Annotated in this window: 53 protein-coding genes; 24 read left to right on the forward strand and 29 right to left on the reverse strand. The window is 64.6% G+C overall.

Translation table 11 applies throughout. From position 1 onward, the window contains the following. Positions 1–935: Gfo/Idh/MocA family oxidoreductase (locus ILT44_RS03360; RefSeq protein WP_204238155.1), on the reverse strand; the 935-nt coding region annotated here is incomplete at its 3' end. A gap of 198 nt (positions 936–1,133) precedes the next feature. On the opposite strand from ILT44_RS03360, the gene ILT44_RS03365 reads away from it, so the two are divergent. Continuing rightward, the gene (locus tag ILT44_RS03365) at positions 1,134–1,694 is read left to right on the forward strand and encodes a calcium-binding protein (protein WP_204238156.1); all 561 of its coding nucleotides are present in this window, start codon (positions 1,134–1,136) and stop codon (positions 1,692–1,694) included. Positions 1,695–1,803: 109 nt separating this feature from the next. On the opposite strand, the gene ILT44_RS03370 is transcribed toward ILT44_RS03365, so the two are convergent. Beyond that, on the reverse strand, positions 1,804–2,649 hold the full coding sequence (locus ILT44_RS03370) for a class I SAM-dependent methyltransferase (RefSeq protein ID WP_204238157.1): 846 nt from the start codon (positions 2,647–2,649) through the stop codon (positions 1,804–1,806). Between the two features lie 98 nt (positions 2,650–2,747). Here ILT44_RS03370 and ILT44_RS03375 point away from each other — a divergent pair, with 98 nt between their 5' ends. Continuing rightward, complete coding sequence (locus tag ILT44_RS03375) at positions 2,748–4,769, forward strand: BTAD domain-containing putative transcriptional regulator (protein WP_204238158.1); 2,022 nt, start codon at positions 2,748–2,750, stop codon at positions 4,767–4,769. Between the two features lie 193 nt (positions 4,770–4,962). Here the strand turns inward: ILT44_RS03375 and ILT44_RS03380 are convergent, their stop codons facing one another. From ILT44_RS03380 to ILT44_RS03390, 3 genes are all read right to left on the reverse strand, one after another. After that, a complete protein-coding gene (locus tag ILT44_RS03380) occupies positions 4,963–5,268 on the reverse strand; it encodes a hypothetical protein (protein ID WP_204238159.1) in 306 nt (101 codons plus the stop codon). Between the two features lie 514 nt (positions 5,269–5,782). Continuing rightward, positions 5,783–6,676, reverse strand: a complete 894-nt coding sequence (locus tag ILT44_RS03385; protein WP_204238160.1) for an anti-phage nucleotidyltransferase — start codon at positions 6,674–6,676, stop codon at positions 5,783–5,785. Positions 6,677–6,684: 8 nt separating this feature from the next. Next, entirely contained in the window at positions 6,685–7,641 is a 957-nt protein-coding gene (locus ILT44_RS03390) for an anti-phage phospholipase (RefSeq protein WP_307826300.1), read from the reverse strand. A gap of 193 nt (positions 7,642–7,834) precedes the next feature. On the opposite strand from ILT44_RS03390, the gene ILT44_RS03395 reads away from it, so the two are divergent. Next, positions 7,835–8,275 (forward strand): excalibur calcium-binding domain-containing protein, encoded by a 441-nt coding sequence (locus tag ILT44_RS03395; RefSeq protein ID WP_204238162.1) that lies wholly within the window; start codon positions 7,835–7,837, stop codon positions 8,273–8,275. Between the two features lie 39 nt (positions 8,276–8,314). On the opposite strand, the gene ILT44_RS03400 is transcribed toward ILT44_RS03395, so the two are convergent. From ILT44_RS03400 to ILT44_RS03410, 3 genes are all read right to left on the reverse strand, one after another. Next, the gene (locus ILT44_RS03400) at positions 8,315–8,905 is read right to left on the reverse strand and encodes a hypothetical protein (RefSeq protein ID WP_204238163.1); all 591 of its coding nucleotides are present in this window, start codon (positions 8,903–8,905) and stop codon (positions 8,315–8,317) included. 337 nt (positions 8,906–9,242) lie between these two features. After that, positions 9,243–9,536, reverse strand: coding sequence for a GIY-YIG nuclease family protein (locus tag ILT44_RS03405; protein ID WP_204238164.1), 294 nt, complete (start codon positions 9,534–9,536; stop codon positions 9,243–9,245). 152 nt (positions 9,537–9,688) lie between these two features. Then, the gene (locus ILT44_RS03410; RefSeq protein ID WP_239467885.1) at positions 9,689–11,053 is read right to left on the reverse strand and encodes an aminotransferase-like domain-containing protein; all 1,365 of its coding nucleotides are present in this window, start codon (positions 11,051–11,053) and stop codon (positions 9,689–9,691) included. Between the two features lie 155 nt (positions 11,054–11,208). Here ILT44_RS03410 and ILT44_RS03415 point away from each other — a divergent pair, with 155 nt between their 5' ends. Both ILT44_RS03415 and ILT44_RS03420 read left to right on the forward strand, forming a co-directional pair. Continuing rightward, positions 11,209–12,111: a DMT family transporter gene (locus ILT44_RS03415; protein ID WP_204238166.1), complete on the forward strand. Its 903-nt coding sequence runs from the start codon at positions 11,209–11,211 to the stop codon at positions 12,109–12,111. Between the two features lie 301 nt (positions 12,112–12,412). Then, positions 12,413–14,812: an EAL domain-containing protein gene (locus ILT44_RS03420; protein WP_204238167.1), complete on the forward strand. Its 2,400-nt coding sequence runs from the start codon at positions 12,413–12,415 to the stop codon at positions 14,810–14,812. 140 nt (positions 14,813–14,952) lie between these two features. On the opposite strand, the gene der is transcribed toward ILT44_RS03420, so the two are convergent. From der to ILT44_RS03435, 3 genes are all read right to left on the reverse strand, one after another. Then, positions 14,953–16,302 (reverse strand): ribosome biogenesis GTPase Der, encoded by a 1,350-nt coding sequence (der, locus tag ILT44_RS03425; RefSeq protein ID WP_204238168.1) that lies wholly within the window; start codon positions 16,300–16,302, stop codon positions 14,953–14,955. Between the two features lie 28 nt (positions 16,303–16,330). Beyond that, positions 16,331–17,005: a tetratricopeptide repeat protein gene (locus tag ILT44_RS03430; protein WP_204238169.1), complete on the reverse strand. Its 675-nt coding sequence runs from the start codon at positions 17,003–17,005 to the stop codon at positions 16,331–16,333. An 83-nt stretch (positions 17,006–17,088) separates the two neighbouring features. Continuing rightward, on the reverse strand, positions 17,089–17,679 hold the full coding sequence (locus tag ILT44_RS03435; protein ID WP_204238170.1) for an NnrU family protein: 591 nt from the start codon (positions 17,677–17,679) through the stop codon (positions 17,089–17,091). A 296-nt stretch (positions 17,680–17,975) separates the two neighbouring features. Between ILT44_RS03435 and ILT44_RS03440 the strand changes: the two genes are divergently transcribed. Continuing rightward, positions 17,976–18,602, forward strand: coding sequence for a TRAP transporter small permease subunit (locus ILT44_RS03440; RefSeq protein WP_204238171.1), 627 nt, complete (start codon positions 17,976–17,978; stop codon positions 18,600–18,602). Positions 18,603–18,638: 36 nt separating this feature from the next. Further along, on the forward strand, positions 18,639–20,531 hold the full coding sequence (locus tag ILT44_RS03445) for a TRAP transporter large permease (RefSeq protein ID WP_204238172.1): 1,893 nt from the start codon (positions 18,639–18,641) through the stop codon (positions 20,529–20,531). Positions 20,532–20,982: 451 nt separating this feature from the next. On the opposite strand, the gene ILT44_RS03450 is transcribed toward ILT44_RS03445, so the two are convergent. From ILT44_RS03450 to ILT44_RS03465, 4 genes are all read right to left on the reverse strand, one after another. Continuing rightward, positions 20,983–21,333 (reverse strand): ArsC family reductase, encoded by a 351-nt coding sequence (locus tag ILT44_RS03450; protein WP_204238173.1) that lies wholly within the window; start codon positions 21,331–21,333, stop codon positions 20,983–20,985. A gap of 3 nt (positions 21,334–21,336) precedes the next feature. Then, complete coding sequence (gene guaA, locus ILT44_RS03455; RefSeq protein WP_204238174.1) at positions 21,337–22,893, reverse strand: glutamine-hydrolyzing GMP synthase; 1,557 nt, start codon at positions 22,891–22,893, stop codon at positions 21,337–21,339. 211 nt (positions 22,894–23,104) lie between these two features. Further along, positions 23,105–24,328 carry a calcium-binding protein gene (locus ILT44_RS03460; protein WP_204238175.1) on the reverse strand — a complete coding sequence of 408 codons (1,224 nt, stop codon included), beginning with the start codon at positions 24,326–24,328 and terminating at the stop codon, positions 23,105–23,107. A 306-nt stretch (positions 24,329–24,634) separates the two neighbouring features. Next, positions 24,635–25,933: an RsmB/NOP family class I SAM-dependent RNA methyltransferase gene (locus ILT44_RS03465; RefSeq protein WP_204238176.1), complete on the reverse strand. Its 1,299-nt coding sequence runs from the start codon at positions 25,931–25,933 to the stop codon at positions 24,635–24,637. A gap of 119 nt (positions 25,934–26,052) precedes the next feature. Between ILT44_RS03465 and ILT44_RS03470 the strand changes: the two genes are divergently transcribed. Continuing rightward, positions 26,053–26,202: a hypothetical protein gene (locus ILT44_RS03470; RefSeq protein ID WP_204238177.1), complete on the forward strand. Its 150-nt coding sequence runs from the start codon at positions 26,053–26,055 to the stop codon at positions 26,200–26,202. A 150-nt stretch (positions 26,203–26,352) separates the two neighbouring features. Here the strand turns inward: ILT44_RS03470 and ILT44_RS03475 are convergent, their stop codons facing one another. Both ILT44_RS03475 and guaB read right to left on the reverse strand, forming a co-directional pair. Next, on the reverse strand, positions 26,353–26,784 hold the full coding sequence (locus ILT44_RS03475; RefSeq protein WP_204238178.1) for an MAPEG family protein: 432 nt from the start codon (positions 26,782–26,784) through the stop codon (positions 26,353–26,355). Positions 26,785–26,805: 21 nt separating this feature from the next. Then, on the reverse strand, positions 26,806–28,299 hold the full coding sequence (gene guaB, locus ILT44_RS03480; protein ID WP_204238179.1) for an IMP dehydrogenase: 1,494 nt from the start codon (positions 28,297–28,299) through the stop codon (positions 26,806–26,808). A 175-nt stretch (positions 28,300–28,474) separates the two neighbouring features. Here guaB and ILT44_RS03485 point away from each other — a divergent pair, with 175 nt between their 5' ends. After that, positions 28,475–29,911: a DHA2 family efflux MFS transporter permease subunit gene (locus ILT44_RS03485; protein ID WP_204238180.1), complete on the forward strand. Its 1,437-nt coding sequence runs from the start codon at positions 28,475–28,477 to the stop codon at positions 29,909–29,911. A 43-nt stretch (positions 29,912–29,954) separates the two neighbouring features. Continuing rightward, a complete protein-coding gene (locus ILT44_RS03490; RefSeq protein ID WP_204238181.1) occupies positions 29,955–30,812 on the forward strand; it encodes a dienelactone hydrolase family protein in 858 nt (285 codons plus the stop codon). 237 nt (positions 30,813–31,049) lie between these two features. Here ILT44_RS03490 and ILT44_RS03495 read toward each other — a convergent pair whose 3' ends face one another. The 5 genes from ILT44_RS03495 to efp form a co-directional block, all read right to left on the reverse strand. After that, positions 31,050–31,985 (reverse strand): Gfo/Idh/MocA family protein, encoded by a 936-nt coding sequence (locus ILT44_RS03495; RefSeq protein ID WP_204238182.1) that lies wholly within the window; start codon positions 31,983–31,985, stop codon positions 31,050–31,052. Between the two features lie 101 nt (positions 31,986–32,086). Then, on the reverse strand, positions 32,087–32,785 hold the full coding sequence (locus tag ILT44_RS03500) for an RlmE family RNA methyltransferase (protein ID WP_204238183.1): 699 nt from the start codon (positions 32,783–32,785) through the stop codon (positions 32,087–32,089). Further along, entirely contained in the window at positions 32,782–33,783 is a 1,002-nt protein-coding gene (locus ILT44_RS03505; protein WP_239467888.1) for a Ppx/GppA phosphatase family protein, read from the reverse strand. Before ILT44_RS03505 ends, ILT44_RS03500 begins: the two co-directional genes overlap by 4 nt. A gap of 234 nt (positions 33,784–34,017) precedes the next feature. After that, the gene (locus tag ILT44_RS03510) at positions 34,018–35,202 is read right to left on the reverse strand and encodes an aminotransferase (protein WP_204238185.1); all 1,185 of its coding nucleotides are present in this window, start codon (positions 35,200–35,202) and stop codon (positions 34,018–34,020) included. A 259-nt stretch (positions 35,203–35,461) separates the two neighbouring features. Then, on the reverse strand, positions 35,462–36,028 hold the full coding sequence (gene efp / locus ILT44_RS03515; RefSeq protein ID WP_307826302.1) for an elongation factor P: 567 nt from the start codon (positions 36,026–36,028) through the stop codon (positions 35,462–35,464). A gap of 153 nt (positions 36,029–36,181) precedes the next feature. On the opposite strand from efp, the gene epmA reads away from it, so the two are divergent. The 3 genes from epmA to ILT44_RS03530 all read left to right on the forward strand — a co-directional run bounded on the left by epmA (position 36,182) and on the right by ILT44_RS03530 (position 38,742). Next, on the forward strand, positions 36,182–37,234 hold the full coding sequence (gene epmA, locus ILT44_RS03520; RefSeq protein ID WP_204238187.1) for an EF-P lysine aminoacylase EpmA: 1,053 nt from the start codon (positions 36,182–36,184) through the stop codon (positions 37,232–37,234). Then, positions 37,231–38,280 carry a lysine-2,3-aminomutase-like protein gene (locus tag ILT44_RS03525; RefSeq protein ID WP_204238188.1) on the forward strand — a complete coding sequence of 350 codons (1,050 nt, stop codon included), beginning with the start codon at positions 37,231–37,233 and terminating at the stop codon, positions 38,278–38,280. Before epmA ends, ILT44_RS03525 begins: the two co-directional genes overlap by 4 nt. 93 nt (positions 38,281–38,373) lie before the next feature. Next, on the forward strand, positions 38,374–38,742 hold the full coding sequence (locus ILT44_RS03530) for a hypothetical protein (protein ID WP_204238189.1): 369 nt from the start codon (positions 38,374–38,376) through the stop codon (positions 38,740–38,742). Positions 38,743–38,748: 6 nt separating this feature from the next. Here the strand turns inward: ILT44_RS03530 and arfB are convergent, their stop codons facing one another. Continuing rightward, entirely contained in the window at positions 38,749–39,171 is a 423-nt protein-coding gene (arfB, locus tag ILT44_RS03535; protein ID WP_204238190.1) for an alternative ribosome rescue aminoacyl-tRNA hydrolase ArfB, read from the reverse strand. A 157-nt stretch (positions 39,172–39,328) separates the two neighbouring features. Between arfB and ILT44_RS03540 the strand changes: the two genes are divergently transcribed. Further along, positions 39,329–40,255, forward strand: a complete 927-nt coding sequence (locus ILT44_RS03540; RefSeq protein ID WP_204238191.1) for an AEC family transporter — start codon at positions 39,329–39,331, stop codon at positions 40,253–40,255. Positions 40,256–40,361: 106 nt separating this feature from the next. Continuing rightward, entirely contained in the window at positions 40,362–40,607 is a 246-nt protein-coding gene (locus ILT44_RS03545) for a hypothetical protein (protein WP_204238192.1), read from the forward strand. Between the two features lie 89 nt (positions 40,608–40,696). Here ILT44_RS03545 and dprA read toward each other — a convergent pair whose 3' ends face one another. The 5 genes from dprA to ILT44_RS03570 all read right to left on the reverse strand — a co-directional run bounded on the left by dprA (position 40,697) and on the right by ILT44_RS03570 (position 45,245). Next, entirely contained in the window at positions 40,697–41,881 is a 1,185-nt protein-coding gene (gene dprA / locus ILT44_RS03550) for a DNA-processing protein DprA (RefSeq protein ID WP_204238193.1), read from the reverse strand. Between the two features lie 4 nt (positions 41,882–41,885). Next, the gene (plsY, locus tag ILT44_RS03555) at positions 41,886–42,488 is read right to left on the reverse strand and encodes a glycerol-3-phosphate 1-O-acyltransferase PlsY (protein WP_204238194.1); all 603 of its coding nucleotides are present in this window, start codon (positions 42,486–42,488) and stop codon (positions 41,886–41,888) included. A gap of 9 nt (positions 42,489–42,497) precedes the next feature. Beyond that, complete coding sequence (locus tag ILT44_RS03560; RefSeq protein ID WP_204238195.1) at positions 42,498–43,796, reverse strand: dihydroorotase; 1,299 nt, start codon at positions 43,794–43,796, stop codon at positions 42,498–42,500. Then, a complete protein-coding gene (locus ILT44_RS03565) occupies positions 43,793–44,236 on the reverse strand; it encodes an endonuclease domain-containing protein (protein WP_204238196.1) in 444 nt (147 codons plus the stop codon). Before ILT44_RS03565 ends, ILT44_RS03560 begins: the two co-directional genes overlap by 4 nt. Positions 44,237–44,297: 61 nt before the next feature. Then, positions 44,298–45,245, reverse strand: a complete 948-nt coding sequence (locus tag ILT44_RS03570) for an aspartate carbamoyltransferase catalytic subunit (protein WP_204238197.1) — start codon at positions 45,243–45,245, stop codon at positions 44,298–44,300. A gap of 141 nt (positions 45,246–45,386) precedes the next feature. Between ILT44_RS03570 and ILT44_RS03575 the strand changes: the two genes are divergently transcribed. From ILT44_RS03575 to ILT44_RS03585, 3 genes are all read left to right on the forward strand, one after another. Continuing rightward, a complete protein-coding gene (locus ILT44_RS03575) occupies positions 45,387–47,021 on the forward strand; it encodes an isovaleryl-CoA dehydrogenase (protein WP_204238198.1) in 1,635 nt (544 codons plus the stop codon). 138 nt (positions 47,022–47,159) lie between these two features. Next, positions 47,160–49,868, forward strand: coding sequence for a type I DNA topoisomerase (gene topA, locus ILT44_RS03580; protein ID WP_204238199.1), 2,709 nt, complete (start codon positions 47,160–47,162; stop codon positions 49,866–49,868). Positions 49,869–49,885: 17 nt separating this feature from the next. Further along, positions 49,886–50,380 (forward strand): MgtC/SapB family protein, encoded by a 495-nt coding sequence (locus ILT44_RS03585; RefSeq protein ID WP_204238200.1) that lies wholly within the window; start codon positions 49,886–49,888, stop codon positions 50,378–50,380. On the opposite strand, the gene ILT44_RS03590 is transcribed toward ILT44_RS03585, so the two are convergent. Next, the gene (locus ILT44_RS03590; RefSeq protein WP_204238201.1) at positions 50,369–50,557 is read right to left on the reverse strand and encodes a hypothetical protein; all 189 of its coding nucleotides are present in this window, start codon (positions 50,555–50,557) and stop codon (positions 50,369–50,371) included. The two genes, ILT44_RS03585 and ILT44_RS03590, sit on opposite strands and share 12 nt — an antisense overlap. Positions 50,558–50,801: 244 nt before the next feature. Here ILT44_RS03590 and parE point away from each other — a divergent pair, with 244 nt between their 5' ends. The 6 genes from parE to rpmG all read left to right on the forward strand — a co-directional run bounded on the left by parE (position 50,802) and on the right by rpmG (position 57,614). Continuing rightward, complete coding sequence (parE, locus tag ILT44_RS03595; protein WP_204238202.1) at positions 50,802–52,862, forward strand: DNA topoisomerase IV subunit B; 2,061 nt, start codon at positions 50,802–50,804, stop codon at positions 52,860–52,862. Positions 52,863–52,966: 104 nt separating this feature from the next. Continuing rightward, complete coding sequence (locus ILT44_RS03600; RefSeq protein ID WP_204238203.1) at positions 52,967–53,371, forward strand: VOC family protein; 405 nt, start codon at positions 52,967–52,969, stop codon at positions 53,369–53,371. 297 nt (positions 53,372–53,668) lie between these two features. Next, the gene (rnr, locus tag ILT44_RS03605; protein ID WP_204238204.1) at positions 53,669–55,984 is read left to right on the forward strand and encodes a ribonuclease R; all 2,316 of its coding nucleotides are present in this window, start codon (positions 53,669–53,671) and stop codon (positions 55,982–55,984) included. Between the two features lie 13 nt (positions 55,985–55,997). Next, positions 55,998–56,435, forward strand: a complete 438-nt coding sequence (locus ILT44_RS03610; protein ID WP_204238205.1) for a DUF983 domain-containing protein — start codon at positions 55,998–56,000, stop codon at positions 56,433–56,435. A 23-nt stretch (positions 56,436–56,458) separates the two neighbouring features. Continuing rightward, entirely contained in the window at positions 56,459–57,184 is a 726-nt protein-coding gene (locus tag ILT44_RS03615) for an NUDIX hydrolase (protein ID WP_239467894.1), read from the forward strand. A gap of 262 nt (positions 57,185–57,446) precedes the next feature. After that, on the forward strand, positions 57,447–57,614 hold the full coding sequence (gene rpmG, locus ILT44_RS03620) for a 50S ribosomal protein L33 (protein ID WP_009491004.1): 168 nt from the start codon (positions 57,447–57,449) through the stop codon (positions 57,612–57,614). Positions 57,615–57,671 lie beyond the last annotated feature (57 nt).

A 57,671-nucleotide genomic window follows, 5' to 3' on the forward strand; every position in this document is an offset into this window, starting at 1 on the left:
CGCGCAATCGGATACTTTCCCCGAACCCTGGAATCCAATTGCCGCCTGAGCAAACTGCATTGTTCAGGGCCGACTACGTAGACGCCCCAGCGCAGGTCGCGGAACACGGGCCGCCCATCGCGCTCCAGCGACGAGACCACCTCCACCATGCCATCATGATCGAGCTGGCCGCCGACGCTCCGCGGGCGCAGCACATGAGCCAGATCGTCGACGCCGCAGGGCGGGAAGCGCAGGCCCTCCTCCGGCACGTCGAGATCGCAGGCATTGGCAATGGCGGCCATCTCGATGGCGGACTTGGTGCCGTCCAGAAACGAGTTGAACATCTGCGGGTTCATGCCCGCCGCCTTCGCCTGCTCGGGCGAGAGCCCGTAATGGGTCCAGACCTCGTCCGGCGTGACATCGTGGTAGTGCGGCAGATACTTGGTGCCCTTGCCGGCAGTGGCCACCGTGAAGCCCGCGGCACGGGCCCAGTCGACCATCTCGGAGACGAGGGCCGGCTGGTCGCCATAGGCCATGGAATAGACGGTGCCGCGCTCCCGCGCCTTCTCGGCCAGCAGCGGCCCCGCCAGCACGTCCGCCTCCACATTGACCATGACGATGTGCTTGCCCGCCTCGATGGCGGCGAGCGCATGGCGGATGCCCGCCTCCGGGTGGCCCGTCGCCTCGATCACCACCTCGACACCGTCGGCCCGGCAGGCCTCGATCCCATCGGCGGCAAAGCGCGTGGCGGCGATCCTTGCCTCGTCCCAACCGACATGGCGGCAGGCCTCCCGCGCCCGGTCCGGGTCGAGATCGGCGATCACCGCGACCTCGAGCCCGCAGATCGTCGGCACCTGAGCCAGGAACATGGAACCGAACTTGCCGGCGCCGATCAGGGCCACGCGGACAGGCCTCCCGGTCTCAGCGCGCTGATGCAGCAGGGCGGACAGGTTCATAGCTTTTCTCGCCTCCCGTGACGGAATTCCTCAGGGACAAGGCTCGAAGCTGCAGGGGCCGGTGTCAATGGCCGATCCATTACCGATCGCGACGTGCCTTGTCGCACATCCTTTACGTAATAGCATTGCTTTAACCTTCGTTTGCTACTATTAACTGCCGCCGCTGGTAGGGGCAGAATCAGTTTTGAGGACGATACAATGAGCACCAAGACCACTTTGCGGACCGGTTGGACCATGCCGGCCATCGACGAACAAAAGGCCTTGTGGGGCACGGGCGCCCTGACGTTTCCGACCCCCAGCACCCCCGGCAACGATGTGCTGAAAGGCACGAACGGCACCGATGGCTTCTATGGCCAGGGCGGCAACGACGTCATCTATGGTTACGGCGGCGTCGATGTGATCGCCGGCGGCACCGGAAACGACCGGCTCTATGGCGGCAAGGACAAGGACACGTTCTATTTCGACACGAAGCTGAACGCCAAGACCAATGTCGACAAGATCATGGACTTCAAGGCCGCGGACGACGTGATCGCCCTGAGGAAATCCATCTTCAAGAAAGCCGGCGTTTACGGTGAGCTGAAGGAGACGGCCTTCCATCTCGGCAAGAGCGCTCACGATGCGGACGACCGGATCATCTACGACAAGGCCACCGGCTCGCTTTACTATGATGCGGACGGCACGGGTTCCGTCGCCAAGATCAAGTTCGCCACCCTGGTCAACAAGGCGACGATCACCTACCAGGACTTCTTCGTCTCGTAAGGCGTCTGCCGGGAAGACAGCAGCCCCTCCGGTACCGGAGGGGCTTTTCTTTTTCGTAGAACGAGCAATCCGCAGAAGGTGCCGAGTGGGAGATCCTCACCCCGCTCGGCTAGCGTGTGATCACCACCTCGAGATATTCGCTCGGCACCACCATGGTGCCGTCGCCCGAGCGGTTGAACTCCGCGATGAGCCACAGCAGGTCCTTGTGCAATGCCGCCTGGGCCTCAGGCTGCAGGGCGGCGAAGGTCTTGAGGACCGGACCGTAGAAGGTCTTGAACACCTCCACGCAATGCTCTGGAGACCGGTAGCGGAACACGAAATGCTTCCGGCGTGCCTGGATGGATGTCACCCCGTCGCCGAACAGGTGGTCCAGGTGATCGCGTTTCCCCCAGAGGGATGGCGAGCGCATGCGGGCGGGCGGCGGCATGTGGCGGCCGATGGTCTTGAACAGCTGGCCGATGTAGCCCTCGGGCGTCCAGTTCGCGAGGCCGATCTTGCCGCCCTTCCGGCACACACGCAGCAGCTCGGAGGCCGCCCGCTCCTGATCGGGGGTGAACATCACGCCGAAGGTGGACACGACCACGTCGAAGCTCCCGTCCTCGAACGGCAGGGCCTCGGCGTCCGCCTCCTGGAAGGTCATGGGCAGACGTTCGGCCTGCGCCCTTTCCCGGGCGCGATCGAGCAGCGCCGGCACGTAATCGGTGGCGACCACGTCGCACCAGCGCCGCGCCGCCGCGAGCGACACGTTGCCGTTGCCGGCGGCCACATCGAGCACGCGCTGGCCGGCGTGAAGATCGATGGCTTCGCACAATTCCTCGCCGACGATCTGAAGGGTCGTTCCGACGACGGCGTAATCTCCGGACGACCACGCGCCCTGCTGGCGGGCCTTGATCGCGCTGAGGTCCGGTTGGACGGACGGGGGTTCGTGGTTTATCGTGACGGCGGCATCAGCCATGACGGCCTCCCTGGGGTTGGATGGGCCTGTCCTTCGGCTTCAATGCTCTCAAGGACGACCCATTGGCGAGACCGTAGCAGCCACACGTGGAGGAGAGCGTGGGAGGCAGCGTGGGTACGGCCGTGGAATCGATGGAGACCGCAGACCCGGCCGGCGCTGCGCCCGTCACCGTGCGGATGCTCGGGCCGCTCACCGTCACGCGCGGCGATGCTCCGATTGCGCTGCCGGCCTCGCGCAAGGTGCGCGCCCTCTTCGCCTATCTCGCTCTCGCCCCTCATGCGCCGACACGCAGCCATCTCTGCGAGCTGCTCTGGGATGTGCCCAACGATCCGCGCGGCGAGCTGCGCTGGTGCTTGAGCAAGATCCGCCGCCTCCTCGGCGAAGCGGGCCGGATCAGGTCTGAGGGCGACACGGTGAAACTCGACCTGACGGGCTGCCATGTGGATGCCCTGCAGCTCGACAGGATTGCCGCGCAGGGTATCGCGCTGCAGCCCTTGCAGATTGTGTGCCGGATGGCCGACGGCTTCGCGGGCGAATTTCTCGATGGCCTCGAACTCGACCGCAGCCCCGCCTTCCATGCCTGGCTCGTCGGGCGACGCCGCCAGTCCCGAGGCATCCAGGCCCAGATTCTGGAGCATCTCACCGATCATCTCGAGGATGCCGAGGCCGGCCGTTATCTCGAACGATGGGCGGCGCTCTGCCCCCTCGACGAGCGGGTCCACGGGCGGATCCTGCGCATGCTCGCCCGCCAGCAGCGCGTTCAGGAGGGCAAGGCGCATCTCGAGGCCGTCATCCGGCTGTTCGACGCGGAAGGAATCGACCCCGCGCCTCTGCGCGAGGCCTGGCGGCAGGCGGTTGCCCAGCCCCCTCGCCCGGCTCCGGCACAAGCGATCGTCGCCGCCGATGCCCCGGCCCCCACGGCCGCGCCGAGCCACGGCTCCATCGCGGTCATGCCCTTCGCGGACGAATCCGGCGCTCCGCGCATTCGCGGCGGCGTGGCGGATGCCCTCGTGCACGATGTGATCACGCGGCTCGCCAAGCTGCGCAGCCTCTTCGTCATCTCTCAAGGGTCGACCTTCGCCCTGCACGAGCGGAACATCGCTCCCGACGAGGCCGGGCGGCTTCTCAACGTGGATTACGTGGTCAGCGGCTCGATCCGCCGCAGCACGGACCGTCTCACCGTGCAGGTGGAGCTCGCCGAGGTGCGCACCGGGCGGATCGTCTGGGCGGACATCCTCAGCCATTCCATCGACGACGCCTTTCTCGTCCTCGACGAGATCGGCAACAGGATCGTAGCCTCGGTCGCCAGCGAGATCGAGACGGTGGAGCGCAACCGCGCCATCCTGAAGCCGCCCAACTCCCTCGATGCCTGGGAGGCGCATCATCGCGGCCTCTGGCATATGTACCGGTTCAACAAGGCGGACAACGATGCGGCTCAAGCCTTCTTCGAGCAAGCGCTCAGTATCGACCCGACCTTCGCCCGCGCCTATGCCGGCCTGTCCTTCACGCATTTCCAGAACGCCTTCCAGGGCTGGACCGAGCGCAACAGGGAAGTCGACCATGCGCTGCGGGCCGCAGGCCAGGGCCTGATGATCGACGAGCGCGACCCCGCCGCCCACTGGGCCATGGGCCGGGCCCTGTGGCTGCGCGGAAGCTTCGAGCAGACCCTCCGCGAACTGGAGACGAGCGTGGACCTCTCGCCCAACTTCGCTCAAGGCCATTACACCCTGGGCTTCGTCCACTCCCAGGCGGGCGATCCGGAGACCGCCATCGCAGCCGCCGACCAGTCGCGCCGCCTGAGCCCCTACGACCCGCTGCTGTTCGGCATGCTGGGCTCCCGCGCCATGGCCCTCATCCGGCTGGGCCGGTACGAGGAAGCGGCGGCCGCAGGCGTGAACGCGGCGAGCCGGCCGAACGCGCACGCCCATATCGCGGCGATCGCGGCGCTGTCCCTGTCCTTCGCCGGGCGGCTCAATGAGGCCCGCGACACGCTCGCCGGCATCCGCTCCACCCTGCCCGGCTACGGCATGAGTCACTTCCTGAGCGCGATGCAGCTCGGACCGGACGACCAGGCCCTGTTCCGCGAGGCCGCCCGCCGGATCGGCATGGATAACGGCTAGCGCATCGGACGTGAAAAGCGGATGCGCACTTTTCACGTCCGATGCTTCCTTCATGAATGAGAGCATCGTTTGGCCCGGCCCGCTGGGTCCGCACGATGCTCTAGAGCTGTTTCCACTGACGTGGAATCATCTCTCTTGTTTGGCTTGCCGCATTTTTTGACGGCGAACCGGATCCACTTCGCCGAAATATGCTCTAGGCGCCGTGCCGACCCGGAAGGATTTGTCCGTCAGGGCGCTCTGACCGCCTGAGCATGGTCTCGAAGCTGGTGCGCTGCCTGATCCAGAACTCGCGGTGCTCGTGCATGTCGTCGAGCACTGCATCGGCGAAGCGCTTGCGGTCTTCGAAATAGCACGGCGGGCCATAGCCGCCCTGGCAGCGCCCCTCGTCGCGGCACCTGCGCTTGCGGCAGGTGGACGGCACCTGGATCACGTCGGCGAGGCGGCGCAGGGCGTCGTCGGCATCGGGCATGCGGGAGAGAATGGTGCGAACACGGCTCATGATGAAACCTCGTGCAATGAATGGCTGAATGAAACGATTGGGGACAAAGGCATGGCCTTGCGGGCTCCGGAGCCGTTTGGCTCCGAGCCTTTCAAGGCAATCGAGGGTGGCGCGAATGGCAGCCCGGCTCGATGTGTATGGTATGAATGGAAGAGCCGAGGTGCCTCTTCGCGCACGGTTTCTTTAGGCGTTCAGGCGATGCCGGCCCGGTGACCGTTCAAGGCGTTATCCGTCTGCTCGACGGGGGCCTTGAACCAATTCCGACCACCGGCACGCAGCCTGGGCCTCCTGTCGAATGAGGCTGCGTCACCTCACCCACAGGACCGTGTCTGCTCCCACACTGCGACGCCTCGCGAGCGCGCCCCTCGACAGGAGCAGATCTACGACAACGGTATAGCCGAGCTTAGGAGAATTGTCAAGAACAAAGTGAGAACATTTAGATATGAGGAGACACAACAAACAAGCGCGGCTCCTCTAATCAGTTCAGGATCGTGAACTTAAGATGCTTGAAGCCTTAAGGGTTCTGCCAGAAAGTTCTAACTGCTGATAAGAATGCAGCGCAGTCTCGTGGTGACCAACATACTTCTTGTCCCTCACGCAATAACCAGTGCCTCTCATTCGCGCATGTAAATTGAGTTGAGTCAGCGCTGGCGAAGTAGTTCATGCATTCATTAAATGTACTTTGAAAACTACCTCCGAAACTTATATTGGGCACGTTGTATAACAAGCCCTCAAGGTAGTATGATGGTGCGATTCCTTCCTGTATAAATCCTTGCTCTATCATGCGATTCCGCATGTTTTTAAAAACTCTTACAGTTCGCTTGTACCACTGGTTTGTAGCTTGATGCTTGATCGTACAATTTTCCGAATGCGGCCTAGGGTAATTTACGATACGTGTTCCGTCTGGCTTCCAAAATACAATGCCTTTCGCATAATTTTGCCCTTGGGCATTTGGAAACTTGAAATAGTGCCGGAACTCAGCCGCCGGCAGTACGTCAGCATCGCGGCGCGTACCATTTCCGGCAACGAAAATGGCTTTTGATCCAGGACGCACAGAAGTGCCAAACCGTTGGCGCAACCACTCAGTCACTTCGAGCTTAAATTGTTCGTAAGAGTACTGCCCGGAGCCCGGGTGAACTCGATGAAATTCGGTTTTTTGATTGTCGGGAAGTGTATCTATATCATAATAGAAGATGTTGCTCGTGCTTATTACGACATCAACATCGCTGTCTGCATAGATATTTGTATCGTTTCCGTATGATCCTTGCAGGAATACGGATGGAGATCTATTTGAGTATGGAGCTGCAGGATCCTCAAGGACTGCTTTAATCGTTGCGTAGGTAGCTGCTGATTGCTGCACGGCCCCTTGCGCTGACCATGTAACGAGTTGATGTTCCGGAATAGCCATAGTGCCCCCTAATGTAATAGATCTCTGATCTGCTCCTCATGTTCAGCAAACGACTCGCTGCCCCTCTGATGCAGTAGATTGAGCTTTGTTAGGTTGTGCTCCAACAAGTCTGTCGCCATTTCAGGCTGAGCGAAAGTTTGGTTGATACGCACTGTTTGTATGCTTCCGTAAAGAACTTGCCTAAGCTGCTCCATTGATTGAGTGTTTATTTCAAGAGTCTTTTGCAGAAGTTGGACCGAGGGCAGCTTATCTATCAACCAATCCTTAGGATTGGTGATCTTTGGCTTCGGATACACCCCCACTCCGATACTAAGAAGTGAAATGTTCTCATACCCAACTTTGAAAGCTCTAGTTGCGTCCGCAATTGCGTAGAGTGCTGGATTGTTGGCGCAAAACCCACCATCGGCGAGTTCAATTTCATCGCCTGAACTTGTTCTAACAATTTTTCGATTGAAAAATGGGTAGGCTGAACAAGAGGCTTGCACTGCATCAGCGAGCCGGCAGCCAAAACCAGGCGTGAAAGTTGCTTTGCGGCCATGTGCTTGGCCAGGATCAGCCTTGAATATCATTGGAGTTTCAAGCAACCATTTAGTTGCTACGACCCCAATCCCTGTTCTGACAGCCTCAAATTTCCTATCACCAAAAATCTCGCTAGCGAGCTCCTCGAGCCTTCTTGTTTTCGCCGCCGCAGTCCGAAGCTTCATTACACTGGGCACATGCTCCCGATAGAGCTGATGTATCTCATCAACGGACATGCCGAGTGCAAGCATTGTTCCTATTATCGAACCGGTGCTCGTGCCGTAAATCAGATTAAACTTCTCACATAGACGACTGCCGACCAGGGCCTCTACCTGTTTTAACCCTCCAAGTGTGTAGAACCCTTTCGCTCCCCCACCATCTAGAGCAAGTATTCTGAACCGATCCCCACCTAGCCTAGTCAAAGACGCGCCCCTATTTCTACTCAAGCGTGCAATAGAAACTTTGCGAAAGCCTTATGGAAAGACCCTTGAACTTAATTACTGTGGAAAGCTGATATAAAATGGCACTAATGCCTTCTATGAGGCGGTGCACCTTAGGATATCTCGATGCGAGGACATCAAGCATAGCCAACCCCGCTCTTTCGTGATGCAGTAACATCCACAAAGCTGTGAGGTCTGCATGTTGAAACTGCCAAATGGGTGGCAAGTCTATGAAAGGAGCGATCCTGACGGCACGGTTCCCCGCTCCAGGCTGCTTGTCACTCATCACAAGAATGCGGAGGCCTGGCGCGGTTGGTTCGTTCACCGGCGTCTCGCCCTTCAGAAGATTGCCCTTTGGGGGCTGATCGCAATCAGTCTCGGTCTCCTCAGCTGGCGCATGCTGAGCCACGAGCCCCTGCCCCCGCCGCCTCATCCGAGCACATGGTCGGCTGAGATGCGTGCCAAGCACCAAATTGCTCGTCCGAGCTGCGATGCTGCCCGTGCGGCGGGCCTCGCCCCGGCCAGGAAAGGCTATCCGGGATACTGGCCGCATCTCGATGCGGACAATGACGGGATGAGCTGCGAATGGTTCTTCGACATCTCCAGCATCTCACTGCGCACGCTCATAGGCGGCAAGTGACACGCGACGGAGCGAGCACCCTCCCCGTCATCACCCAATCTACCGCGCCACGCCCGCAGACCCTTCCTCCCGTCCCGCCCTCCGAAACAACCACGCCGACAGCAGCCACAGGGCCGCGAAGAAGGCGGTCAGGACCACGATGACCTGGGGCCAGTTCGCTCCGGTGGAGCCCCATCCGGCGATGAGGGCGATGGCGCCGGCGAGGACCTGGGCGAGCGCCGTCGCGGCGGCCGCGCGGGCCATGCCGTCGGGCCGGAAGCGCGCGATCAGGGCGCCGAGCAGGAAGATGGCGAGCACGCCGGCATAGATGAGGTTGGCCGGGTTGTCCTCGGACCCGATGAGGCCGACGGCGAGGTTGATCCAGACGAGGAGGAAGGTTGCGGCGAGCGCGACGGCGATGGCGGCCCGGTAGGCGATGCTGCCGGTCGTCCTGGCGGCCCATTCCCAGGCGCCGCACGCGCCGAACAGCAGGGCGCCCATGACGATGAAATCGGTCTCGTCCCAGTCCACCTCGTCGGTGAAGCGCATCGCGACGAGCGGCAGCAGCAGGATGACGGACGCGACGGCCCAGGGCGCCATTCTCGCAAGATGCCCGCGCCCTCCGTCGCCGCGCTCCGCACGTCCCGCCATTGCGCCGTCCTCAACTCCGCTGGAGATCACCGGCGAACGATAGGGGCAAAGCCCGAGGCGCCGCAATGGCCGTGGATTGGCCCCGATGCATGAGGTGGTTGACCGCGCTGATCTCCGGATCAAGTCCGAGGACGACTCTGACGACGATGGATCGAACAACCCTCCCCGTCATCCCCGGACTTGTTCCGGGGATCCACGTCTTGCGCCGCTGTGGTTCTTGAAGACGTGGATGGCCGGGACAAGCCCGGCCATGACGGTGGTGGATTGGGCGCGATGCATGAGGCGGACCGTTGCACGAGCACGGCCATGACGGGGAGTGAGCCGATACGGCAGGTGCCTAGTGGCTCAGCGTCTCGTAGAGGTCGTCCCAGTCCGGATTCATGCCGTGGATAAGGCGCACCTTCCAGGCGCGGGACCAGTGCTTGATGGTCTTCTCGCGCTGGATGGCGTCGCGGATGTCGGGGAAGTGCTCGTACCAGACGAGACGCTTGAGGTCGTATTGCTTGGTGAAGCCTTCGACCAGCCCTTCCCGGTGCTGCCATGCGCGACGGGAGAGATCGCCCGTCACGCCGCAATAGAGCGTGCCGTTGCGCCGGTTGGTCATGATGTACACCCAGCCGCCCTTGTGCATGAGCGGATGGTACTGAGTTGCTTTTGCAGATCAATCGTCATGCCCGGCCTTGTGCCGGGTATCCACGTCTTCTTCTGCGCCCGTGTAAAGACATGGATGGCCGGATCAAGTCCGGCCATGACGATGGTGAGGATGACGGAAAGCCCTTCCCTTCACTCGCGTGCCGCCAGACGCATCGCCCTGTCGAGCACGCCGAACACCCGCTCGTCCGTGCATTGGGCCACGTTGAAGCGCATGAAGCTTTTGGCCGATTGCGCGGGGCTGAACACGTTGCCGGGGGCGAGCACCACGTGCTCGGCGAGGGCGTGGCGCGCGACGTCGGCGGCGTCGAGGTCGTCGGGCAGGCGGCACCAGAGGAGCATGCCGGCCTTCGGGACGATCCAGGGCGTGATGCCGAAAGCCTCCAGGCGGTCGATCGTCGCCGCCATGCTCCTGGCGAGGCGAACTTTGAGCGCCTCGAGGTGCCTGCGGTAGCCGCTCGAGCCGAGAACGGCGAGGACCAGCTCTTCCGACAGGCGGTTGCTGGCAAAGCCCGTGGCGATCCTCAGGTCCGTGAGCTTCTCGATCCAGTCGGGCCGCGCCGCGATGTAGCCGCAGCGGAACGAGGCCGAGAGGGTTTTGGAGAAGCTGCCGATGCGCACGACGCGCTCGAAGCCGTCGAGGGCGGCGAGGCGCGGCGCGGGCTCGGTTTCGAAATCGGCGAAGATGTCGTCCTCGACCACGGTCAGGCCGTGCTTCTCGGCGAGCTTCAGGAGCCTGTGCGCGGTGACGGTGGAGAGCGCAGCGCCGGTGGGATTGTGCAGGCCGGAATTGGTGATGTAGAGGCGCGGCCGGTGTTCGTTCAGCGCCTGCTCGAAGGCGCTAAGGTCCGGCCCGGTCGGCGTATGGGGCACGCCGATTACAGTCACCTGATGGGCGCGCAGCAGCGCCAGGAAGTTGAAGTAGCAGGGATCGTCGACGAGGACGGCGTCGCCAAGCTGGATCAGCAGCCGGCAGACGAAATCGATGGCCTGCGTGCCGGAATCCGTCAGCAGGATCCCGTCAGGCGCAGCCTGCACCCCCTGCTCCGCGAGGCGCCGCGACAGGAACGCGCGTAAGGAGGGAAGTCCGAGCGGCGTGCCGTAATCTGTGAGCCCGGTCACGTCCCGCGTCCGCGCCAGGCCCCGCAGGGCGCGGCGGATCTCCTCCTCCGGCATCCAGTCGTCCGGCAGCCAGCCGCAGCCGGGTTTCAGCACATCCCCCTTGGCTTCGAGGGATTGCCGCGACACCCAGAGCGGATCGATGGCCCGGTCGAGGCGCGGCGCGAGCTCGGCCAGCGACAGGGGCGCGAGCGGCGCGCCGCTGTAGAAGCCCGAACCCGGACGGGAGCGGATGGTTCCCTCGGCCGCGAGCCTGTCATAGGCTTCCACGACAGTGGACTTCGACACCCGCATGGATTGCGCCAGCGCCCGGATGGAGGGAAGCCGCGCGCCTGGCGTCAGGGCGCGGCTGGCGATCCGGCTGCGGATCGCGGCCATCACGCGCTCGACGAGCGTTCCCTCGTGGTGAGGCAGCTTGAGATCGTCCACTGTACCGCTCATCGTTCCATGACAGTTCGGACAAACTGTATTGCACCGTCTCTGGAAAGGCCATGCCGTCCCCGCTGAAATGTCCCCATGGCGGAGGAGCGGGCATGGACCGGACGACGGAAGGGTGGATCAGCGGTTTTCTCGGGGTGGTGATCTTCAGCGGATCCCTGCCCGCGACCCGCATCGCCGTGCTCGACATCGACCCGCTCTTCCTCACCCTGGCGCGGGCCACCATCGCCGGTCTCCTCGGCATGGCGCTGCTCGTCGGCCTGCGCCAGACATGGCCCCGCCGGAGCGACCTCCTGCCGCTCGCCATCGTGTCGCTGGGCGTCGTGGTCGGATTCCCGCTGCTGACGGCGCTCGCGCTGCAGCACATCTCCGCCGCGCAATCCATCAGCTTCGTCGGCCTGCTGCCGCTCGCCACCGCGATCTTCGGCATCCTGCGTGGCGGCGAGCGGCCGAGGCCGGCGTTCTGGGTCTTCTCCGGCTTGGGAGGATGCTTCGTGGCAGGGTTCGCCTTGCTCCATGCGGACGCCACGGCCTCGGTGGGCAATCTGCTCATGCTGGCGGCCATCGTGCTGTGCGGTCTCGGCTACGCGGAGGGCGCGAAGCTGTCGCGCACCCTTGGCGGCTGGCAGGTGATCTCCTGGGCGTTGGTGTTCTCCCTGCCGCTGACGGCGGGGCTGATGCTGCTCAATCTGCCCGCCTCGTGGAGCGGGATCGGCCTGCCCGCCTGGCTCTCGCTCGCCTATGTGTCGCTGTTCTCGATGCTGATCGGCTTCGTGTTCTGGTATCGGGGCTTGGCGCTCGGCGGCATCGCGGGCGTGTCGCAGCTGCAACTGCTGCAGCCCTTCTTCGGGCTGCTCCTGGCGGCGATGCTCCTGCACGAGACCGTCGGCTGGGGAATGGTCGCCGTCAACGTCGCGGTGATCGCCTGCGTGGCAGGCGCGAAGCATTTCGCGAAGTCCGAAGCGGCAGGCGTTCGTTCAGGTGACGTGCGGGCCTGACGCGCGGGCCTGACGCCTTGCACCACCGTTAACCCTGCAAACGGATCGATCGCCGGGCCGTGCAGGGATTCATTGACTTGCAGGAGCAATGTCCGATTCTAGCGCCAGGGGCGATGTCCCCTGTTCCATGGCGGATTGGAGCCGGCTTTCGACAGGCCGGCACAAAGGCATGATGCCGCCCCGCCATACCGGTGAGAGTCCGGTATTCCTGCTGTCCGATCCTGACATTTCCAAACGGCTTCCGTTCGAGCACCGCAGGCGTTGATCGCCTCGTGTGACGGATGGGCTGCAAAGGCTAATCATGCTGACCGTCTACAACTGCATCGTTTCGGAGCACGACCTGCGGCTCGTTGCCCTGGCGGCCCTGGTCTGTGCTCTGGCGTCGCTGACGGCCATCAACCTTCTCCATCATGTCGGCCGGGCGGACAGGCGGGTGTGGGGCATCTGGCTCGGCATCGCGGCGACCGCGACCGGGTTCGGCATCTGGGCGACGCATTTCATCGCCATGCTGGCCTTCTCGCCGGCCCTGCCGACGGCCTACAACGTCAGCCTGACCGTCACCTCGCTGCTGGCAGCCGTCATGCTGACCGGGATCGGCTTCGGCGTCGCGCTCCTGCCGGTTTCCGCAGCCATGCCCTGGCTGGGTGGCGCAATCGTCGGCGGCGGCATCGCGGTCATGCACTACACGGGCATGGCAGCCTTCGAGGTGGCCGGGATCATCACCTGGCATCCGCCTCTGGTGGCCGCATCGATCCTGCTCGGAGGCCTCATCGGAGCCCTTGCCCTGTGGGTCGGATTGCGCAGCCATACCCTCTCGGCGCGCCTGACGGGGGCTCTGCTTCTCACCCTGGCGATCTGCAGCCACCATTTCACGGCCATGGGCGCCGTGGCCATCACCCCGGACAACGCCATCGAGATCTCCGCTTCGGCCATTCCCTCCAACTGGCTCGCGGTCGGCGTGGCGTTCATCAGCCTGCTCATTCTGCTCCTGGCCTTCATCGCGCTCACCATCGATCTCCGGGAGCGCAGGCGCGATTCTCTCGAGATGCAGAGAATGCGCGATCTCACCGACGCTGCGGTCGAGGGCCTGGTTCTCTGCGACGGAGACACCATCGTCACGGTGAACGAGAGCTTCGCGAACCTCACGGGCCTGAAGCCCGAGCAGATCGTGGGAGCGTCCCTGGCCGCATGGGTTCCGGATCGCCCAAAGCGGGACGCCTTGTTCGCTCTGCCCGGCCAGGCCGTCGAAACCGAATTGCGGAACGGCGAAGGCGCATTGTTGCCCGTGGAGCTGATTGCCCGACGGATCAACTACAACGGCATTCCTCATAACGTGGTCGCCTTCCGCGACCTGCGCGACCGGCGGGATGCGGAAGCCCAGATCCGCTATCTGGCGCATCACGATCCGCTCACCGGCCTCGACAACCGCGCGAGCTTCGATCATCGCCTCGACCGTGAAATCCGCTTCCACCGCAGGGCGCGCCGGCAACTCGCCCTGCTGTGCCTCGACCTCGACGGCTTCAAGGAGGTCAACGACCTCTATGGCCATGCCACCGGCGACCGCGTGCTACAGGACATTGCCAAGCATTTCTCGTCGGCCCTCGGCGAGGGCCAGGTGCTCGCACGCCTGGGAGGTGACGAGTTCGCCATCATCGCTCCCCTGGTCACGGATCCCGCTCAGGTCGGGCAGTTCGCCGATACCCTTCTGAAGGGCCTCAGGTGGGAGCAGGAAGGCGTTCCCGCCGGTCTGGTCTCGGTCAGCGTCGGCATTGCCTTGTATCCGTCCGACGGAAAGGACCGCACGGAGCTTCTTTCGAGCGCCGACGCGGCCCTCTACCGCGCCAAGACGGAAGGCAAGGGCATCTATCGCTTCTTCGAGGCGGCCATGGGCGCGCAGATACGGGAGCGCCGCGGCATCGAGCACGACCTGCGCAGTGCCATCGCCAATCACGAGCTCAGCCTCGCCTACCAGCCGCAGGCGCAGGTCGAGACCGGCGAGGTGAACGGATTCGAGGTCCTCCTCCGGTGGAACCACCCGACGCGCGGCCCTGTCTCCCCTACCGTCTTCATTCCCATCGCGGAGGAAAGCGGGCTGATCCTGAAGATCGGCGAATGGGTGATGCAGGGAGCCTGCCGTGAGGCGGCCAGCTGGATGCGGCCGCTCACCATCGCAGTCAACGTCTCGGCACTGCAGCTGACCAGCGACGGCTTCGTCGATTTCGTTGAGCGCACTCTGAACGAGACCGGCCTGCCGCCTGAACGGCTCGAGATCGAGATCACGGAGACGGCGCTGATCCGCGATCCCAACCGCGCCCTGCAAAGTCTTCAGAAGCTCAAGGCCATCGGCGTCAAACTCGCCATGGACGATTTCGGAACCGGCTACTCGTCCCTCTCCAACCTGCGGGCTTTTCCCTTCGACAAGATCAAGATCGACAGGTCCTTCATCCATGCGGTTCACATCAATCCGCAGGCGGCAGCCATCGTCCGCGCCGTGCTCGGTCTCGGACGGGGCCTCGGCCTCCCGGTGATCGCGGAAGGCGTCGAGACGTCCGAGGAACTGGATTTCCTCGGCCTGGAAGGATGCATGGAGGCGCAGGGCTATCTGTTCGGCCGACCGGCTCCTATCCAGGACTTCGTGCCGCTGATCTCGGAAAGCGTCGTCGCGCTTTCCAAGCCGCGCATGTCAGCCATCGGCGGGTAATGCGATCAGGATTCTGCACCCTCCATACCCGTCATCCCCGGGCTTGTCCCGGGGATCCACGTTTTATTCTGGATCGGCCTAAAAACGTGGATGGCCGCAACAAGTGCGGCCATGACGATGGTTAGCTGTGGGCAGAGCCCCTAACCCCGCTTGTCCTTGTCGAACGGGTTCTGACCCATGCGCAACGACAAGCGGATGGGGGTGCCGGGGAGGTCGAAGGCTTCGCGGATGCCGTTGACCAGGTAGCGGGTGTAGCTCTTCGGCAGGGCATCGAGCTGGTTGCCGAAGACGGCGAAATGCGGCGGGCGCGATTTCACCTGGGTCATGTAGCGGATCTTGATCCGGCGGCCGGAGACCGCGGGCGGCGGATTGGCCTCGATCGCCTCGGAGAGCCATTGGTTGAGCCGCGCGGTCGAGATGCGGGTGTTCCACTTCTCGTAGACGTGGAGCACCGCCTTCATGAGCGGATCGATGCCGCTGCCGGCAAGCCCTGAGAGCGGCACCACCGGGGCGCCGCGCACCTGCGGCAGGAGGCGCGTGGCCTTCTCCTTCAGATCGCTAAGCAGGCCCTTCTGGTCGGCCACGAGGTCCCACTTGTTGAGGCCGATGACGAGGGCGCGGCCCTCCTGCTCCACCAGATCGACGATGGACAGATCCTGCTTCTCGAACGGGATCGTGGCGTCGAGGAGGATGATCACCACCTCGGCGAAGCGCACGGCGCGCAGCGCATCGGCAACGGAGAGCTTCTCGAGCTTGTCCTCGACGCGGGCGCGCTTCCTCAGGCCCGCCGTGTCGAAGAGCTTGATCGATTTCCCGCGCCATTCCCAGTCGAGGGAAATGGAATCGCGGGTGATACCGGCCTCGGGGCCGGTGAGCAGGCGGTCCTCGCCGACCATCCGGTTGATGAGCGTGGACTTGCCGGCATTCGGCCGCCCGACGATGGCCACCTGCAGCGGCTTGTTCGGGTCGTCCTCTTCCTCCTCCATCTCGTTGGGATCGGGGAAGTGAGGCATCAGGGCCTCGAAGAGGTCGGCCAGGCCCTCGCCGTGCTCGGCGGATAGCGGCACCGGGTCGCCTAAGCCCAACGAGAACGCGTCATAGGCGCCGGCCATGCCGGCCCCGCCCTCGGCCTTGTTGGCGATGAGGATCACGGGCTTGCCCGAGCGGCGGACCATCTCGGCAAAGGGACGGTCGGCGGGCAGGATCCCGACACGGGCATCGATGACGAAGAGAATCACGTCGGCATCGCCGATCGCGGCCTCGGTCTGGGCGCGCATGCGGCCCAGGAGCGATTCCTCGGTGGCCTCTTCCAGGCCAGCCGTGTCGATGATGCGGAATTCGAGATCGCCGAGGCGCGCTTCCCCCTCGCGCCGGTCGCGGGTCACGCCCGGCCGGTCGTCCACGAGCGCGAGCTTCTTGCCGACGAGACGATTGAAGAGAGTCGACTTGCCGACATTCGGCCGCCCGACAATGGCGACGGTGGGCGTCATGTCTGTTCTACCTTCTGGGTCACTGGCCTTACTGGGTCGCTTGAACCGGACCGCCAGCCACGAGAGCGGTATAGACGGCAAGGCGCTGCCGCAGGGTGGCGGGCGTCTCGCGGTCGGCGGCGATCTGGTCGAACCAGCGACCGGCATAATCCATGTCACCGGCCTTAAGGCCGGACAGGCCCAAGAGTTCCCTAGCGGAATGGCGCCACGTATTAGTGGGTGCGGCGAGCGGCTCCACGGCCTGGCGCAGGGCGGCGGGCTCAGAGGTGTCGAGGCGCAGCCACGCGGCCCGGAGGCGGGCAAGGTCCTTCCAGAGCGCGGGCACGGAGGCATCCTTGGCGAGCGCGTCGTAGGCCGAGGCGCCGTTTTCCGCGTTCTGCTGGCCGAGTTCGGCGGCAAGGCGGAAACGGGCGAGCAGGGCATAGCCTGTGCCGCCATCCTCCTTCACGACCGTCTCGAAGGCGGCTTGCGCCTCCTGGCTCTTGTTCTCGGAGGAGAGGCGCAGCGCCTCCTCGTAGCGCACGGCGGCTTCCTGGGCGAGGGTCTCCTGCCGGTGCTGCCAGAAGCGCCAGCCGCCGACGCCGACCACGACCAGGGCCACCACGGCAATGATGATTCCGTTGTAGCGCTGCCAGATCTGGGCAAGCTGGTCGCGACGATATTCCTCGTCGACTTCGCGAATGAACTCGTCGTTCTGAGCCATCGTCTCACTCTTGCGGCGCGTCGGCCGCCTCCTGCAATCGAAGGAGGTCGCCTAACACACACGATTGCACAAGGCGAGAGGCTTCATGCCCGCATGGGGAGCACGGGAACCCCGATGAGCCACGGATGGAGCCAGAAGAGGAAGGCCAGGTAGACCACCGTGCCGATCGCCACCGCCAGGATGTCGTTGCGCCAGCCCGCGGGCGCCGCGGTGCCCCCGTGCTGGGCTGCCACGTCCCGGCGTTTGGCGCTGATGCGGGCGAGGACCGCCCAGACGAGGAACGAGCCGAAGAGCAGGATCGAGCCGAGATCGCCGTTGGCGAGGAGATGCGCGAGGGCCCAGATCTTCACGCCCGCGAGCATGGGATGCTTGAGCCGGGCCTTGATATGCCCCGGCAGATAAGCGGCCACGAAGCATATGAAGGCGACCAGAACCAGCAGGAGCGCGAGGTGCCGGGTCCAGACCGGCGGGTCCCAGACGGGAATATAGCCATTGGCGCGGTATTGCCCGTAGCCGATGGCGATCAGGACGATGCCGGCGAGCGAAAGAAGGGAATAAAGCCCCTTGTAGGGCCCCTCCCCGACCCGGCCGATGATCGCGGCGCGGCCCTTTCTCGCCATGCTGAAGGAATGGGTGCCGAGAAAGATCACAAGGCCGAGAATGAGCAGCGTCACGGGGAGCCTCCAGGAATAAGAACTTATAGCCGGAACTGCCAGTAGAAACCAACCGGCTCCCCAGCGGCGACACGCCGGTATGAACAGCCCCGACGTCGCAGGCCGCAAGTTTCCATCCTTGTGCAAAGCCTTGGACTGCCTAAACTTTTAACACGAGGGCGTCTTGCGGCACGAAAATTTCCCGGCTAGTGACCCGCTCAAACCTTGCCTTAGACTAAAACGGCACTAGCCGGGCTGCTTCAAGTTCGATAGCTAGGCCGAAAGACTTCAACCAACAGGTTCCAGGGGGGAGACAGGTGACGGCACTTCTCGGGCTATCCCGTGTCATCGACTCGATCAACGTACGTATCGGCAAAGTCGCCGCTTGGGCCATCGTGGTGGCCGTGCTGGTGTCCGCCGTCAATGCCATCATCCGGCGCCTCTTCGGCGTCTCGTCCAATGCCTGGCTCGAGCTGCAATGGTACCTGTTCGGTGCCGTCTTCATGCTCTGCGCGGCCTGGACCCTGAAGGCCAACGAGCACATCCGCATCGACATCATTTCGAACAAGCTCACGAAGCGGGGGCGCGACACGATCGACCTGATCGGCCACCTCTTCTTCCTGTTCCCCTTCGTGGCCCTGATGCTCTATCTGGCCTTCCCCTATTTCTTCAATTCGTACCGCTCCGGCGAGGTCTCCTCCAACGCGGGCGGCCTGCTGATCTGGCCGGCCAAGGGCCTCATCCTGCTGGGCTTCATCTCACTGGCCTTCCAGTGGCTGAGCGAGCTCATCAAGCGTGTGGCGATCATGAAGGGGGACCTGGTCGACGAGCATGACACCGCCGGCCACAACGCCGTCGAGGCCGAGGCCGAGCGGCTGATCGCCGAGCTGGCCGATACCAGCACCACCAAGGGCGGCGAGCCCCCGGGCGACGTCCTGCGCTGACGCCCCTCGCCCGATCTGAATTCCGGAGTCTCGTCCATGGCTGCATTCATTGCCCAGAACCTCGCACCGATCATGTTCGGCGCGCTGGTGATTTTCCTCCTCCTCGGCTACCCGGTCGCCTTCTCGCTCGCGGCCAACGGCCTTCTGTTCTTCTTCATCGCGGTGGAGCTGGCGCCTCTGGCGCCCCAGAGCATTAACCTGTCCTGGCCGCTGCTTCAGGCGCTGCCCGACCGCATCTACGGCACCATGTCGAACGAGGTGCTGCTCGCGATCCCGTTCTTCACCTTCATGGGCTACATCCTCGAACGCTCCGGGATGGCGGAGGACCTGCTCGACACCATCGGCCAGCTCTTCGGCCCGCTTCGCGGCGGTCTCGCCTATGCGGTCATCTTCGTGGGCGCCCTGCTCGCCGCCACCACGGGCGTCGTCGCGGCGTCCGTGATCTCCATGGGCCTGATCTCCCTGCCGATCATGCTGCGCTACGGCTATGACCGGCGCCTCGCCTCGGGCGTGATCGCGGCCTCCGGCACGCTCGCCCAGATCATCCCGCCCTCCCTCGTCCTCATCGTCATGGCCGACCAGCTCGGCCGCTCGGTGGGCGACATGTACGAGGGCGCGTTCTTGCCCGGCATCATCCTCGCAGGCCTCTATGCCGGCTACGTGCTCATCGCCTCGCTCATCGACCCGAAGGCCGCTCCCGGCCTGCCGCTGGAAGCCGTCGGCTTCCGGGAGCCCAACGGCTCGCGCGGCGTGTGGCAGCTCGGCATCCTTGTGCTCTTCTCGGGCCTCGTCGGCTACTACGTGCTGTCGCAGACCAACACGAAGGCCGGTGCGGATTTCGTCATCCTGACGATCTGCGTCGGAACCGTGGTGGCGCTCATCTGCGCCCTCATGAACAAGCTGCTCGGCGCCAAGCGCATCGCGATCTCCGCCGTGCTCACCGTGCTCCTCATCGGCGCCTACGTGGTTCTCAATAACCAAGGGCACGAGAATCTGGCGCTCACGCTGGAGATGGTGATTGCGGGCGCGATCTACGCGCTTGTGGTCGGCATCGTCGAGCGGTTCACCGGTCTTCGCCTCATGTCGAACATGGCCCAGCAGACGACCTTCGTCATGGTGCCTCCGCTGCTGCTGATCTTCCTCGTGCTCGGCACCATCTTCATCGGTCTGGCCACCCCGACCGAGGGCGGCGCCATGGGCGCTCTGGGCTCCGTAATCCTGGCGGCGATCAAGCGCAGGCTCGACAACAACCCGAACCGCTTCAACTTCACCATCGTACGTCAGGCCACGGAAGCGACCGCGAAGCTCTCCGCCTTCGTGCTCTTCATCCTGATCGGCGCCCGCGTGTTCTCGCTCACCTTCTACGGCGTGAACGGGCACATCTGGGTCGAGCACCTGCTGACCTCGCTCCCGGGCGGTCAGGTGGGCTTCCTGATCGTGGTCAACGCCCTGGTCTTCATCCTGGCCTTCTTCCTCGACTTCTTCGAGCTGGCCTTCATCGTGGTGCCGCTGCTCGGCCCCGCGGCCGAGAAGCTGGGCATCGACCTGATCTGGTTCGGCGTCATGCTGGGCGTGAACATGCAGACCTCGTTCATGCACCCGCCCTTCGGCTTCGCCCTGTTCTTCCTGCGCTCGGTGGCTCCAAAACAGGCCTATCTCGACCGCGTGACGGGCAAGCGCATGGAGCCGGTGACCACGGGCCAGATCTACTGGGGCGCCATTCCCTTCGTGATCATCCAGCTCATCATGGTGGCCATCGTCGTGATCTTCCCAAACATCGTGATGCACTACAAGGCGGCCGGCCCCGTGGTCGATCCGGCGGCGGTGCAGCAGAAGCTCGACCAGCTCCTGGTCCCCGGCCTCGGCGCCCCTGGCGATCCGGGCGGCCTCCCCGGCCTGAACTTCGACGAGCCGCCGAAGATCAAGTGAGGCGGTTCACGCGAGATACGGAAAAGGCGGGCTTTGCGGCCCGCCTTTTTGTTTGAGCTGATCGTCGCTCACCGCAGCTGAAGCGCACTGGTGTCATTCCCGGAGGGACGCGCAGCGGAGGGGAAGGGAATCCCTAGTGCTGAGCGTGTGAGTGGATCCCCTTCCCTCACCTGCGGCTCGCCGGGGATGACACCTACCGCGTCATGGCCGGGCTCGTCCCGGCCATCCACGTCTTCAATCCTCTCAAGTCTCCCCACTGACCTCATCCTGAGGAGGTTGCGGAGCGACCGTCTCGAAGGAGATTCCAGTGCGTGCTTGATCCTCCTTCGAGACGCCGCTTGCAGCGGCTCCTCAGGATGAGGGCTGAGTATTGTCAGCCTTCAGAACGTGGATGCCCGGCACAAGGCCGGGCATGACGGGGAAAAGAGTGGCAGGACGCGATTGTGACGGTTTACCGAGCCGCCTCTTCATAAAGCTCCGGCTTGAAGCCGACGACGAGACGCCCGCCGAGATCCAGCACCGGGCGCTTGATCATTGAGGGCTGGTCGAGCATGAGCGCCATAGCCCTGCCCTCGTCGAGACCTGCTTTGTCGGCATCGGGAAGCTTGCGGAAGGTTGTTCCCGCACGGTTGAGCAGCGTCTCCCAGCCGACCTCACGCACCCAGGACTCGAGCCGTGCCCGATCAATCCCCTCAGCCTTGTAGTCATGGAACGCGTAAGACACGCCCCGGCCAGCGAGCCAGGCGCGCGCCTTCTTCACTGTATCGCAATTCCTGATGCCGTAGAGCGTGACGGACGCCATCGCCTATTCCCACTCGATGGTGCCGGGCGGCTTAGACGTGATGTCGTAGGTGACGCGGTTGATGCCCTTGACCTCGTTGATGATGCGGGTCGCGACCCGGCCGAGGAAGGCCATGTCAAAGGGATAGAAATCCGCCGTCATGCCATCGATCGAAGTCACGGCGCGCAAGGCGCAGACATGGTCGTAGGTGCGCGCATCGCCCATGACGCCGACAGTCTTGACCGGCAGCAGCACGGCGAAGGCCTGCCAGATCTCGTCGTAGAGGCCGGCATTGCGGATCTCTTCGAGGTAGATGGCGTCGGCCTTGCGCAGGATGTCGAGTTTTTCGCGGGTGATCTCGCCGGGAACGCGGATGGCGAGGCCCGGACCGGGGAACGGATGGCGGCCGACGAAAGCGTCAGGCAGGCCGAGCTCGCGGCCGAGCACCCTCACCTCGTCCTTGAACAGCTCGCGCAGGGGCTCCACGAGCTTCATCTTCATGCGCTCGGGAAGACCGCCCACATTGTGGTGGCTCTTGATGGTGACGGAAGGACCCCCAGTGAACGAGACGCTCTCGATCACGTCCGGATAGAGCGTTCCTTGCGCCAGGAAGTCCGCGCCGCCGATCTTCTTGGCCTCCTCGTCAAACACGTCGATGAACAGCCGGCCGATGGTCTTGCGCTTGACCTCCGGGTCTGACACGCCCTCCAGCGCGCCGATGAACAGGTCCTGCGCCTGCACGTGGACGAGAGGGATGTTGTAATGGTCGCGGAACAGGGTCACCACCTGCTCGGCTTCCGAGGCGCGCAAAAGGCCGTGGTCGACGAACACGCAGGTGAGCTGGTCGCCGATGGCCTCGTGGATCAGGACCGCCGCCACGGCGGAATCGACGCCACCGGAGAGGCCGCAGATCACCCGGCCCGAGCCGACCTGGGCGCGGATGCGCTCGATGGCTTCCTCGCGGAAGGCCTTCATGGTCCAGTCGCCCCGGCAGCCGGCGATGTCGCGCACGAAGTTGCGGATGAGCTGCGCGCCCTGCGGGGTATGCACGACCTCGGGGTGGAACTGCACGCCGTAGAACTTGTGCTCTTCGTCGGCCACGACCGCGAAGGGCGCGTTCTCGGAGGCCGCCAGGACTTCGAAGCCTTCGGGGAGCTTGGTGACCCGGTCGCCGTGGCTCATCCAGACCGGATATTTCTTGCCGACCTGCCAGACGCCCTGGAAGAGCGGGCTCTCGGACAGAACCTCGATCTCGGCACGGCCGAACTCGGAATGGTGCCCGCCCTCGACCTCGCCGCCGAGCTGCGCCGCCATGGTCTGCTGGCCGTAGCAGATGCCGAAGACCGGAAGATCAGTGTCGAACAGTTCCTGCGGCGCCCTTGGAGAGATGTTCGAAGTGACCGATTCCGGCCCGCCGGAAAGGATCACGCCCTTGGGCTTCATGGTGCGGATCGCCTCGGCCGCCTTCTGGAACGGCACGACCTCCGAATAGACCCCATCCTCGCGCACGCGCCGGGCGATGAGCTGGGTCACCTGGGAGCCGAAATCGATGATGAGAATCTTGTCGTGGGTCTGGGTCATGGTCTCTCGCGTGGGCCCTTAAGCGGAGGAGCGGAAAGCCCCCGTGCTTTACCCTCATATCGCTGCGGATGTCATGCCTTTTGAGGCTTGCGCCCCCAAGTCCCACGATTTTGATGGCCGGCGGCCCGGTTGCTGGCACGCTGCCCAAGCAGGAGCCCCGCCTGCCGCGAAGGCAGGCGGGGCTCGGATGATCGCTGACGGAACCGGCTGTCTAGAACACGATGAAATCGTCGTGCTTGAGACCGGCCCTCGGAGTCATGCGGGCGAATTGCACCTGGGCCGTGGCCCCGTCTCCATCCGGGTCATAATAGACTGCGCCCGTAGCTCGATCGTAGATGATGCGGTCGTTGCCGTCGTGGGCCTCCGCTCCTCTGTGGAAGGCTGCGTCTGCGAGACGCCCGCGCGCCAGTCCGGCGAAGATCGCATCGTCGAGCCGGATCGTGTCGCTGGTGACCGAGAAGCTCCGGATCCGGTCCACGTTCTCCAAGGCGTTCAGGGTGCTGTCGAACGTGAAGACATCGCGTCCCGCGTCACCCTGCATCACATCGTTTCCATAGCCGCCAATGAGGTTATCGTTTCCTGATCCGCCAATGATCGTATCGTTCCCTAGATTGCCGATGAGCCTGTCGTTACCCGCCTGCCCCTGCAGGTTGTTTGCCGCATCGTCGCCCTCCAGGCGATCTGAGAATCGGGTGCCGATGACGCCTTCGATCCCGATATAGGTATCCCCTGCAGCATTGAGGCCTGTATTGCCGCCGGGGGCAGCGAGGCTGACGGCCACGCCCCGGGAGCCGGTGTGATACACATCGTAGCGGGCGAAGTCGAACCCGCCGCCGCCATTGAGAATATCGGCGCCGCGCCCGCCGACCAGGACGTTGTTGGCATCATTGCCGATCAGCGTATCGGCAAAGTCGCTGCCCTGGAGGCCCTCGATGGCAACGTAGGTATCCCCGGCCGCATGGCCCGTATTCACGGAGGGGTCCGCGAGGCTCGCCGTCACGCCCTCCGGAGCGGATTTGTAGCGCGCGAAGTCGAAGCCGCGGCCCCCGTTGAGAATGTCCGCACCGGTCACTCCCTCAAGAACGTTGTCACGGGAGTTGCCCGTCAGGTTGTCGTCGAAACGGCCGCCTCTGACGCGCTCGATGGACGAGTACCGGTCCCCAAGGGCTTCCCCCGTATTCCGGGCCGGACTGCCCAAGCTTACGGTAACCGCAGTTGTTGCGTCCCTGTAATCGGCCCAGTCTTCGCCTGGGCCGCCGATGATGCGATCACGACCTGGCCCGCCGCGCAGAAGGTCATCGCCTAATCCACCATTTAGAATGTCATTCCCGCGTCCGCCGACGATGGTGTCGTCTCCCCCGAGGCCGTTGAGGGTGTCGCCGACCCTTGTTCCCCTCAGGGCATCACCGCGAATTGTCCCAATGCGTACCGCCACTGTTGTCTCTCCCCGGCAGTCGCCCCCATCCTGAAATGTGTTGTTGCGGCGAGCTTAGATGCATTTGGAAGACCGGCAACGTCTCTTAATGTTTAGCCATGTTCAGGCCGGTCGAATCCAAAGCAAAACCCTGGGGAAATACCTCTATAGCCAGAATATCGTCTCATCCGACTATGGCGGCACGCACGATTACTGCCATTTGTCCTAGGTGGGCACTTCTTCGGGGGTAATTCAGGAGAATTCACGCCTCGGGAGTGGCGCATCGGCTGGATTCCAAAGCGCAAGTCTATTATCGGGTCCGATGTCCTAGGAGCCACTCCGCAGAACCGCGATGAAGAAACCGTCCGTTCCGGTTCTGTGAGGCGTCAGCTGAAGGCCGTAAGCCGTGGTGCGAACCCGATCCGCGAGCACGCCGAATCCGGCAGAATTGAGCAGATCCTGGTGCGACTGAGCCTTGAAGCCGCCATGGCGTTCCATGAAATCCGAGAGTGCGTCGTCGTTCTCCTCCGGCAGGATGGAGCAGGTGATATAGACGATGCGGCCACCCGGCTTCACCAGCCCTGCCGCCCGATCGAGGACGGTGGCCTGCTCCTTGCGGCGGATCTCGAGGCTGCCGGGACGAAGGCGCCATTTCGCATCCGGATTGCGCCGCCAGGTGCCGATTCCGGTGCAGGGCGCGTCCACGAGAACGCAATCGATCTTCCCGTCGAGATCCGTGACCGCATCGGCCTTGGCGCGCGGCGTGCGGACCTGGACGTTGCGAACCCCTGCCCTGGTCAGTCGGTCATGGATCGGCGCGAGACGGCGCGCGTCGTTGTCGGTGGCATAGATCTGCCCATGGTTCTCCATCCGGGCTGCGAGCGCGAGGGTCTTGCCGCCGCCGCCTGCGCAGAGATCGACCACCTGTTCGCCCGGCTTGGCTCCCGAGAGCAGCGCCACGAGCTGCGAGCCCTCGTCCTGGATCTCGATCCACCCTTTCAGGAATTCCGGCTCGGACTGCACGGCAGGACCGCGCCCGTCCTCGCCCGGCATGATCCGCAGGCCCAGCGGCGACAGCGGCGTCTCCACCGCACCGAGATGCGGCAGGGCATCGTGGGCCTCCTCGCGGGAGGAAACCTTCAGGGTGTTGATGCGCAGATCCAGGGGCGCACGAGTGGAGAGCGCCTGCATCTCGGCAACGAGATCGTCGCCGAAGAGACGCTGCAGCGACGGCTCGATCCAGTCCGGAAAGTCGCCGGCCACCGGAGTCGGAGCTCCGCCGAGATCGGCTTTCTCCAGCCGCTCGCGCTCGTTCTCCGACAGCGGCTCGGGTGCGAAGCGCGCGCCCGAGCAGAGCGCTGCGATGGCGTCGGCATCGAGCCCGCGCTGCAGCCTCAGCATGCCGAGCACCACAGCCCGGGGCGTCGTCTCGCCCATGATCCAGGCGGCGGAGGCCTTCCGGCGCAGGGCGTCATAGACGAGGCTCGCGATGGCGGCCCGGTCCTTGGAGCCGGCGAAGCGGTGCGACAGGCCCCAATCCTTGAGGGCGTCGGTGGCCGGGCGGCGGCGGGCATCGATATCGGCGAGGACCTCGATGGCGGCGGAGATGCGGGCGGCAGGTATCATTGCAAAAGCACACTCGAGCTTGGCCGTAGATACGACACAGAGTTTCCTATTTTCCGTCAGGATCGGGCATGAAGGAAAAGACGTGCATTCCGCACGATTCTTCCTGGAGTTTTCCGCCCATGCTCACCCTGACACGCATCGTTGCTGTCGGCCTGACCCTTGCCATTGCGGCCTGCGCGACAACGCCGCCGCCGGCGGTCGATCTGACGCCTCCCGCCCCGCGGGCGACCGACGCCAAGACGCAGCTCGAGAGCGGCAGGAGGTACTGAGCCTCCCACGACCTCACCCTGAGGAGCCGCTGACAACGGCGTCTCGCAGAAAGATCCAGAGAGCCCTGGAGATGCCCTCGTCCTTCGAAACGGCCTGACGGCCTCCTCGGGATGAGGGCTTTCCCGAGAGCCTGTATAACTTCCCTGCCCTTAAACGCCAGCTTCCGCCGCAAAGATGCGGATGCCGAAGATCACCCACATGATCGCCAGGATCAGCACGCCTACCACGAAGGCCATGAAGCGCTGGGAGATCTTGTTCGAGGTGGTGTGGATGGCCGCATGGACGAGACGGCTCGCCACGAACATCCAGGACATGATCACGAACAGCATGTCCGCCTTGCGGGTGATCAGCGCCAGGACCACCAAGACATAGAACAGCACCGGCAGCTCGAACTGGTTGTGATACGAGTTCTGGATCTGCGTCACCCGGTTAGGCCAGTTGCGCTCGCCGAGGGCGATGTCCTTCACCTTCACCTCGCCGCTGCGAAGATGGCCGACGCGGGTCTGGCCCATCCAGAACAGCAGGATAAGGGTGAGCCCGACCTGGACGAGGACGGGCAGGATGACGGCGGAAATGCTCATGGGTGGAAGACTCGCTGAAGCTTAGCTGCGAGTCGGATAATTAGGACTTTCCCGGGTGATTGTCACATCGTGCACGTGGCTCTCGCGCAGGCCGGCAGAGGTGATGCGGATGAACTGCGCCTTATCGCGGAATTCCGGCAGGGTCGCCGCGCCCACATAGCCCATGGAGGCGCGAAGGCCGCCGGTGAGCTGGTGCAGGACGCCCGCGACCGGGCCCTTATAGGCCACCTGCCCCTCGATGCCCTCCGGCACGAGCTTGAGGGTGTCGCGCACCTCCGCCTGGAAATAGCGGTCGGCAGAGCCGCGGGCCATGGCGCCCACCGAGCCCATGCCGCGATAGGACTTGTAGGACCGGCCCTGGTAGAGGAACACCTCGCCGGGAGTCTCGTCCGTACCGGCAAGCAGCGAGCCCACCATGGCGCACGAGGCGCCGGCAGCGAGCGCCTTGGCAAGGTCGCCCGAGAACTTGATGCCGCCATCGGCGATCACCGGGATGTCGGCTTGGCCGGCCGCCTCGACGGCCTCCATGATGGCGGTGAGCTGGGGCACGCCCACGCCCGCGACAATGCGGGTGGTGCAGATGGAGCCCGGTCCGATGCCGACCTTGATCGCGTCCGCGCCCGCATCGATGAGAGCCTGGGCGCCCTCGCGCGTCGCCACGTTGCCGGCGATCACCTGGACCGCGTTGGAGAGCTTCTTCACGCGGGTGACGCTCTCCAGCACCTTCACGGAATGGCCGTGGGCGGTGTCGACCACGACCACGTCGCAGCCGGCATCGATGAGGCGCTCGGCGCGCTCGAAGCCCTGCTCGCCCGTGGTGGTGGCGGCTGCGACCAGCAGGCGCCCTTGAGAATCCTTGGCGGCGCTCGGATAGGCCACCTGCTTCTCGATATCCTTCACCGTGATCAGGCCGATGCAGCGGAAATGGTCGTCGACCACGAGAAGCTTCTCGATGCGGAACTGGTGCAGGAGATGGCGGGCCTCGTCCTGGCTCACGCCTTCGCGGACGGTGATCAGCCGGTCCTTGGTCATCAACTCGGAGACTTTCTGGGCCGGGTTGCTGGCAAAGCGCACGTCGCGGTTGGTGAGAATGCCGACGAGCTTGCCCTTGGCCCCTCCGGGTCCGCGCTCGACCACCGGGATGCCTGAGATGCCGTGATGCTTCATCATCGACAGCGCCTCGGCGAGCGTCTCGTCCGGATGGATGGTGATGGGGTTCATCACCATGCCCGACTCGTAGCGTTTCACCAGACGGACCTGCTCGGCCTGAGCATCCGGCTCCAGATTGCGGTGGATGACGCCCAAGCCCCCGTTCTGGGCCATGGCGATGGCCATGCGGGCTTCCGTCACCGTATCCATGGCGGAGGCGATGATCGGCATGTTGAGGCGGATGGTCTTGGTGAGCTTGGTCGCGACGTCCACGTCGCTGGGCAGGACTTCGGAGCGGCCGGGCCGGAGCAGCACGTCATCGAAGGTCAGGCCTTCGATGATCTTATCGGCGAATACAGAGGCCATGACCAACTCCTTTGAGGGTGCGCGGATGACAGGAATAACGCTTTGGCGAGTTGGCACGGGTCCGTAGCACGGCCTTTCCTTTTCGCAAAGGGTCGAGCGGCGCGTCACCAGAAGACCTGCATTGCGCCTTTTTGCTCTTTGCAAGGGGGTTGCATGGCGCTAATTCCCACGAGTCATGCGTCAATCCCGCCTTCTCCCGCTGATCATCGCGACGGCCCTGTTCATGGAGAACATGGATTCGACCGTGATCTCCACGTCCCTGCCGATGATCGCGCAGGATCTGGGAACCGCCCCCATCGCGCTCAAGCTGGCGCTGACCTCCTATCTGGTCAGTCTGGCGATCTTCATCCCGATCTCGGGCTGGATGGCCGACAGGTACGGAGCCCGGACCATCTTCACCGCCGCCATCGGCGTGTTCATGGCAGGCTCGCTCGCCTGCGCCGGCGCCAATTCCCTCGAAGGCTTCGTGTTCTCCCGCTTCGTTCAAGGCGCCGGCGGAGCGATGATGGTCCCGGTCGGCCGCCTCGTGCTCCTGCGCAGCGTGGCCCGCAGCGAGGTCGTGCAGGCGATGGCGACCCTGACGATCCCGGCGCTCATCGGCCCCATCATCGGGCCGCCGCTCGGGGGCTTCATCACGGAATACTTCCACTGGCGCTGGATCTTCTTCATCAACATCCCGATCGGGATTCTCGGCATCGTGCTCGCCACGATCTTCGTTCCCAACATCAGGGAAGACGACACCCCGCACCTCGACTTCATCGGCTTCATGCTGACCGGAGTGGGCTTCTCCCTGCTGATGCTCGGTTTCTCCACCAGCGGACAGCATCTCATCCCGGCCGAAATCTCGCTTGGATGCACAGTGATCGGAGCCGTCAGCTTGGTCCTCTACGTCTTCCACGCCAAGCGCACCCCCCATCCCGTGCTGCAGCTTGGCCTCCTGAAGATCCCCACCTTCCGGATCAGCGTGCTCGGCGGCTCGCTCTTCCGTATCGGCATCGGGGCGATCCCGTTCCTGCTGCCGCTGATGCTGCAGGTGGGCTTCGGCTTGAGTCCACTGGCCTCGGGCTCCCTCACCTTCATCGCCGCCGTGGGCGCGCTGTTCATGAAGACCATGGCCAAGCGCATCCTCGAACGCACGGGCTTCCGCCGGTTGCTCATGATCAATGCCTTCATCGGCGCAGCATTCGTGGCGGCGAACGGGTTCTTCACCCCCGAGACGCCGCACTGGCTCATCATGATCATCCTGCTGACCGGCGGCTGCTTCCGGTCGCTGCAGTTCACCAGCCTGAATGCCATCGGCTATGCGGAAATCTCCAACCGGGAGATGAGCTACGCCACCAGCCTGGGAAGCGCCCTGCAGCAGGTCTCACTCAGCATCGGCGTGGCGTTCGGCGCCTTCGTGCTGGAAATCGCTTCCACCCTCGACGGGACGCCTGGGATCACGGCCGCCGACTTCGGCCCCGCCTTCTGGGCGGTCGCCACGATCTCGGCCCTGTCGGGCTTCGTCTTCGCCGGTCTTTCACCAACAGCCGGCGCCGAGATGTCGGGACACAAGATTGTGAAGGACAGACCACCCTCCACCGGCCTGGGAGACGGTATGTCGGGCCGCTAAGCTGGGCTAGCATCCCTCCGAGGGAACAAGGAGACCACCCAGGATGGACCAGCGCATCATCGATCTCTACGACGAGTTCACCCATGGCGACATGAGCCGCCGCAGCTTCATCGACAAGCTTGCGGCTCTCGCCGGCAGCACGGCGGCCGCGACGGCCCTGCTGCCGATCCTGCAGAACAATTATGCCCACGCGCAAACCGTGCCGGAGACCGATCCGCGGATCACCGCGGAAACCGTCGATATTCCCGGCGCGCAAGGCCTCAAGGGCTATCTCGTGAAACCGAAGGATGCCTCGGGCAAGCTGCCGACCGTGATCGTCATCCACGAGAACCGGGGCCTCAACCCCCACATCAAGGACGTCACCCGCCGCATGGCGACGGAAGGCTTCATCGCCTTGGGCCTGGACTACCTCTCGCCCATGGGCGGCACGCCCGCCGACGAGGACAAGGGCCGCGAGATGATCGGCCAGTTGAAGCAGCCGGACGTGATTGCCTACGGCAAGGCGGCCGTGGCCTATCTCAAGAGTCGCCCGGACGGCAACGGCAAGGTCGGCGCCCTCGGCTTCTGCTGGGGCGGCGGCGCTGTGAACACCCTCGCGGTCAACGAGCCCAACCTCAATGCGGGCGTCGCCTATTACGGCGGCCAGCCGAAGGCGGAGGACGTGCCAAAGATCAACGCCGCGATGATGCTGCACTACGGCGGCCTGGACGAGCGCATCAATGCAGGCATCCCGGCCTACGAGGCGGCGCTGAAGCAGGCCGGCAAAACCTATGAGATCCACGTCTACGAGGGCGCCAACCACGCCTTCAACAACGCCACCAACGCAGCCCGCTACGACAAGGACGCTGCGGAGATGGCGCGGAAGCGGACGGTGGCGTTCCTGAAGAAGAATTTGGCTTGAATCTGCAGTCATCCCGGATGGCGTAAGCCGATCCGGGATCGTTTGAACCAGTCGAGCACTGTCATCCCGGGGCCGCAGAGCGGAGCCCGGGATCCATAACCACGACCTGAGACCAGTTTGGTGCTGTCAGTGGTTATGGATTCCCGCCTACGCGGGAATGACAGTGCTGAGGTTCAACTGTCTCGCATTGCACCCGATCCCGGATCGGCTATGCCGTCCGGGATGACGCCTGCCCACCTAGTCCTCGAACGCGTCCACCTGCAGCCGCTTGCCGACCATGAAAGCGTCGGCCACGAGGCGGAAGGGGGCGTCGTCGACTTCGGAGTGGCCGATGGTCAGGAGGGCGTCGAAACGCCTGTAGATGCCCTGGTACTCGGCAGGCTCCTCCTGCACCATCAGCCGCCCGCCGATCTCCAGGCAGCTGCCGCCATGGGTGAGCTTCAGGGTCAGGCCGGCTTCCGTCTCCACCTCGATGTCCCATGTCTGCGGCCCGGTCTGGCGCCAGTCGAACACCGCCTGAAGGTCGCCCTGGCCGTGGCTCATGGATAAGGTGAGATTGGCCGCGATCGGCGCATCGCGGTTGGCCGGGAATTCCAGGCTGGACGTCTTGACGAAGACCGGCTCGGGCATGATGCGGGTGACGATGGAAAGCGCGTTGATGCCTGGATCGAAAACACCGAAGCCGCCCGCCTCCCAGATCCATTGCTGGCCCGGATGCCAGTGCCGCACGTCCTCTTTCCAGGTCACGAGAAGGCGCTTGATCGACCAGCCGGCGAGCGCCTTCTTGGCCTCGTCGACCGCCTTGTTGTACTGGGCGTGCCAGGTGGTGAAGACCACCTTGCCGGTCTTGGCGGCAAGGGCCTTCAGATCCTCGAGTTCGCTTAAAGTGGCCGCCGGGGGCTTTTCCAGCAGGACGCTCTTGCCGGCGAGAAGGGCTTCGCGGGCGATCTGATGCCGGACCTGCGGCGGCGTGCAGATCGAGACCGCATCCAGTTCCGGCACCTTCAGGAGCTCTCGGTAGTCCTGGAAGGTGTATTTCGCATCCTCATGCGAGAGCCCCCGTGTGCTCGACACGGCGAGAAGCTCGAAATCTGGATTGGCCTTGATCACGGGCAGATGCTGATCCTGCGCGATCTTGCCGAGGCCGATGATGCCGATCCGGTGCACTGCCATGGTCGTGGTCCTTCGAAAATCCGGGGCTTGAAGCTAGAGCATCGGCCCCAAAAGTGGAGGGCACTTCCGGGATCCATCCGATGGTCCGTTGCGAGAATCGGTCAGGCTTCGGGTGTTTCGTCCGCCCGTCCCCGGAAACCGGTGGCCATCACATAGAGTTCCGCCGAGTCGGCCCGGCTCGCGGCCGGCTTCACGTGGCGCACCACAGCGAAGTCGCGCTTGAGGTCGGCCAGCAGCTGGTTCTCCGTGCCGCCCTGGAACACCTTGGCGACGAAGGCGCCGCCCGGTGCGAGGATCTCGCGGGCGAAGTAGATGGCGGCCTCGGCGAGGCCGATGATCCGCAGGTGATCGGTCTTCTTGTGGCCTGTGGTGTTGGCCGCCATGTCGGACATGACCACGTCGGCAGGCCCGCCGAGCATCTCGATCAGCTTGCCGGGAGCGCTCTCGTCCAGGAAGTCGAGCTGGATGAACTCGACGCCGGGCATCGGATCGATGGGAAGGAGGTCGATGCCGACGACCTTGCCTTTCGGACCGACTACCTTGGCGGCGATCTGCGACCAGCCGCCCGGTGCGGCGCCGAGATCGACGATCTTCTGGCCCGGCTTCAGGATGCGGTACTTCTCGTCGATCTCCAGCAGCTTGTAGGCCGCGCGCGAGCGGTAGCCCTCCCGCTTGGCGCGGGCGACGTAAGGATCGTTGAGCTGGCGCTCCAGCCATTTCTGCGAAGAGAGGGACCGCTTGTTGGCGGTTTTCACCCGCTGCTTGAGATTGCGGACCCCCGAACCGGACTTGGCGCTCACCGCGGGCTGCCCCCTCGCCACACGGAATCCTCTCGCATCATGTTCATCAAAATTCCTTCGCGCAGTCCGCGGTCCGCGATGCGCAGGCGCTCCGACGGGAAGGCCCGGCGGATCGCTTCCAAGATGGCGCAGCCGGCAAGAACGAGATCGGCCCGCTCCCTGCCGATGCAGGGGTTCTCGGCCCTCTGGCTGAAATCGGAATGCAGCAGGCGCTGCATCACCGTCGAGATCTCGCCGTTGCGCATCCACATCCCATCCACCCGGCGCCGGTCGTAGCGCGCCAGGCCTAAGTGAATGCCGCCGACGGTGGTGACGGTTCCCGAGGTTCCGAGCAGATGGAAGTTGTGGGCGCGCCCCGCCTGGGCTGCCACGAGAGCGAAGTCCATGAGAAGCTCCGACACTTCCTCGACCATGCCCTCGAAGGTTTTGGGCGTAACATCGATGCCGCCATGGCGCTCGGCCAGCGTCACCACGCCGACGGGCAGCGAATCCCACGCGCGGATACGCTTGCAGGGATCGGCGAAGGCATGCGGTGCCCGGCCGTCGAGCCAGGCGATCTCCGTGGAGCCGCCGCCGATGTCGAACACGATGACGGAGTGTGCCTTAGGATCGACGAGGGAGGCGCAGCCCGTGACGGCGAGATAGGCTTCCGTCTTGCGGTCGACGATCTCGAGATCGAGGTCCAGTTCCCCGCGAACGCGCTCGATGAAGGCGGCGCCGTTCTCGGCGAGTCGGCAGGCTTCGGTCGCGACGAGTCGCGCCCGCGTCACGTCCTTCGATGCCATCTTCTCCCGGCACACGCGCAAGGCATCGAGCGTGCGCTCGATCGCACCATCGCTCAGGCGGTTGCCGAGACCCAGCCCCTCGCCGAGGCGGACGATTCGCGAGAACGCATCCACGACCCGGAAGCCGAAATGCGCAGGTTCCGCAATGAGAAGGCGGCAATTGTTCGTGCCGAGGTCGAGTGCCGCGTAGCTTCTCGACGAGCGCCGCCGCATCTCTATCCTGGCTGCAGGCGCGGGACGGTCAGCAACCCAGGCCTCGCCGTTTGCCGAACCGTTGAGCGGTTCGGCAAGCCGGTCACCTTCTGCTGTCACGTCCGCTTTGACGGTCAAAACTCAAGTCCCCGCGGCACCCGGTTCAGATGCCTGTTTGACCAAGAGAGTAACCATCGCCCCGCCATCCTGCCAAGGGTGACCCCCGTAGTTTATGGTTTTGCCTCCAAGGAGGTATCACACAGACAAGCCTCGGAAGCGCTCCGTGAGTCCGCTCAAAACGTCTGCGCCCACATTGGCGATCGCCACCCGCAGATGCCCCTCCTGACCAGGGCCGAAATAGCTTCCGGGCAGGCACAGAACGCCCCGTTCGGTCGCGAGCTTCTCGGCAACTTGCTGCGCTTTCGCACCGGAGAACGGATGGCGCAGATAGGCGAAATAGGCGCCGACCGACTCGATCGTCCATTCCGGCAACGGCGCGAGCGCGTCCTGAAAAACCTGTGCACGGCGGTTGATCTCGGCCCGGTTGTCCTCGCGCCAGTCGCGCAAAGCCTCGATGGCCCAGGGCAGCGCGCCCTGGGCCGTGCGCGGGGCGCAGATCTGGATGCAGTCGAGAATCTTGGCCACCTGCTCGATGAATTTCGCATCGGCCGTGATGGCGCCCGTGCGGTGGCCGGGAATCGCGTAGGATTTCGAGAAGGAATAGAGCTGGATGACGTTGTCGCGCCAGCCGTCGCCGGTGAAAAGCCCGTGCGCACGGTTCATGCCCTGCGGCAGAAAGTCCCGATAAGTCTCGTCGATCACGAGATAAATGCCGCGCCTGGCGCAGAGCTGTGCGAAGCTTTCGATCACATGGGCCGGATAGACGGCACCGGTCGGGTTGTTGGGCGTGACGAGGACGATCGCCCTGACCTTCTCGTCGATCATCCCCTCCGCATCCTCGACACGGGGCACGAATCCGGCTTCGGCGCGGCAGGGCAGCGGGCGCGGCTCGATGCCGAGCATGTCGAGACTCATCTGGTGGTTGAAGTACCAGGGCGTCGGCAGCAGCACCGCCTCATTGCGATGGGCCAGCAGCATCATGGCGGCGAAGAAGGCCATGTTGCAGCCGGCGGTCACGGCCGTGTCCTGCGCCTCGATGCGGCCCTCGTAGATGCGCGACAGCTCGGCCGCATAAGCCTGCCTGAGAGGCGCATCCCCGTTGATCGGGCCGTATTGCGAGCCCGCGGCCGAGCCCGCAACGGCGGCCATCCGATCCAGCAGTTCCTGATGCGGCGCGTTGCCTGGTACGGCCTGGGAGAGATTGATCAGCGGTCCGCATGACCCGTCATAACGCTTCGTCCAGGCCTGCGCCTCCGGGATCGGAGGGCTACCGACATCGGCGACCAGAGGATTGATGGGATTGATGAGACCGCTCGTCATGAGAGAGTCCAACTCCGGGAAACGACAAAGGGCAGGACGCCCGGCGAGACTCCACCGAAACCTCCTGCCCTGCAAGCTTTGTCCGCCTTCACATACTCTGGACCTTATCCTGAGGAGCAGACGTCAGTCTGCGTCTCGAAGGATGAGGGCTGCGGGTGCTTTAGAGCATATTTCGGCGAAGTGGATCCGGTTCGCCGTCAAACTATGCGGCAAGCCAAACAAGAGAGATGATTCCAGGTCAGTGGAAACAGCTCTAGCCTCAGTCCTTCGCGCGCTCCACGTAGGAGCCGTCTTCCGTCATGATCACCACGCGGGTGCCGGCCTGGATGTGGGGCGGCACCAGGGTGCGCACGCCGTTCGACAGCATGGCGGGCTTATAGGACGAGGAGGCCGTCTGGCCCTTCACCACCGGCTCGGTCTCCGTGATCTCGAGGGTCACGCGGGCGGGCAGCTCGATGGCGATGGCGATGCCGTTATGGATCGAGAGCATCACCGCCATGCCCTCCTGGAGATAGGCCTTCTGGTCGCCGATGATGTCTTCCGGAACCACGACCTGATCGTAGGTCTCGGGGTTCATGAAGTGGAAGCCCTCGCCGTCCTGGTAGAGGAAGGTGTGCTCGCGATCCTCGACGAAGGCGCGCTCGACCTGCTCGGTGGTGCGGTAGCGCTCGGAGACCTTCACGCCGTCGGAGATGCGGCGCATGTCGAGCTGGGTGACCGGCGTGCCCTTGCCGGGGTGGATGTTCTGGGCGGTGAGAACCACATAGAGCCTGCCGTCCATATCGACGACGTTGCCTTTGCGGAGCGTAGAGGCGATGACCTTCACGGGAGGCTTTCCTTGTGACAGATAGAGGCGCGTCGTGAGGGTCGGGTCGTCCTGGCCCCAGTGGCACCGAAAACTATTTCGGAGCCGCAAGTAGCCTATCTTCGCGCAAATCGCCAGTCCGACCTTAACGAGCCCTTTGGAATGGATAAGCCCGTGCCTACCCCCTCGCCCTGGTGGACGCCGCATGTCCATGCGGACCGCCGCCCGTTTCTCATGGGCAGGAACCGGATCCAGGCAGCCCTGCGCGGCTTCTTTGCCGCCCGAGAGTTCGTGGAGGTCGACACGGCCACGCTCCAGACCTCGCCGGGGAACGAGGCCCATCTCCATGCCTTCGCGACCGAGGCCATCGGCCTCGACGGCTCGATGTCGCCCCTTTACCTCCACACCTCGCCGGAGTTCGCCTGCAAGAAGCTCTTGGCGGCGGGCGAGAGCCGGATCGCGTGCTTTGCCCATGTCTACCGCAACCGGGAGCGCGGCCCCCTGCACCACCCGGAATTCACCATGCTGGAATGGTACCGGGCGGGCGAGAGCTACGAGACGCTCATGAAGGATTGCGGCGAGATCCTGGGCCTCGCCGCCGAGACGGCGGGCACCCGCACCCTCGCCTTCCGCGGCCGCGAGACCGATCCTTTCAAGGAGCCGGAACGCCTGAGCGTGGCCGAGGCCTTCGAGCGCTTTGCCGGCATTGACCTCCTCGCCTCCATCGACCGGAGCGGCGCCACGGATTGTGGCCTCCTCGCCGCGAGCCTCAGGACCGCCGGCCTGCGGGTGGCGGAGGACGACACCTGGGCTGATCTGTTCAGCCGCGTCATCGTCGAGCGGGTCGAGCCCAACCTCGGCCTCGGACGCGCCACGATCCTGGACGAATACCCTGTCGCGGAAGCGGCGCTGGCCCGCCCGACCGCCCGCGATCCGCGCGTGGCGGAACGGTTCGAGCTCTATGCCTGCGGCGTGGAGCTCGCCAATGCCTTCGGCGAGTTGACGGACCCGGCCGAGCAGCGCCGCCGCTTCGAGGCCGAGATGGCGGAAAAGATGCGGGTCTATGGAGAAAGCTACCCTGTGGACGAGGACTTTTTGGCAGCGCTAGCCCACATGCCCGAGGCGAGCGGCATCGCGCTCGGCTTCGACCGGCTCGTGATGCTCGCCACCGGCGCCTCGCGCATCGATCAGGTGCTCTGGGCCCCCGTGCCGGAGACGGGCCGGTGAACGCCCTGCGCCCCCTCCGCACCCCTGCCGAGCTGGTCGAGGCCGGTCTCGTCGCGCCCGATGAACTGGCCGGGATCGAGCGCGTGGCGGAGCGCTATGCCGTCGCCGTCAGCCCTGCCATGGCCGCTTTGATTGACCGGAGCGATCCGAACGACCCCATCGCCCGCCAGTTTGTGCCCGATGCGGCGGAGCTGACCACGACGCCCGAGGAGCGCGCCGACCCCATCGGCGATCTGGCGCACAGCCCCGTCGAGGGCATCGTCCACCGCTATCCCGACCGGGTGCTGCTCAAGGCGGTGCATGTCTGCCCGGTCTATTGCCGCTTCTGCTTCCGCCGCGAGATGGTGGGGCCGCAGGGGCTCGGCACCCTCTCGACGGAGGCCATGGACAAGGCCTTCGCCTATATCGCTGCGCATCCGCAGATCTGGGAGGTCATCCTCACCGGCGGCGACCCGCTCGTGCTCTCGCCGCGACGGCTTGCCGAGATCATGCAGCGGCTTTCCGCCATCGACCACGTGAAGATCGTCCGATTCCACACCCGCGTGCCGGTTGTCGAGCCGGAGCGCGTTGACGAAGCGCTTATCGCGGCCCTCAAGGCCAGCGGCAAGACGGCTTATGTGGCGCTCCACGCCAACCATCCGCGTGAGCTTACACCCGAGGCCCGCGCCGCCTGCGCCCGGCTCGTGGATTCAGGCATCGTCATGATCAGCCAGTCGGTGCTGCTGAAAGGCGTCAACGACGATCCCGATACATTGGCCGCCCTCATGCGCGCCTTCGTAGAAACACGCATCAAGCCCTATTACCTCCACCACCCCGACCTCGCCCCCGGCACGAGCCATTTCCGTCTCTCCATCGAGGAAGGCCGTGCCCTCGTGGCCAGCCTGCGCGGGCGGATCTCGGGCCTGTGCCAGCCGACCTACATCCTCGACATTCCGGGCGGGCACGGAAAGGCGGTGATCGGTCCGGACGCGCTCCGGGATAACGGAAGCGGCTGCATGGTCACGGACTTCAGAGGCGGCGAGCACGCCTATCCTCCCTCGGAGTAAGGAGCCGAAGCCGGTTTCGCCACATCACCGGCTGGTAAGTGAGGTATGATCGCCTCCGGTTACAGGGCCATGGACATGGGGTGGAGCCTGACGATGGCGAAGGATGCGATTGAACCTGCCGAAGGCGAGGAGCATCAGCGCATCGACTCCACATTCCGAAACGGCTCCATCACGGCCATCGGCGTCGTCGTCGGCTTTTCACTCGGCTTCCTGAGCCACTGGGCGGCGCTCCCCGGGGAATGGATGCCCTCGGACCTCGCCTCGGTAGCCCTGATCACGCTCGGCCTTGCTCTGCAGGTCAAGGCGCTGGCGGATCTGCTCCTGGTCTCGTCGCTCCAGCTCAAGCGCTACAACCGGTCGATCCGGGTTTTCATGGCCGGCCTGATCATGGTCAGTCTCGGAGTCGTGTTGGCCGTCTTCGCCGATCTCCTCGGCTTTGGCGGCATCGTCCTTCAGACCTGACCCCGGTCAATCGAAGCCCGGCTTGCCGCTGCGGCCCTTCTTGATCTCCGCGCGGCGTCCCTTCGCTTCGAGCCTGCGCTTCTTCGAGGCGAGCGTCGGCCGCGTGGGGCGGCGCGGCTTTGGCCGCTCGGTGGCCTGGCGGATCAGCTCGACGAGGCGCGCCACCGCATCCTCCCGGTTGCGCTCCTGGGTGCGGAAGCGCTGCGCCGTGATGATGAGCACGCCCTCATTCGTCATGCGCCTGCCGGCGAGCCTCTCCAGCTTCTCCTTCACGTAGTCCGGCAGCGAGGGCGAGTTGCGCACGTCGAAGCGCAGCTGGACGGCGGTCTCGACCTTGTTGACGTTCTGCCCGCCGGGCCCCGAGGCGCGGATGAAGCTCTCCTGCAGTTCGGCCTCATCGATAGCGATGGAATTCGTGACCTCGATCATGGGGCCTCTGGCGGAGCATGGAGAAAGACAAGTGGAGCAACCGGATCGAAATCCAATGCAAGCTTATCCGGCGCTTGTCGATGCCCTTGATCCGCCTTAAGCGCATCATGCACGCCGCTTTTGCCGGATTGCCCGCTCCCTCCCGCTTCGGATTCCCATGTCCGCCGTCTTCGCCAGCCTGATCCCGACCTTCCTGATCATCGCCACCGGCTGGCTGTGCCGGGCCACGGGCTTCATCAACGAGCAACAATGGGCGGGGCTGGAGCGCGTCACCTATGTGATCTTCTTCCCGGCGCTCATCATCGACACCCTGTCACGGGCCGACCTCTCCTCCGTGCCGGTCCTCGGCGTCGGCGGCGCGCTCGTCGGTTCGATCCTCATCATGGCGGTGATCGTGCTCGCCCTGCGTCCTCTGCTGGAGCGCTCTTTCGGCATCGACGGACCAAGCTTCACCTCGATCTTTCAAGGCGCCACCCGTTGGAACACCTTCGTCGGCCTTGCCGTCGCCGGCAGTCTCTTCGGCCAGCGCGGCATCGCCCTGATCGCGGTGGCCATCGCCGCCATGGTGCCGCTCCTGAACCTGCTCGCCTTCTACGTCTTCATCCGCTTCGCCGGTCAGCCCAGGCGAAGCCCCTGGGACATCCTGCGCTCCTTCGTGACCAATCCCTTCATCTGGTCCTGCGCCGTGGGGCTTGCCCTCAATCTTCTGGCGCCGCCGCTGCCGAAGCCTCTGGCTGCCTATATCGACCTCATCGGCCGGGCGGCGCTTGCGGCGGGCCTGATGATCGTCGGCGCTGGACTCGACATTCGCCGCCTCGCCCGTCCGGGCCTGCCTCATATCCTGGCCGCGGGATTGAAGCTCGTTCTCATGCCGGTCATGGCCGGAACCCTCGCAGGCCTTGTGGGCGTCGCCGGGAATGACATGACGGTGACCGTCATCGCCGCCTCGGTGCCGTCCGCCAGCGCAGCTTACGTGCTCGCCCGGCAAATGGGCGGCAATGCCGGGCTCATGGCAGAGATCCTGACGCTGCAGACCCTGCTCGCCCTGCTCTCCATGCCCCTGCTGATTTCCCTTTGGGGTTGATGGATTGGAACGTTTTTACAATTACAGGTATAATTTATCTGCTTGCCTTATTAACAGTTGTGTTGCTAACTAGGACAATTGCAACAAAGAGACATCGTCATTGGTCATGACAAAAGCCTTGCGCGGTTCCAGGAGAGCCTCTTCCGCCAATGACCAGCCGCGGGCTGAGGAGAAAGGCCGCCTCGGCAGCAGCACCATGACGCCGGTCGAGACGGCTCGATACGTGGCGGAGTTTTCGGCGGAGCTGTCCTATCTCGCCCGCAAGGCCAATCTCGATCTCCTGGCCTACCTTCTCGACATGGCCCGGCTCGAAGCCATCCGGACGGTGCAGACGGATGCGAAGGACGACTAGAACTGTTTCCACTGACGTGGAATCATCCCTCTTCTGTGGCGTGCCGCATTTCTTGACGGCGAACCGGATCCCCTTCGCCGAAATATGCTCTAAGCTCCGATCAATGACACGGCATTGCCGCCGTGTCGCTCGAGACGTCCGGCAATTTCGAGTTCCAGCAGCGCCATCTGAACATTGCGGATCGACAAACCGGACTGCCTGACGAGATCGTCGATGGCGACGGGCGAGGGCCCGAGAAACGTGATCAGCTCTGCCCCACCTTCCTCGGTCTCCTCCTCGTGGCCCGCATCGGGGATGACGGGCCGTACAGGAGCTCGGGCGATGTCGGGCAGATCGAGTTCGTCCCAGAGCTCCTCGACGCCGGCCGCGTGATGCGGCTCCTCGGCGCTCCTGTCGAGGCGCGGCCCGGAGGCGATCAGGGGCTCGAGCACGTTGGTGACATGCTCGACTCCGGCACAAAGCGTGGCGCCCTCGCGGATGAGATCGTTGGTGCCCTCGGCACGGGGATCGAGGGGCGAGCCCGGCACCGCGAAAACCTCCCGTCCCTGCTCCAGGGCAAAGCGCGCGGTGATGAGCGAGCCGGAGCGACGGGCCGCCTCCACCACCACGACGCCGTAGGACAGGCCCGAGACGACGCGGTTCCGGCGCGGGAAATCCCGCCCGCGCGGCTCCCAGCCCATGGGCATCTCGGAGATCACCGCCCCGCCCTGCTCGAGAATAGCCTGGAGCAGCGGCTCGTTCTGCGCCGGATAGACCCTGTCATGTCCGCCGGCCAGTACTGCGACCGTGCCGGTCTGAAGCGTCGCCTTGTGGGCCCTCGTATCGATGCCTCGCGCCAGCCCCGACACAACCACGTAACCTGCCTCGCCCAGCTGCCGCGCCAGGCGCTCGGCGAAGGTCAGGCCGGAGGCGGAGGCATTGCGCGAGCCCACGATGGCAACGGAGGGTTTGGCCAACACCTCAGCATTGCCGCGAAGCGCGATCAGCGGCGGCGCGGTGTCGATGGCCTGCAGGGTCTTCGGGTAATCCGGCTCGCCCATGGCGACGAAGCGCACGCCGAGGCGCAAGGCTGCGGTCATTTCCTTTTCGGCCTCGGCCCGGCTGCACACTTTGAGCATCAGGCGCCCGCCGCGACGGGCGAGATCGGGTAGGGCCTCGAGGGCGGCGGCCGCGCCGCCATACTGGTTGATCAGAGCGCGGAAGGTGCGTGGGCCCACATTCTCCGAGCGGATGAGGCGAAGCCAGTCGAGACGCTGCTCATCCGTCAGGATCATGGGCTTATCCCTTCTGCCCGATCTTGCCTTCGGTGCCGGCAAGGAGGCGGCTGATGTTCTGGCCGTGCTTCCACCACAGCAGCGCCACGAGGATCACCGCCACGCCGGCCATGCCGGGCTCGCCGAGGAGCCACAGAACAATCGGCGCCGCGGCGCTGGCGACCAGGGCGGAGAGCGAGGAATATTTGGAGGCGAAAGCGACCCCGAGCCAGATCAGGCAGAAGATCAGCGCCGCCAGAGGCTTCAGGCCGATCAGAACGCCAATGAAGGTGGCAACGCCCTTGCCACCCTTGAAGCCGAGCCAGATGGGAAAGAGGTGGCCGAGGAAGGCTCCCAAGGCTGCAACGATCGCAAATTGCGGCCCCCACTGCGCGGCCAACAGCACGGCGGCCGTGCCCTTCAGGGCATCGGCAAGGAGCGTCGCTGCCGCGAGGCCCTTGCGACCGGTGCGCAGCACGTTGGTGGCGCCGATATTACCGGAGCCGATCTTGCGCACATCGCCGAGGCCGGCCATGCGGGTGAAGATCAGGCCGAACGGGATCGAGCCCAGCAGATAGCCGAAAACAAGAGTGCCCACTAGGGAAAGGAGATTGGCTTCGTCAGACATTCTTTGTGGTTACACCGTATCGCGATTGAAGACTATCCTGCCGCCAACCATCGTCAGCGTCACCTGTCCTTCCAGACGGGCTTCGTCGAACGGCGAGTTCTTGGACAGGGATTTGAGCTGGCGCTTGTCAAGCACGTAAGGCGCGTCCGGATCGAAGACGATGAGGTCGGCCGGAGCCCCGATTGTGAGCCGCCCGCCGGGCAACCCTAGGATTTCCGCGGGTTTCGTGGACAGGGCCCGCAAAAGCCGCGGCAGCGAAATACGGTCCGCATGGACGAGGCGCAGCGCCGCCGAGAGCAGCGTCTCGAGCCCCACGGCGCCATTGGCGGCCTCGGCGAACGGCAAACGCTTGTTCTCCACATCCTGTGGATTGTGGTCCGAGACGATCACGTCGATGGTGCCGTCGGCCAGCGCCTCGATCATCGCCTGCCGGTCGTCCTCGTGCCGCAGGGGCGGCGAGAGCTTGAGAAACGTGCGGTAGTCGCCGATGTCGTTCTCGTTGAGCGCCAGGTGATTGATGGAAACGCCGCAGGTCACGGGCAGCCCCCTCGCCTTCGCGGCGCGCACGATCTCCGCCGAATCGGCACAGGAGATCATGGCGGCGTGGTAGCGTCCTCCCGTGAGGCGCACGAGGCGGATGTCACGCTCCAGCATCACCGTCTCCGCCTCGCGGGGGATACCGGGCAGCCCGAGGCGCGAGGAGAACTCGCCCTCGTTCATCACACCCTGACCGACGAGATCGGGATCCTCCACGTGGTGGATGATGAGCGCGTCGAAGTCGCGGGCATAGGTGAGCGCCCGGCGCATGACCTGGGCGTTGGTGACGGAGCGCGCCCCATCCGTGAAGGCGATGGCGCCGGCCTCCTTGAGGCGACCGATCTCCGCCATCTCCACGCCCTGCAATCCCTTGGTCAGGGCGGCCGCCGGGCGGATGTTAACGACCGAGGTGTCCCGCGCGCGGCGTACGATGAAGTCGATCACCGCCGGATCGTCGAGGGCCGGGATCGTATCGGGCATGGACACGACGGTGGTGACGCCACCCGCCGCGGCCGCCTCGCCGGCGCTCTTGAGCGTCTCGCGGTAAGGCCCACCCGGCTCGCCGATGAAGGCGCGCATGTCGATGAGGCCAGGGCTGAGCACCTGGCCCATGCAATCGATCACCCGGGCGTCGGCGGCTTGCGTGACCTGCGGCCCGACGGCTTGGATCACGCCGCCGCGCACCAGCACGCCGCCGCGCTCCTCGCGGTCGCCGGCGGGGTCGATGAGGCGGGCATTTTTCAGCAGAATCGGTCTATCAGCAGGCGTCACAGGTGGTCTCCTTTCCCTCTCCCCTCTGCGGGAGAGGGTGGCCTGCGAAGCAGGTCGGGAGAGGGGCCGTTTCCGGCTTCAATCGCTTGTCGGACGGAGTCAAGAACGAGATTGCCGTTGCCGAGCATCAGATCGTTAGAAAAGCGAAGGACCTGGAAGCCCTGGCTGCGCAGAAAGGCATCGCGCCTCTCGTCAAGGGCACGCTGCTCCGGCGCATCATAGGGAACGCCATCCAATTCCACGATTACTCTCGCCTCCGCGCAGAAAAAGTCGACGATATAAGGCGCAATCGGCACCTGACGCTTGAATTTATAGCCGTGGAACCGGCCGGCCCGCACCTGCTGCCAGAACAAGTCTTCCGCCCGTGTGGGAATCGAGCGCTGCTCCTTGGCGAAGGAGCGGAGTTTTGGGGTGACTTGGTTCTTTCGATTCTGGTCCACGGCCCCCTCTCCTGGCCCGAAGGGCCACCCTCTCCCGCTTCGGGGAGAGGGACTTGGTACGTCACCTGTTCGGCAGATGGCTCGCCAGAGCCTCCAGCACCGCCATGCGCACGGCGACGCCCATCTCGACCTGCTCGCGGATGAGCGACTGCGCGCCGTCCGCCACGTCCGAGGAAATCTCCACGCCGCGGTTCATGGGGCCGGGATGCATCACGAGCGCGTCGGGCTTGGCGAAGGAAAGCTTCTCCTGATCGAGCCCGTAGAAGCGGAAATACTCCTTCAGAGACGGGACGAAGGAGCCGTTCATGCGCTCGTGCTGGAGGCGCAGCATCATGACGATATCGGCATCCTTCAAGCCCTTCTCCATGCTGGTGAATGTCTCGAAGCCCAGCCGCGCGATGCCCGGCGGCAGCAGGGTCGAGGGCGCGACGAGACGCACCCGCGCGCCCATGGCGGCGAGCAGGATCATGTTGGAGCGCGCCACCCGCGAATGCAGGATGTCGCCGCAGATCGCGACCGTGAGACCTTCGATGCGGCCCTTGTTGCGGCGGATGGTGAGCGCATCGAGGAGCGCCTGGGTCGGGTGCTCGTGCGTGCCGTCGCCGGCATTGACAACCGAGCAATCGACCTTCTGCGCCAGCAGATGCACGGCGCCGGCCGCATGATGGCGCACGACGATGATGTCGGGCCGCATGGCGTTGAGGGTGGCCGCCGTGTCGATCAGCGTCTCGCCCTTCTTCACCGAGGACGAGGCCACCTGCATGTTCATCACATCGGCGCCCAGCCGCTTGCCGGCGATCTCGAACGAGGATTGGGTGCGGGTGGAGGGCTCGAAGAAGAGATTGATCTGGGTCCGGCCCCGGAGGGTCGTCTTCCTCTTCTCGATCTGACGGCTCACCTCGACCTGTTCGTCGGCAAGGTCAAGAAGCGCCTGAATGTCCAAGGGAGACAGCCCCTCGATGCCGAGGAGATGCCGGTGGGGAAAAACGGATCGGGGGGCGTCGCTCATCTTAAAGCGATGGCTATAGGCGGTCTGGGAAAAGGCGGCAAGCGAGGGATTTGGCCAGAAGGCAGATTATGCCCAGATGTGACAGGCCGTCTTTCCGTCGCCGCCCTAAAATAGAGAGCGCCGCTTTTGGAGGGTCAGGCCATGTCACCCCATGACACGCACGAGGTCTTCAACCAGACGCCGCCGCTCAGTGACGTGAACCTGATCGCAGGAGACAAGCCACTGCTCGACGCGCTCAAGGTCAGTGGCGTCGACCCGGAGTCGGAAGGTCTCATCGCCTTCGGCGCCGCCTGGGGCTCGGCGGAGCGGCTCGATCTCGGCCGCCTCGCCAACGAGAACCCGCCGCGGCTGCGCACCCACGATGCGCGGGGCTACAGGATCGATGCGGTCGAGTTCCACCCGGCCTATCACGTGCTCATGCGGGCCAGCATGGAGGACGGGCTCCATGCCTCGACCTGGGACGAGCCCAGAAGCGGTCACGCCCATGTGGCACGCGCCGCCCGGATCTATACGGCTGCAGGCGTCGAGAGCGGGCACATCTGCCCGATCACCATGACCCATGCCTCCGTGGCGGCACTGGCCGCCTCCCCGAACCGGCTGAACGACTGGCTGCCGAAGATCCGCTCGCGCACGTACGATTCCCGCTTCATTCCGTTCTGGGAAAAGAGCGCCGTCACCATCGGCATGGGGATGACGGAGAAGCAGGGCGGGACGGATGTCCGCGCCAACTCCACCCGAGCCGACCCGAAGGCCGGGGACGAATATGCCTTGACCGGCCACAAATGGTTCATGTCGGCGCCCATGTGCGATGCCTTCCTGGTGCTGGCCCAGGCGCCGGGCGGGCTCACCTGCTTCCTCGTGCCGCGTTTCAGGCCCGACGGCTCCCTCAACGCCCTTCGCCTGCAGCGGCTGAAGGACAAGCTCGGCAACCGTTCGAACGCCTCCTCCGAGGTCGAATTTCACGAGGCCTTCGCCTGGAGGATCGGCGAGGAAGGCCGCGGGGTGCGCACCATCATCGGGATGGTGCAGCTGACCCGCCTGGACTGCGCCGTGGCCTCGGCCGGACTCGTGCGAATGGGGCTGGCGCTAAGCCTTCACCACGCCCGTCACCGCAGCGTGTTCCAGAAGAAGCTCATCGACCAGCCGGCCATGCGCATGGTCCTGGCCGAGCTGGCCTTGGAAAGCGAGGCCATGACGGCTCTGGCCCTGCGGGCGGCGCACAGCTTCGACCATGAAGCGACGGACGACCATGAGTCCGCCTATGCCCGGCTCGTCACGCCTGCGGCCAAGTTCGGCATCTGCAAGGCGGCTCCGCGTCTCCTTTTCGAGGCCATGGAGTGCCTCGGCGGCAACGGCTATGTGGAGGAGAGCGCCCTGCCCCGGCTCTACCGGGAGGCACCGGTCAATGCGATCTGGGAGGGCTCGGGCAATGTGATCGCCCTCGACATCCTGCGTGCCGAGACCCGGGAACCGGAGGTCGCCACCGCCGTGCTCGAGCGCCTCATGGCCGATGTCCGCGACCTTCCGGGCGCGTCCGACGCGGCGCGGGACATCGTCATGGCGCTCCACTCCCCCGACGCCGAGGCGAAGGCCAGACTCGTGGCCGAGAGGCTTTTTCTCCTCGCTGCCACGGCGGCTCTCGCCCGTTCCGCCCCGCCTCAAATCACCGAGGCCTATGCCCGAACGCGCCTTGCCTCCCCCTCCCGGATGATTGGCGCCAACGATCTGGGAGACGCCGTGCCTCCCTTGCTGGAGCGGGCTTTCGTGGCCATATGAGAAACCTACGGCCAAGTCCGATTTGACTTGTCCGCAATCATCAACCACTTATCCCGCCCTGCGACGGTCAGGGGCTGACCGTCGTGTCCCGCCCTGGCAGCAGGGCGTCCGCCTGCCCCCGCTTTTAGGAAGCCGTCCATGAAAGTCCTCGTCGTCGAGTCGCCTGCCAAGGCCAAGACGATCAACAAATATCTCGGCAAGGATTACGAGGTCCTGGCCTCCTTCGGGCATATCCGCGATCTGCCCGCGAAGGACGGCTCGGTCGACCCAGATGCCGATTTCCGCATGATCTGGACGCTCGAGGACAGGGGCTCGAAGAGGGTCTCCGACATCGCCAAGGCGATCAAGGGGGCCGAGAAGCTCATTCTCGCCACCGACCCGGACCGCGAGGGCGAGGCGATTTCCTGGCACGTGCTGGAGGCCCTGCGCGAGAAGCGCGTTCTGAAGGACCTGCCGGTCGAGCGCGTGACCTTCAACGCCATTACCAAGGACGCGGTGCAGACGGCACTCCGCAACCCGCGCCAGATCGACCAGGCGCTGGTCGATGCCTATCTCGCCCGCCGCGCCCTCGACTACCTCGTCGGCTTCACCCTCTCGCCGGTTCTCTGGCGCAAGCTGCCCGGCGCCCGCTCGGCGGGCCGCGTCCAGTCGGTGGCTCTTCGCCTCGTCTGCGACCGCGAGCTCGAGATCGAGACCTTCAAGCCGCGGGAATACTGGTCCCTCATCGCGACCCTCGCCACCAGGGACGGCGGCGTGTTCGACGCCCGCCTCGTCGGCGCCGACGGTAAGAAGATCCAGCGCCTCGACATCGGCAACGGCAAGGACGCCGAGGCCTTCAAGAAGGACCTGGAGCTCGCGACCTTCTCGGTGGCGAACATCGAGGCCAAGCCCGCCAAGCGCCACCCCTACCCGCCCTTCACCACCTCGACCCTGCAGCAGGAGGCCTCGCGCAAGCTCGGCCTGGCTCCCGCCCAGACCATGCGCATCGCGCAGCGTCTCTATGAGGGTGTCGACATCGGCGGCGAGACGGTCGGCATCATCACCTATATGCGAACCGATGGCGTCGACATGGCGCCGGAAGCCGTGCAGGCCGCCCGTCGGGTGATCGGCAAGGAATACGGCGACCGCTACGTGCCGGGCGTGCCGCGCAAGTACTCGACCAAGGCCAAGAACGCCCAGGAGGCCCACGAGGCCATCCGGCCGACCGACATGAGCCGCCTGCCGAAATACGTGTCCAAGTACCTGGAGCCCGAGCAGGCCCGGCTCTACAACCTGATCTGGACCCGCACGATCGCGAGCCAGATGGAATCGGCCGAGCTGGAGCGGACCACCGCCGACATCAACGCCCAGGTCGGCCCGCGCAAGCTCGACCTTCGCGCTACCGGCCAGGTGATCAAGTTCGACGGCTTCCTCACGCTCTACAACGAGAGCAAGGACGACGAGGCGGACGAGGACGAGGGCCGCCTCCCGCCCATGAAGGCGGGCGACACGCTTGAGCGTCGCCGCATCGCTGCGAGCCAGCATTTCACCGAGCCGCCGCCGCGCTATTCGGAGGCCTCCCTCGTGAAGCGCATGGAGGAGCTCGGCATCGGCCGCCCTTCGACCTATGCCGCCGTGCTGCAGACCCTGCGCGACCGCGAATACGTGAAGATCGAGAAGAAGCGGCTCGTCCCGGAGGACAAGGGACGCATCGTCACGGCCTTCCTGGAGAGCTTCTTCCGCCGCTACGTGGAATATGATTTCACGGCGGATCTGGAGGAGCAGCTCGACCGGGTCTCGAACAACGAGATCGACTGGAAGCAGGTGATGCGCGAGTTCTGGAACCACTTCTCGGCCGCCATCGGCGAGACCAAGGAGCTGCGCACCACGGAGGTCCTCGACGCACTGAACGAGCTGCTCGGGCCGCACATCTTCCCGGACAAGGGCGATGGCTCGAACCCGCGCACCTGCCCGACCTGCGGCACGGGCCAGCTGTCGCTCAAGCTCGGCAAGTTCGGCTCCTTCATCGGCTGCTCGAACTACCCCGAGTGCAAGTACACCCGCCAGCTCGCAGCTACCGGCATCGACGGTGACGGAGAAGGCTCGTCCGAGAACGGCGGCCAGCCTGGCGTGAAGGTGCTGGGCACCGATCCGGACACCGGCCTGGAGGTGACCCTGCGCGATGGCCGCTTCGGCCCGTTCGTGCAGCTCGGCGAGGGCGAGAAGCCCAAGCGCTCGTCCCTGCCGAAGGGCTTGGCGCCCGCGCAGGTCGATCTGGAAAAGGCGCTCAAGCTCCTGTCGCTTCCGCGTCAGGTGGCTGTCCACCCGGAATCGGGCGAGCCGATCCTGGCGAGCATCGGGCGCTATGGACCTTACGTCCAGCACGGCAAGACCTATGCCAATCTGGGCGCAGGCGACGACGTGCTGGAGATCGGCGGCAACCGTGCCATCGACCTGATCGTCGCCAAGGAGAGCGGCGGAGGCGGCGCCCGGCGGGGTGCGGCCGATCCGGGCCGGCCCATCGGCGAAGACCCGGAATCGGGCAAGTCGATCGTGGTCAAGGCCGGGCGGTTCGGACCTTACGTGACCGATGGCGAGACCAACGCGACCCTGCCGCGAACGATTGCCGCCGAAGCTGTGACGCTGGATCAGGCGGTCGATCTTCTCAAGGCGCGCCGGGCGGCCGGTCCGTCGAAGAAGCCCGCTCGTGGCCGCAAGGCCCCGGCCAAGAAGGCTGCGGCCAAGGCGCCTGCAGCGAAGAAAGCGGCTCCCAAAACCGCTGCCAAGAAGAGCACGGCCAAGAAGGCGGCTCCGAAGAAGACGGCCGCCAAGACTGCTGCTGCGAAGAAGACCGCGAAGGCGGGTTGAGCGCGATGAGGGAGTGGGTGTCTTGGCTGCTGGTGGACCATGCCGATCAGGTCGAGATCATGCTCCGGCTCTTCGGAGCGACCCTCGCCGGCATGGTGATCGGCATCAATCGAGACCTTCACAATAAGCCGATCGGGATGCGGACGCTCGGCATCGTGGCTCTCGGCTCCGCCATCGTGATCCTGTCGGGCTCGGTTTATGAGGGGCTACATTTCAACCAGGACGCGGTCAGCCGCGTCATTCAGGGTATCCTGACGGGCTTGGGCTTCCTTGGCGCGGGATCCATCCTGCGCGCCAAGGACGGGACGGAAGTTCAGGGGCTGACGACGGCATCCACCGTATGGATTGCGGCCGCTCTCGGAGTAACCGCAGCCCTGGGGGCGTGGTTCATCACCATCGCCGGAACCCTTGTGACTCTGCTTGTTCTGACCTACGGCACGCGGCTCGAAGCAAGGCTCATCCGCATTTTCGGCAGGAGCCGGAATGCGGACGAAGATACTTTAGAAGACTAGGCTGAGCCCCAACACGGCGACGGCAGCCATCCCGAGCCAGATCAGAGTCGAGCCATAGGAGCGATGCGCCGTAGGCGCGGCGTCGGGTTCGTCGAAGGCGAAGGCCTCCCCCGCATTGCGCGCGGCGCGGTCGAGGTGAAGCTTTTGTGCTGGTCTCAATGTCGTCCGCGTCGTCACGTCCCGATCTCCCGTTAAGCTCATGCTTAACTATTCAACGTGAATGGAATTTAAACAGTTCCTGATGACAGCAGAAAGACAGCCTTTAGAGGGAATTCGTTGGTAACCTTTACAAGGTAGCGTACCCTCACTTTTATCGCTTGCGACCCAAAATCAGCTTCACGTTTCCGTTTTGTTCTCGTATAAAAACGGGATGAGAAATAGTGTAAAGAAGCGCGAATCATCATCCCGGACTAAGGTCCCAATGACAGATAACGACGATCTCTTCGGGGGCGCCGGGCCTAAGCGCGCCGCGCCTGCCACGGCCCGCAATGCCGCCGTCAAGGTCTCCCGCCAGGCGCCTCAACAGGGCACGCCGGACGAGGCCGGGTACGACGCGTCGGCCATCGAGGTGCTGGAGGGGCTCGAGCCCGTCCGCCGCCGGCCGGGCATGTATATCGGCGGCACGGACGAGAAGGCCCTGCACCACCTCTTCGCCGAGGTGATCGACAACTCCATGGACGAAGCGGTCGCCGGCCACGCGAGCTTCATCGAGGTGGAGCTGGAGGAAGGCGGCTGGCTGTCGGTGACCGACAACGGGCGCGGCATTCCGGTCGATCCGCACCCCAAGTTCCCGAAGAAATCGGCCCTTGAAGTCATCATGACCACCCTGCACGCGGGCGGCAAGTTCGACTCGAAGGTCTACGAGACCTCCGGCGGCCTGCACGGCGTCGGCGTGTCGGTGGTGAACGCGCTGTCCGAGATCCTCGAGGTCGAGGTCGCCCGCGGCCAGACCCTCTATCGGCAGATCTTCGCCCGCGGCAACCCGCAGGGCAAGCTCGAGACCGTGGGCCGCGTGCTCAATCGGCGCGGGACCAAGGTGCGCTTCAAGCCCGATTGGCAGATCTTCGGCAAGGAGGCCCATTTCCAGCCTCGCCGCCTGTTCAAGATGGCGCGCTCCAAGGCCTATCTGTTCGGCGGCGTCGAGATCCGCTGGAAATGCGCCCCCTCGCTGGTCGAGGGGATCGACAACGTTCCGGCGGAAGCGACCTTCAAGTTCCCAAACGGCCTGAAGGACTACCTACTCCACGACATCGAGGGCAAGGAGCTGGTCACGGATCAGATCTTCTCCGGCAAGATCACCAAGCCCGGCAGCCACGGCTCCCTGGAATGGGCGGTCGCCTGGATGACGAACGAGGACGGGTTCTCGACCTCGTACTGCAACACGGTGCCCACCCCCGAGGGCGGCACGCACGAGAACGGCCTGCGCATCGCGCTTCTGCGGGCGCTCCGTGAGCACGCCGAGCGTGTGAATCAGGCAAAGCGCATGGCGGCTGTGACCACCGACGACGTGATGGCGACCTGCGCTTCCATGCTGTCGGTCTTCATCCGCGAGCCGGAGTTCCAGGGCCAGACCAAGGACAAGCTGGCGACCGTGGAGGCCGGACGCATCGTCGAGAATGCGATCCGCGACACCTTCGACCACTGGCTCGCCGCCTCGCCGCAGCAGGCCAACAAGCTGCTCGACTGGGTGATAGACCGAGCCGAAGAGCGTCTGCGCCGCCGCCAGGAGAAGGAGGTCGCGCGCAAGACCGCGACCCGCAAGCTGCGCCTGCCCGGCAAGCTGGCGGACTGCTCCAATGCGGGGGCCAAGGGCTCCGAACTCTTCCTCGTCGAGGGCGACTCGGCCGGCGGCTCCGCCAAGCAGGCCCGCGATCGCGCCAGCCAGGCAGTTCTTCCGTTGCGCGGAAAAATCCTCAACGTGGCCTCCGCCGGACGCGACAAGCTACATCAGAACCAGCAGATCTCCGATCTCGTCCAGGCGCTCGGCTGCGGCACTGGCTCCCAATACCGCGAGGCCGATCTTCGCTACGAGAAGGTCGTCATCATGACCGATGCGGACGTGGACGGCGCCCATATCGCCACGCTGCTCATCACCTTCTTCTACCGGCAGATGCCGAAGCTCATCGACGGCGGTCACCTCTACTTGGCGGTTCCGCCGCTCTACCGGCTGACGCAAGGGGCGAAATCGGCCTATGCCCGTGACGATGCCGACCGGGAGCGCCTCCTGAAGACGGTGTTCAAGGGCAGCGGCAAGGTCGAGATCAGCCGCTTCAAGGGCCTTGGCGAGATGTTGCCGGGGCAGCTCAAGGAAACCACCATGGACCCGAAGAAGCGCCTGCTTCTGAAGGTGGTCGTGACGGACGATGAGAGGCTAGACGCCAGCGATGCGGTGGAGCGCCTGATGGGCAACAAGCCCGAGGCCCGCTTCGCCTTCATCCAGGAGCGCGCCGCTTTCGCCGACGAGGCGGACCTGGATATCTGAGCACCTCATCCGTAAAGTTCCGATCCAGAACCGTCAGCAGAAGGCACGGAGATGGGCCGGGACTCGTCACAGGAGCCTGCAGCGCGCCTGACGAAGGGGGCACATTGAAGCAGAGCATCGCTCATATCGCTCTCGTGGTTCGCGACTACAACGAAGCGATCGACTTTTACGTCAGCAAGCTGCGGTTCGAGCTGGTCGAAGACACCTATCAGCCGGAGCAGGATAAGCGCTGGGTGGTCGTCCGCCCGCCGGGAGGCGGTACGACGTCGTTGCTCCTGGCACGGGCATCCTCGCCCCATCAGGAAACCTTTATCGGGAATCAGGCCGGCGGCCGCGTCTTCCTGTTCCTTCAGACCGACGACTTCCAGCGGGATTACGCCGCCATGGTCGAGGCCGGCATCACGTTCGTTCGTGAGCCGAAGCAGGCTCCCTACGGCACCGTGGCCGTCTTCGAGGATCTCTACGGGAATTTATGGGATCTCGTTCAGTTTTCGGGTGGTCGTGAGTGAAGGGTTTCGAGCTGACGGCGCGGAGCCGAAAATCAGGAAAATTCGGGGACCGGAAAAAATTTCAAAAAATCTTGGAACCAAGTCTGCAAGGCAGCGTTCTACAAACTCACCGGCTCATTCTGCCCCCACGGGCCGGTCCCTCAAAGGCTCCGCAAGGGGCCTTATTTTTTGCCTGTATGGCAGCTCCCCTTCGTGGATCTCTTCTCACTCCCGTGCGTCATGCCAATGACGGCCGCCGGACTAGCCGAGGCCAAGCTTGCATGCGACAAGACCCCGTGAACCAAACGAGCTCTACCCTTGGCCAAAACTTCGAAAGCCGACCGATCCGCCGCCCTTCCATCCCGAGAGGAGGTCGTCTCCTTCATCACACAGGCCCAGGGAAAAGTGGGCAAGCGCGAGATCGCGCAGCGCTTCGGCATCAAGGGCAACGACCGCATCTGGCTGAAGCAGATCCTCAAGGATCTGGAGATCGAAGGCGTCGTCGACCGCCGCGGCAAGACCGTCCACAAGGCGGGCCAGCTGCCGCCGGTCGTGCTCGCCGACATCACCAAGCGCGACCGGGACGGCGAGCTGATCGCGGTGCCAACCGAGTGGGACGAGGAGGAGCACGGCACCATCCCGACCATCATCATCGTGGCGCCGCGCAAGCCGCGCCCCGGCATGCCGGTGGCGGGCGTCGGCGACCGGGCGCTCCTGCGCGTCGATCCGCTGAAGCCCGGCGACATTCATCACTATTCCGGGCGCGTGACCAAGATCATTGCCAAGAAGCAGGCGCAGGTGCTCGGCATCTTCCGGAGCCTGCCGGATGGCGGCGGCCGGCTCATTCCTGTCGACAAGAAGGCGCGCGATCAGGAACTGCAGATCAAACCGGGCGACGAGGCCGAGGCCCAGGACGGGGACTTGATTGCGGTCTCCATCGTCAAGCACGGCCGCTTCGGCCTGCCGACCGCCAAGGTGAAGGAGCGGCTCGGCTCGGTGAAGTCCGAGAAGGCGGTGAGCCTAATCGCCATCTTCGCCCACAACATTCCCAACGAATTCCCGAAGGCTGTTCTGGACGAAGCCGAGAGGGCGCAGCCGGCCTCCCTGGAGGGCCTTGAGGACTGGCGCGCCCTGCCCCTTGTCACCATCGACCCGCCGGATGCCAAGGACCATGACGACGCCGTCCATGCCGTGCCGGACGATGACCCGAACAACGCCGGTGGCTACATTCTCACGGTCGCGATCGCCGATGTGGCGGCCTATGTGCGCCCCGGCTCCGCGATGGACCGGGAGGCGCAGGAGCGCGGCAACTCGGTCTACTTCCCCGATCGGGTCGTGCCGATGCTCCCGGAGCGGATCTCGAACGATCTCTGCTCCTTGAGACCGCGGGAGGACCGCCCGGCCCTCGCGGTCCGCATGGTGATCGGCCCAGACGGACGGAAGATCCGCCACAGCTTCCACCGGATCATGATGCGCTCGGCGGAGAAGCTCTCGTACAGCCAAGCCCAGGCCGCGATCGACGGCAGGCCCGACGAGGTCACGAGGCCGATCCTCGACACCATCCTGAAACCCCTCTGGGCCGGGTATGAGCTCGCGAAAAGGGCACGCGACATCCGCGAGCCGCTCTTTCTCGATCTGCCCGAGCGCAAGATCGTGCTCAATCCCGACGGCACGGTGGACCGGGTCTTCGTTCCCGAACGGCTCGAGGCGCACAGGCTCATCGAGGAGTTCATGATCCTGGCCAACGTGGCTGCGGCGGAGGCTCTGGAAAAGGCCGAATCCGACCTGATCTATCGGGTCCACGACGAGCCCTCGCTTGAAAAGATGCGCTCTCTGAGCGAGGTGCTGGCTTCCATCGGCCTCAAGATTCCTGGACAGGGGCCGATCAAGCCGGAGCTGTTCAACCGCATCCTGCGCAGCGTCGACGGCTCCGAGCACCAGCTCTTCATCAACGAGGTGGTCCTGCGCTCGCAGTCCCAGGCCGAATATTCGGCCGAAAACTACGGCCATTTCGGACTGAACCTCCGCCGCTATGCCCATTTCACCTCCCCCATCCGGCGTTATGCGGACCTCATCGTCCACCGGGCGCTGATCGGCGCGCTGAAGCTCGGCAAGGACGGGCTGTCCGACAGCACGAACCGGGCCGAGCTCATCGAGATCAGCGCCAAGATCTCGGCGGCCGAGAGGCGGGCCATGGCGGCGGAGCGTGAGACAATCGACCGCCTGATCGCGCACTTCCTCGCCGACCGGATCGGGGCCACATTCGATGGGCAGATCTCGGGCGTGTCGAAGGCCGGGCTCTTCATCAAGCTGAGCGAGACCGGCGCGGACGGCTTCGTCCCGGCGGCCACCATCGGCAACGATTACTACCGCTATGACGAGACCACGCATTCGATGCGCGGCGAGGATACCGGCGAGACCTACCGGCTTGGCGACAAGGTGGAGGTGAAGCTGGTGGAGGCGGCGCCCGTGGCGGGAGCCCTGCGCTTCGAGCTGCTCACCAAGGGCCGTTTCACCCGCAAAACCGGAGGCGGCAGGAAGGGCGGCAAGCGGCCGGCCCGCCGGGCCAAGGCGGCAGAAGCGTCCGCGCGCTCCCCGACGCGGGTGAAGGTCAAACGGCGCGGGCGCGCCTGACGAAGGACGAAGAATGTCTTTGACGATCAAGAGTGCTGCGGCTGCGGATCCGCATGAGGTGAAGGTCATTCCCGCCATGCGGCGCGGTTTCCTGAACCGCTGCCCGGCCTGCAACCGCGGCCGTCTCTTCGGGCGCTTCCTGAAGGTGGTGGACCATTGCGAATCCTGCGGGACGGAGTTCCACCATCACCGTGCCGATGACCTGCCGCCCTATCTGGTGATCTTCATCGTCGGCCATCTGGTCGGCTACGGCATCCTCATGACGGAGACCAGGCTCGAGGTGCCGATGTGGGTGCACCTGGCGACCTGGCCGGCGCTTACGCTCATCCTGTGCCTTGCGCTGCTTCAGCCCGTGAAAGGCGCTGTCGTGGGGCTGCAATACGCGCTAGGTATGCATGGTTTCGGGGCGGCCCGAACCAAGAAAATTGCCGACGAGGACAACTTAACGTGACGGATATCGAAACCCTGGCGAAGATGGATCGCCTCGTTTCCGCTGAGACCAACCCCAAGGCCCCTGTCCTCCGTCCCGTCGACGCAGCCACGCTCATCATCATCGACCGCAAGGGCAAGAGCCCGAAGGTGCTCATGGGCAAGCGCCATGCGGGGCTCAAGTTCATGCCCGGCAAGTTCGTCTTTCCCGGCGGGCGCATCGAGGCCGGCGACCGCTCCATGACGGTGACCGGTGCCCTCCATCCCCGCGCCGAGCAGGCCCTCATGGCCCGGGTGACGCGCCCGTCCACCCAGCGCTGCAGGGCCCTGGCGCTTGCCGCCATCCGCGAGACCTTCGAGGAGACCGGCCTGCTGCTCGGCACCAAGGAGTACGGCAGCCCGGAGCGCGCACCTTCCGACACCGCCTGGACGGCTTTTCAGGAACGGGGTGTCCATCCCGACCTCGAATCCCTGCATTTCATCGGCAGGGCCATCACGCCCCCGAAGCGCGTCAGGCGATTCGATACCCGCTTCTTCTCCGTGGACCGCACCGCCATCGCCGACGAGGTGAAGGGTGTCATCGGCCCGGAAGCCGAGCTCGTGGAGCTGGCCTGGGTCACTATCGATCAGGCCAAGGCCCTGGACCTGCCGCCGATCACCACCGTGATCCTCGGTGAGCTGGAAGCCCGGATCGCCGCCGGTTTCAGCCACCAGCTCCCCGTCCCCTTCTTCCACCAGCAGCGCGGCCGTTTCGTGCGGGAATTGCTCTAGCCTTCTCTGGTGTCACCCCCGGGCGGACCACAGCGCAGAGGACGGGAATTCACTCATAAGCGCCGAGCTACGAATCTGCTCCCCGGCCAAAACGCCGCCAGGGATGACAGGAAGAACGCCGGAAACGGCCCTCAACCCTTGACTGGCTGCCGATAATCGGGCATGGGAACCCCACGATTTTCCGGCCGGGTTCGCCCGGCCTTTGCGTTTCGGCGCGGCTCCAGGGCCAACCGAGCGCCTGAACCGAACAAGAGGTCCGACCATGGCCAAAGCCGCAACAATCAAAGTGAAGCTCGTATCCACCGCCGACACGGGCTATTTCTACGTGACGAAGAAGAACTCGCGTACGATGACCGAGAAGCTCAACTTGAAGAAGTATGACCCGGTCGCGAAGAAGCACGTCGAGTTCAAAGAAGCCAAGATTAAGTAACCGGCTTCCTGCAAGAACATCTCAGACGAAAAACCGCCCTTCTAAGGGCGGTTTTTT

This window comes from Microvirga arvi (assembly GCF_016892765.1).
Lineage (GTDB): Bacteria > Pseudomonadota > Alphaproteobacteria > Rhizobiales > Beijerinckiaceae > Microvirga > Microvirga arvi.

Bases quoted from the DNA above. Each gene is read 5' to 3' on its own strand.
- ILT44_RS03575 (WP_204238198.1), top strand. From the start codon at position 45,387: ATGTCACCCCATGACACGCACGAGGTCTTCAACCAGACGCCGCCGCTC.
- ILT44_RS03490 (WP_204238181.1), top strand. From the start codon at position 29,955: ATGGACCAGCGCATCATCGATCTCTACGACGAGTTCACCCATGGCGAC.
- rpmG (WP_009491004.1), top strand. From the start codon at position 57,447: ATGGCCAAAGCCGCAACAATCAAAGTGAAGCTCGTATCCACCGCCGAC.
- ILT44_RS03380 (WP_204238159.1), bottom strand. From the start codon at position 5,268: ATGAGCCGTGTTCGCACCATTCTCTCCCGCATGCCCGATGCCGACGAC.
- plsY (WP_204238194.1), bottom strand. From the start codon at position 42,488: ATGTCTGACGAAGCCAATCTCCTTTCCCTAGTGGGCACTCTTGTTTTC.
- ILT44_RS03545 (WP_204238192.1), top strand. From the start codon at position 40,362: ATGACAAAAGCCTTGCGCGGTTCCAGGAGAGCCTCTTCCGCCAATGAC.
- ILT44_RS03370 (WP_204238157.1), bottom strand. From the start codon at position 2,649: ATGGCTGATGCCGCCGTCACGATAAACCACGAACCCCCGTCCGTCCAA.
- ILT44_RS03405 (WP_204238164.1), bottom strand. From the start codon at position 9,536: ATGCACAAGGGCGGCTGGGTGTACATCATGACCAACCGGCGCAACGGC.
- ILT44_RS03540 (WP_204238191.1), top strand. From the start codon at position 39,329: ATGTCCGCCGTCTTCGCCAGCCTGATCCCGACCTTCCTGATCATCGCC.
- ILT44_RS03475 (WP_204238178.1), bottom strand. From the start codon at position 26,784: ATGAGCATTTCCGCCGTCATCCTGCCCGTCCTCGTCCAGGTCGGGCTC.
- ILT44_RS03450 (WP_204238173.1), bottom strand. From the start codon at position 21,333: ATGGCGTCCGTCACGCTCTACGGCATCAGGAATTGCGATACAGTGAAG.
- ILT44_RS03410 (WP_239467885.1), bottom strand. From the start codon at position 11,053: ATGGCCGCGATCCGCAGCCGGATCGCCAGCCGCGCCCTGACGCCAGGC.
- ILT44_RS03365 (WP_204238156.1), top strand. From the start codon at position 1,134: ATGAGCACCAAGACCACTTTGCGGACCGGTTGGACCATGCCGGCCATC.
- ILT44_RS03495 (WP_204238182.1), bottom strand. From the start codon at position 31,985: ATGGCAGTGCACCGGATCGGCATCATCGGCCTCGGCAAGATCGCGCAG.
- ILT44_RS03415 (WP_204238166.1), top strand. From the start codon at position 11,209: ATGGACCGGACGACGGAAGGGTGGATCAGCGGTTTTCTCGGGGTGGTG.
- ILT44_RS03400 (WP_204238163.1), bottom strand. From the start codon at position 8,905: ATGGCGGGACGTGCGGAGCGCGGCGACGGAGGGCGCGGGCATCTTGCG.
- arfB (WP_204238190.1), bottom strand. From the start codon at position 39,171: ATGATCGAGGTCACGAATTCCATCGCTATCGATGAGGCCGAACTGCAG.
- ILT44_RS03470 (WP_204238177.1), top strand. From the start codon at position 26,053: ATGCTCACCCTGACACGCATCGTTGCTGTCGGCCTGACCCTTGCCATT.
- ILT44_RS03395 (WP_204238162.1), top strand. From the start codon at position 7,835: ATGTTGAAACTGCCAAATGGGTGGCAAGTCTATGAAAGGAGCGATCCT.
- ILT44_RS03465 (WP_204238176.1), bottom strand. From the start codon at position 25,933: ATGATACCTGCCGCCCGCATCTCCGCCGCCATCGAGGTCCTCGCCGAT.
- ILT44_RS03485 (WP_204238180.1), top strand. From the start codon at position 28,475: ATGCGTCAATCCCGCCTTCTCCCGCTGATCATCGCGACGGCCCTGTTC.
- ILT44_RS03430 (WP_204238169.1), bottom strand. From the start codon at position 17,005: ATGGCTCAGAACGACGAGTTCATTCGCGAAGTCGACGAGGAATATCGT.
- ILT44_RS03610 (WP_204238205.1), top strand. From the start codon at position 55,998: ATGTCTTTGACGATCAAGAGTGCTGCGGCTGCGGATCCGCATGAGGTG.
- ILT44_RS03530 (WP_204238189.1), top strand. From the start codon at position 38,374: ATGGCGAAGGATGCGATTGAACCTGCCGAAGGCGAGGAGCATCAGCGC.
- parE (WP_204238202.1), top strand. From the start codon at position 50,802: ATGACAGATAACGACGATCTCTTCGGGGGCGCCGGGCCTAAGCGCGCC.
- ILT44_RS03510 (WP_204238185.1), bottom strand. From the start codon at position 35,202: ATGACGAGCGGTCTCATCAATCCCATCAATCCTCTGGTCGCCGATGTC.
- ILT44_RS03615 (WP_239467894.1), top strand. From the start codon at position 56,459: ATGGATCGCCTCGTTTCCGCTGAGACCAACCCCAAGGCCCCTGTCCTC.
- der (WP_204238168.1), bottom strand. From the start codon at position 16,302: ATGACGCCCACCGTCGCCATTGTCGGGCGGCCGAATGTCGGCAAGTCG.
- ILT44_RS03420 (WP_204238167.1), top strand. From the start codon at position 12,413: ATGCTGACCGTCTACAACTGCATCGTTTCGGAGCACGACCTGCGGCTC.
- ILT44_RS03570 (WP_204238197.1), bottom strand. From the start codon at position 45,245: ATGAGCGACGCCCCCCGATCCGTTTTTCCCCACCGGCATCTCCTCGGC.
- ILT44_RS03445 (WP_204238172.1), top strand. From the start codon at position 18,639: ATGGCTGCATTCATTGCCCAGAACCTCGCACCGATCATGTTCGGCGCG.
- dprA (WP_204238193.1), bottom strand. From the start codon at position 41,881: ATGATCCTGACGGATGAGCAGCGTCTCGACTGGCTTCGCCTCATCCGC.
- ILT44_RS03385 (WP_204238160.1), bottom strand. From the start codon at position 6,676: ATGGCTATTCCGGAACATCAACTCGTTACATGGTCAGCGCAAGGGGCC.
- topA (WP_204238199.1), top strand. From the start codon at position 47,160: ATGAAAGTCCTCGTCGTCGAGTCGCCTGCCAAGGCCAAGACGATCAAC.
- guaA (WP_204238174.1), bottom strand. From the start codon at position 22,893: ATGACCCAGACCCACGACAAGATTCTCATCATCGATTTCGGCTCCCAG.
- ILT44_RS03505 (WP_239467888.1), bottom strand. From the start codon at position 33,783: ATGCGGCGGCGCTCGTCGAGAAGCTACGCGGCACTCGACCTCGGCACG.
- guaB (WP_204238179.1), bottom strand. From the start codon at position 28,299: ATGGCCTCTGTATTCGCCGATAAGATCATCGAAGGCCTGACCTTCGAT.